Origin of the sequence: Geodermatophilus sp. DSM 45219 (genome assembly GCF_900104025.1) — a bacterium.
Classification (GTDB): Bacteria; Actinomycetota; Actinomycetes; order Mycobacteriales; family Geodermatophilaceae; genus Geodermatophilus.
The window spans coordinates 1-55,767 of the sequence record NZ_FNIQ01000010.1; the positions used below are offsets into that span (position 1 = coordinate 1).

Annotated in this window: 57 protein-coding genes and 2 pseudogenes (1 of these 59 only partly in view); 39 read left to right on the top strand and 20 right to left on the bottom strand. The window is 74.1% G+C overall.

The features are described from left to right. Positions 1-545: 545 nt before the first annotated feature. On the bottom strand, positions 546-1,019 hold the full coding sequence (locus BLR12_RS23240) for a MarR family winged helix-turn-helix transcriptional regulator (protein WP_218120799.1): 474 nt from the start codon (positions 1,017-1,019) through the stop codon (positions 546-548). Between BLR12_RS23240 and BLR12_RS23245 the strand changes: the two genes are divergently transcribed. Both BLR12_RS23245 and BLR12_RS23250 read left to right on the top strand, forming a co-directional pair. Next, the gene (locus BLR12_RS23245) at positions 1,005-2,585 is read left to right on the top strand and encodes an MDR family MFS transporter (protein WP_218120800.1); all 1,581 of its coding nucleotides are present in this window, start codon (positions 1,005-1,007) and stop codon (positions 2,583-2,585) included. The two genes, BLR12_RS23240 and BLR12_RS23245, sit on opposite strands and share 15 nt — an antisense overlap. Beyond that, a complete protein-coding gene (locus BLR12_RS23250; protein ID WP_091382972.1) occupies positions 2,582-3,223 on the top strand; it encodes an NADPH-dependent FMN reductase in 642 nt (213 codons plus the stop codon). The genes BLR12_RS23245 and BLR12_RS23250 overlap by 4 nt, the downstream gene beginning before the upstream one ends. 97 nt (positions 3,224-3,320) lie before the next feature. Here BLR12_RS23250 and BLR12_RS23255 read toward each other — a convergent pair. Together BLR12_RS23255 and BLR12_RS23260 are read right to left on the bottom strand one after the other, a co-directional pair. Further along, a pseudogene (locus BLR12_RS23255) lies at positions 3,321-4,030 on the bottom strand (SDR family oxidoreductase). 250 nt (positions 4,031-4,280) lie between these two features. Then, positions 4,281-5,504, bottom strand: a complete 1,224-nt coding sequence (locus BLR12_RS23260) for an MFS transporter (protein WP_091382974.1) — start codon at positions 5,502-5,504, stop codon at positions 4,281-4,283. Between the two features lie 31 nt (positions 5,505-5,535). Between BLR12_RS23260 and BLR12_RS23265 the strand changes: the two genes are divergently transcribed. From BLR12_RS23265 to BLR12_RS25735, 4 genes and pseudogenes are all read left to right on the top strand, one after another. Beyond that, positions 5,536-6,597, top strand: coding sequence for a substrate-binding domain-containing protein (locus BLR12_RS23265; protein ID WP_218120802.1), 1,062 nt, complete (start codon positions 5,536-5,538; stop codon positions 6,595-6,597). Beyond that, positions 6,594-6,749 (top strand): annotated as a pseudogene (locus tag BLR12_RS23270) (helix-turn-helix domain-containing protein); the annotation flags it as partial. The gene BLR12_RS23265 and the pseudogene BLR12_RS23270, both read left to right, overlap by 4 nt. Before the next feature lie 158 nt (positions 6,750-6,907). Next, positions 6,908-7,603: an MBL fold metallo-hydrolase gene (locus tag BLR12_RS23275; RefSeq protein ID WP_091382977.1), complete on the top strand. Its 696-nt coding sequence runs from the start codon at positions 6,908-6,910 to the stop codon at positions 7,601-7,603. A 415-nt stretch (positions 7,604-8,018) separates the two neighbouring features. Beyond that, the gene (locus tag BLR12_RS25735) at positions 8,019-8,234 is read left to right on the top strand and encodes a hypothetical protein (protein ID WP_369803490.1); all 216 of its coding nucleotides are present in this window, start codon (positions 8,019-8,021) and stop codon (positions 8,232-8,234) included. Positions 8,235-8,483: 249 nt separating this feature from the next. Here the strand turns inward: BLR12_RS25735 and BLR12_RS23285 are convergent, their stop codons facing one another. Beyond that, positions 8,484-8,891: a four-helix bundle copper-binding protein gene (locus tag BLR12_RS23285; RefSeq protein WP_091382979.1), complete on the bottom strand. Its 408-nt coding sequence runs from the start codon at positions 8,889-8,891 to the stop codon at positions 8,484-8,486. A gap of 122 nt (positions 8,892-9,013) precedes the next feature. Here BLR12_RS23285 and BLR12_RS23290 point away from each other — a divergent pair, with 122 nt between their 5' ends. Next, on the top strand, positions 9,014-9,406 hold the full coding sequence (locus tag BLR12_RS23290) for an ArsR/SmtB family transcription factor (protein ID WP_091382981.1): 393 nt from the start codon (positions 9,014-9,016) through the stop codon (positions 9,404-9,406). Between the two features lie 108 nt (positions 9,407-9,514). Here the strand turns inward: BLR12_RS23290 and BLR12_RS23295 are convergent, their stop codons facing one another. The 4 genes from BLR12_RS23295 to idi all read right to left on the bottom strand — a co-directional run bounded on the left by BLR12_RS23295 (position 9,515) and on the right by idi (position 12,165). Continuing rightward, entirely contained in the window at positions 9,515-9,790 is a 276-nt protein-coding gene (locus BLR12_RS23295) for a hypothetical protein (protein ID WP_091382983.1), read from the bottom strand. 27 nt (positions 9,791-9,817) lie between these two features. Continuing rightward, positions 9,818-10,597, bottom strand: coding sequence for an SDR family NAD(P)-dependent oxidoreductase (locus BLR12_RS23300; protein WP_091382985.1), 780 nt, complete (start codon positions 10,595-10,597; stop codon positions 9,818-9,820). Positions 10,598-10,671: 74 nt separating this feature from the next. Beyond that, on the bottom strand, positions 10,672-11,490 hold the full coding sequence (locus BLR12_RS23305) for a polysaccharide deacetylase family protein (protein ID WP_091382987.1): 819 nt from the start codon (positions 11,488-11,490) through the stop codon (positions 10,672-10,674). Positions 11,491-11,619: 129 nt separating this feature from the next. Beyond that, positions 11,620-12,165, bottom strand: a complete 546-nt coding sequence (gene idi / locus BLR12_RS23310) for an isopentenyl-diphosphate Delta-isomerase (RefSeq protein ID WP_255363731.1) — start codon at positions 12,163-12,165, stop codon at positions 11,620-11,622. A gap of 78 nt (positions 12,166-12,243) precedes the next feature. On the opposite strand from idi, the gene BLR12_RS23315 reads away from it, so the two are divergent. Continuing rightward, positions 12,244-13,077 (top strand): alpha/beta fold hydrolase, encoded by an 834-nt coding sequence (locus BLR12_RS23315; RefSeq protein WP_218120803.1) that lies wholly within the window; start codon positions 12,244-12,246, stop codon positions 13,075-13,077. On the opposite strand, the gene BLR12_RS23320 is transcribed toward BLR12_RS23315, so the two are convergent. After that, the gene (locus tag BLR12_RS23320) at positions 13,010-13,450 is read right to left on the bottom strand and encodes a hypothetical protein (protein ID WP_091382993.1); all 441 of its coding nucleotides are present in this window, start codon (positions 13,448-13,450) and stop codon (positions 13,010-13,012) included. The two genes, BLR12_RS23315 and BLR12_RS23320, sit on opposite strands and share 68 nt — an antisense overlap. A gap of 107 nt (positions 13,451-13,557) precedes the next feature. Between BLR12_RS23320 and BLR12_RS23325 the strand changes: the two genes are divergently transcribed. The 3 genes from BLR12_RS23325 (at position 13,558) to BLR12_RS23335 (ending at position 17,633) form a co-directional block, all read left to right on the top strand. After that, the gene (locus BLR12_RS23325; protein WP_091382996.1) at positions 13,558-15,531 is read left to right on the top strand and encodes a primary-amine oxidase; all 1,974 of its coding nucleotides are present in this window, start codon (positions 13,558-13,560) and stop codon (positions 15,529-15,531) included. Then, on the top strand, positions 15,524-16,972 hold the full coding sequence (locus BLR12_RS23330) for an APC family permease (protein ID WP_091382999.1): 1,449 nt from the start codon (positions 15,524-15,526) through the stop codon (positions 16,970-16,972). Before BLR12_RS23325 ends, BLR12_RS23330 begins: the two co-directional genes overlap by 8 nt. 67 nt (positions 16,973-17,039) lie before the next feature. Further along, the gene (locus BLR12_RS23335) at positions 17,040-17,633 is read left to right on the top strand and encodes a TetR/AcrR family transcriptional regulator (protein WP_091383000.1); all 594 of its coding nucleotides are present in this window, start codon (positions 17,040-17,042) and stop codon (positions 17,631-17,633) included. 4 nt (positions 17,634-17,637) lie between these two features. Here the strand turns inward: BLR12_RS23335 and BLR12_RS23340 are convergent, their stop codons facing one another. Beyond that, on the bottom strand, positions 17,638-18,225 hold the full coding sequence (locus BLR12_RS23340; RefSeq protein ID WP_091383002.1) for a TetR/AcrR family transcriptional regulator: 588 nt from the start codon (positions 18,223-18,225) through the stop codon (positions 17,638-17,640). Positions 18,226-18,493: 268 nt separating this feature from the next. Between BLR12_RS23340 and BLR12_RS23345 the strand changes: the two genes are divergently transcribed. The 13 genes from BLR12_RS23345 to BLR12_RS23405 all read left to right on the top strand — a co-directional run bounded on the left by BLR12_RS23345 (position 18,494) and on the right by BLR12_RS23405 (position 33,682). Further along, positions 18,494-19,993, top strand: coding sequence for an APC family permease (locus tag BLR12_RS23345; protein ID WP_091383004.1), 1,500 nt, complete (start codon positions 18,494-18,496; stop codon positions 19,991-19,993). Positions 19,994-20,017: 24 nt separating this feature from the next. Further along, positions 20,018-21,364 carry a flavin monoamine oxidase family protein gene (locus BLR12_RS23350; RefSeq protein ID WP_091383007.1) on the top strand — a complete coding sequence of 449 codons (1,347 nt, stop codon included), beginning with the start codon at positions 20,018-20,020 and terminating at the stop codon, positions 21,362-21,364. Positions 21,365-21,390: 26 nt separating this feature from the next. Continuing rightward, positions 21,391-21,687: a hypothetical protein gene (locus tag BLR12_RS23355; RefSeq protein WP_091383009.1), complete on the top strand. Its 297-nt coding sequence runs from the start codon at positions 21,391-21,393 to the stop codon at positions 21,685-21,687. Positions 21,688-21,840: 153 nt separating this feature from the next. Further along, complete coding sequence (locus BLR12_RS23360; RefSeq protein WP_091383011.1) at positions 21,841-22,803, top strand: MBL fold metallo-hydrolase; 963 nt, start codon at positions 21,841-21,843, stop codon at positions 22,801-22,803. Positions 22,804-22,811: 8 nt separating this feature from the next. Continuing rightward, positions 22,812-24,395 carry an FAD-dependent monooxygenase gene (locus BLR12_RS23365; RefSeq protein WP_218120804.1) on the top strand — a complete coding sequence of 528 codons (1,584 nt, stop codon included), beginning with the start codon at positions 22,812-22,814 and terminating at the stop codon, positions 24,393-24,395. A gap of 14 nt (positions 24,396-24,409) precedes the next feature. Further along, positions 24,410-25,615 (top strand): homogentisate 1,2-dioxygenase, encoded by a 1,206-nt coding sequence (locus BLR12_RS23370; RefSeq protein WP_091383016.1) that lies wholly within the window; start codon positions 24,410-24,412, stop codon positions 25,613-25,615. Beyond that, positions 25,612-26,454 (top strand): hypothetical protein, encoded by an 843-nt coding sequence (locus BLR12_RS23375; protein ID WP_255363732.1) that lies wholly within the window; start codon positions 25,612-25,614, stop codon positions 26,452-26,454. The genes BLR12_RS23370 and BLR12_RS23375 overlap by 4 nt, the downstream gene beginning before the upstream one ends. Beyond that, a complete protein-coding gene (fahA, locus tag BLR12_RS23380; protein ID WP_091383022.1) occupies positions 26,451-27,644 on the top strand; it encodes a fumarylacetoacetase in 1,194 nt (397 codons plus the stop codon). Before BLR12_RS23375 ends, fahA begins: the two co-directional genes overlap by 4 nt. An 85-nt stretch (positions 27,645-27,729) precedes the next feature. Next, positions 27,730-29,025, top strand: a complete 1,296-nt coding sequence (locus tag BLR12_RS23385) for an aldehyde dehydrogenase family protein (protein WP_091383023.1) — start codon at positions 27,730-27,732, stop codon at positions 29,023-29,025. Positions 29,026-29,152: 127 nt separating this feature from the next. Further along, positions 29,153-29,845, top strand: coding sequence for an IclR family transcriptional regulator (locus tag BLR12_RS23390; protein ID WP_091383025.1), 693 nt, complete (start codon positions 29,153-29,155; stop codon positions 29,843-29,845). Positions 29,846-30,261: 416 nt separating this feature from the next. Then, entirely contained in the window at positions 30,262-31,506 is a 1,245-nt protein-coding gene (locus BLR12_RS23395; protein ID WP_091383027.1) for a thiolase family protein, read from the top strand. Next, positions 31,503-32,357, top strand: coding sequence for a 3-hydroxyacyl-CoA dehydrogenase family protein (locus tag BLR12_RS23400; protein WP_091383028.1), 855 nt, complete (start codon positions 31,503-31,505; stop codon positions 32,355-32,357). The genes BLR12_RS23395 and BLR12_RS23400 overlap by 4 nt, the downstream gene beginning before the upstream one ends. Positions 32,358-32,371: 14 nt before the next feature. Beyond that, complete coding sequence (locus BLR12_RS23405) at positions 32,372-33,682, top strand: cytochrome P450 (RefSeq protein ID WP_091383030.1); 1,311 nt, start codon at positions 32,372-32,374, stop codon at positions 33,680-33,682. 12 nt (positions 33,683-33,694) lie between these two features. Here BLR12_RS23405 and paaZ read toward each other — a convergent pair whose 3' ends face one another. Genes paaZ through paaK form a run of 3 tightly spaced genes read right to left on the bottom strand, consistent with a single transcriptional unit; the run spans position 33,695 to position 37,726 of the window. Further along, positions 33,695-35,749, bottom strand: coding sequence for a phenylacetic acid degradation bifunctional protein PaaZ (gene paaZ / locus BLR12_RS23410; protein WP_091383032.1), 2,055 nt, complete (start codon positions 35,747-35,749; stop codon positions 33,695-33,697). A 25-nt stretch (positions 35,750-35,774) separates the two neighbouring features. Further along, positions 35,775-36,389, bottom strand: coding sequence for a TetR/AcrR family transcriptional regulator (locus BLR12_RS23415; RefSeq protein ID WP_091383033.1), 615 nt, complete (start codon positions 36,387-36,389; stop codon positions 35,775-35,777). Next, entirely contained in the window at positions 36,386-37,726 is a 1,341-nt protein-coding gene (gene paaK / locus BLR12_RS23420; protein WP_091383035.1) for a phenylacetate--CoA ligase PaaK, read from the bottom strand. Before paaK ends, BLR12_RS23415 begins: the two co-directional genes overlap by 4 nt. A 224-nt stretch (positions 37,727-37,950) precedes the next feature. On the opposite strand from paaK, the gene paaA reads away from it, so the two are divergent. From paaA to BLR12_RS23455, 7 genes are all read left to right on the top strand, one after another. Further along, positions 37,951-38,916 carry a 1,2-phenylacetyl-CoA epoxidase subunit PaaA gene (gene paaA / locus BLR12_RS23425; RefSeq protein ID WP_091383037.1) on the top strand — a complete coding sequence of 322 codons (966 nt, stop codon included), beginning with the start codon at positions 37,951-37,953 and terminating at the stop codon, positions 38,914-38,916. Beyond that, complete coding sequence (gene paaB / locus BLR12_RS23430) at positions 38,913-39,281, top strand: 1,2-phenylacetyl-CoA epoxidase subunit PaaB (protein WP_369803492.1); 369 nt, start codon at positions 38,913-38,915, stop codon at positions 39,279-39,281. Before paaA ends, paaB begins: the two co-directional genes overlap by 4 nt. Positions 39,282-39,404: 123 nt before the next feature. Then, entirely contained in the window at positions 39,405-40,316 is a 912-nt protein-coding gene (gene paaC / locus BLR12_RS23435) for a 1,2-phenylacetyl-CoA epoxidase subunit PaaC (protein ID WP_091383038.1), read from the top strand. Then, entirely contained in the window at positions 40,310-40,840 is a 531-nt protein-coding gene (paaD, locus tag BLR12_RS23440) for a 1,2-phenylacetyl-CoA epoxidase subunit PaaD (RefSeq protein ID WP_255363733.1), read from the top strand. The genes paaC and paaD overlap by 7 nt, the downstream gene beginning before the upstream one ends. A gap of 2 nt (positions 40,841-40,842) precedes the next feature. After that, on the top strand, positions 40,843-41,913 hold the full coding sequence (paaE, locus tag BLR12_RS23445) for a 1,2-phenylacetyl-CoA epoxidase subunit PaaE (RefSeq protein ID WP_255363734.1): 1,071 nt from the start codon (positions 40,843-40,845) through the stop codon (positions 41,911-41,913). A gap of 5 nt (positions 41,914-41,918) precedes the next feature. After that, a complete protein-coding gene (locus tag BLR12_RS23450) occupies positions 41,919-42,332 on the top strand; it encodes a thioesterase family protein (RefSeq protein WP_091383041.1) in 414 nt (137 codons plus the stop codon). A gap of 151 nt (positions 42,333-42,483) precedes the next feature. Then, complete coding sequence (locus BLR12_RS23455; protein WP_091383043.1) at positions 42,484-43,872, top strand: MFS transporter; 1,389 nt, start codon at positions 42,484-42,486, stop codon at positions 43,870-43,872. Between the two features lie 10 nt (positions 43,873-43,882). On the opposite strand, the gene BLR12_RS23460 is transcribed toward BLR12_RS23455, so the two are convergent. Continuing rightward, positions 43,883-44,284 carry a nuclear transport factor 2 family protein gene (locus BLR12_RS23460; protein ID WP_176832657.1) on the bottom strand — a complete coding sequence of 134 codons (402 nt, stop codon included), beginning with the start codon at positions 44,282-44,284 and terminating at the stop codon, positions 43,883-43,885. Between the two features lie 89 nt (positions 44,285-44,373). On the opposite strand from BLR12_RS23460, the gene BLR12_RS24770 reads away from it, so the two are divergent. From BLR12_RS24770 to BLR12_RS23485, 5 genes are all read left to right on the top strand, one after another. After that, complete coding sequence (locus tag BLR12_RS24770) at positions 44,374-44,559, top strand: hypothetical protein (protein ID WP_176832658.1); 186 nt, start codon at positions 44,374-44,376, stop codon at positions 44,557-44,559. Positions 44,560-44,616: 57 nt separating this feature from the next. Continuing rightward, positions 44,617-45,975, top strand: coding sequence for an MFS transporter (locus BLR12_RS23470; RefSeq protein ID WP_091383049.1), 1,359 nt, complete (start codon positions 44,617-44,619; stop codon positions 45,973-45,975). Positions 45,976-46,037: 62 nt separating this feature from the next. Beyond that, a complete protein-coding gene (locus BLR12_RS23475; protein ID WP_143018842.1) occupies positions 46,038-46,634 on the top strand; it encodes a helix-turn-helix domain-containing protein in 597 nt (198 codons plus the stop codon). Continuing rightward, positions 46,631-47,920, top strand: coding sequence for an MFS transporter (locus BLR12_RS23480; RefSeq protein WP_176832659.1), 1,290 nt, complete (start codon positions 46,631-46,633; stop codon positions 47,918-47,920). The genes BLR12_RS23475 and BLR12_RS23480 overlap by 4 nt, the downstream gene beginning before the upstream one ends. After that, positions 47,913-49,031 (top strand): NAD-dependent epimerase/dehydratase family protein, encoded by a 1,119-nt coding sequence (locus BLR12_RS23485; protein ID WP_091383053.1) that lies wholly within the window; start codon positions 47,913-47,915, stop codon positions 49,029-49,031. Before BLR12_RS23480 ends, BLR12_RS23485 begins: the two co-directional genes overlap by 8 nt. A 121-nt stretch (positions 49,032-49,152) precedes the next feature. Here the strand turns inward: BLR12_RS23485 and BLR12_RS23490 are convergent, their stop codons facing one another. After that, positions 49,153-49,833: a PaaI family thioesterase gene (locus tag BLR12_RS23490; protein WP_091383055.1), complete on the bottom strand. Its 681-nt coding sequence runs from the start codon at positions 49,831-49,833 to the stop codon at positions 49,153-49,155. Beyond that, entirely contained in the window at positions 49,826-50,980 is a 1,155-nt protein-coding gene (locus tag BLR12_RS23495) for an acyl-CoA dehydrogenase family protein (protein WP_091383056.1), read from the bottom strand. The genes BLR12_RS23490 and BLR12_RS23495 overlap by 8 nt, the downstream gene beginning before the upstream one ends. A gap of 173 nt (positions 50,981-51,153) precedes the next feature. Between BLR12_RS23495 and BLR12_RS23500 the strand changes: the two genes are divergently transcribed. Next, positions 51,154-51,624 carry an STAS domain-containing protein gene (locus BLR12_RS23500; RefSeq protein ID WP_091383058.1) on the top strand — a complete coding sequence of 157 codons (471 nt, stop codon included), beginning with the start codon at positions 51,154-51,156 and terminating at the stop codon, positions 51,622-51,624. Positions 51,625-51,700: 76 nt separating this feature from the next. On the opposite strand, the gene BLR12_RS23505 is transcribed toward BLR12_RS23500, so the two are convergent. Next, positions 51,701-52,555 carry an aldo/keto reductase gene (locus BLR12_RS23505; protein ID WP_091383059.1) on the bottom strand — a complete coding sequence of 285 codons (855 nt, stop codon included), beginning with the start codon at positions 52,553-52,555 and terminating at the stop codon, positions 51,701-51,703. A gap of 114 nt (positions 52,556-52,669) precedes the next feature. Here BLR12_RS23505 and BLR12_RS23510 point away from each other — a divergent pair, with 114 nt between their 5' ends. Beyond that, positions 52,670-53,251 (top strand): histidine phosphatase family protein, encoded by a 582-nt coding sequence (locus tag BLR12_RS23510; protein WP_091383061.1) that lies wholly within the window; start codon positions 52,670-52,672, stop codon positions 53,249-53,251. Here BLR12_RS23510 and BLR12_RS23515 read toward each other — a convergent pair. Continuing rightward, positions 53,229-54,311: an EAL domain-containing protein gene (locus tag BLR12_RS23515; RefSeq protein ID WP_255363735.1), complete on the bottom strand. Its 1,083-nt coding sequence runs from the start codon at positions 54,309-54,311 to the stop codon at positions 53,229-53,231. The two genes, BLR12_RS23510 and BLR12_RS23515, sit on opposite strands and share 23 nt — an antisense overlap. 140 nt (positions 54,312-54,451) lie before the next feature. Between BLR12_RS23515 and BLR12_RS23520 the strand changes: the two genes are divergently transcribed. Continuing rightward, a complete protein-coding gene (locus BLR12_RS23520) occupies positions 54,452-55,075 on the top strand; it encodes a TetR/AcrR family transcriptional regulator (RefSeq protein ID WP_091383064.1) in 624 nt (207 codons plus the stop codon). Between the two features lies 1 nt (position 55,076). Here BLR12_RS23520 and BLR12_RS23525 read toward each other — a convergent pair whose 3' ends face one another. Together BLR12_RS23525 and BLR12_RS23530 are read right to left on the bottom strand one after the other, a co-directional pair. Beyond that, complete coding sequence (locus tag BLR12_RS23525) at positions 55,077-55,574, bottom strand: DUF427 domain-containing protein (protein WP_091383066.1); 498 nt, start codon at positions 55,572-55,574, stop codon at positions 55,077-55,079. A 1-nt stretch (position 55,575) separates the two neighbouring features. After that, on the bottom strand, positions 55,576-55,767 hold the 3' portion of the coding sequence (locus BLR12_RS23530; protein WP_091383068.1) for a DUF3618 domain-containing protein. The gene runs 39 nt beyond the window's last position; 192 of the gene's 231 nt are visible here — the last part of the coding sequence; its start codon lies off the right edge, out of view; its stop codon occupies positions 55,576-55,578.

Here is a 55,767-nt window from a genome sequence, read left to right on the forward strand (position 1 = left end):
CGGCGGATACCCGCGTCGTCCCACAGCCCCTCCTCAAGGGGTCAGGTGGCACGAAGATCCAACAATCGGACTCCACGAAACAAGGGGCGGACCAAGGAGTCAACCGAACCGGGGGCAGTCCGACCTGATCGTGGAGCCGATCGAGCCTTCCGCCACGACCCGACTCGCACCACCCAGGCGGTCCTGGCGGCGGCAGCGGTTCGACATCCGAAAGGGACACCGAACCGTCCTGCGAGACGAACCCGTACCGGATGCCGTAGGCGTCCCCGGTCAGCAGGTCGAGTGATCACCGCAGGGAGAGCCTCCAGGGGATCCGCCACCGGGCACCCCAGCGTCGGAGGGTCGGCGGAAGGCTCGCCCTCGACCCCGGAGGGGTTGGGCCCGCGTGGCCGCATGCCGCAGCGGCGCGGGGCTGATCTCGCTCACCGTCCGGAGCTGCCCCCATCGGTCCACGCGCAGACTCGGTTGCAGGCGCGCCTTCCGGCGGCAGTGGCCACAACCACGACTCCCGGGCCAGTCCCGACGTCCTCGGTCAGTACATGTGGTCAGCGGTTCTCGCCTGCAGAGTGATGGGCCAGGACCCGTTGGAGCAGTGACACCAGCTGCTCCTGCTCCGAGGGCGCCAGTGGGGCCAGGAGCTCGGCCGCGGCCGCCTGCACGCGTGCGTCCAGGAGTCGCAGCTCAGCCTGCCCCGCAGGCGTGATCCGCAGGACGTTCCGCCGCCGGTCCGCCTCGTCCGGCGCACGCAGGGCGAAGTCCTCGCGCTCGAGTTCGTTGAGCGCAGCGACCAGATCGCTCCGGTCGACACCGAGACGCCTGCTGAGCTCGGCCTGACTGACGGGGCCGAACTCTGCGAGCCCGGCCAGCACCGCGTAGTGCAAGCGAACGCCCGGGCGCCCGAAGGATTCCGCAACGAGTCGGTTGGCGCGGCTGGCCACCTGGTTGAGCAACCAGGAGGGCAGCACCCAGAGCCGGCGGGAGGGAGCGTGCACCGGTTCGGTCGCGTGCTGATCGGCCACCCGACGATCCTACAGATCGTTGGAAATCCAACGACCTGTTACGTTGGAAGTCCAACGATTTCGGATGTCTGGAGCCTGGCCGTGAGCCGAACGTCCGCACCGACCACCCATCCCCCCTCCCCCATCCCCGGACGCACCTGGCGACTGGCTGTCGTCCTGGCCTTCGGCGGAGTGATGGCCGGCCTGGACGGTTCGATCGTCAACGTCGGCCTGGCCACGATCCAAGACGACCTCGACGCGTCGCTCACGGCGATCCAGTGGGTGTCCAGCGGCTACCTCCTTGCCCTGGCCGCTGCCCTGCCGGTCTGTGGGTGGCTGTCCCGGCGCGTCGGTGCCGGCCGGTTGTGGCTGTGGTCCCTGGCCGGCTTCACGCTGGCCTCGGGTCTGTGCGCCGCGGCATGGAACGTGGAACTGCTCATCGCGCTCCGAGTCCTGCAAGGCATCGCCGGGGGCCTGCTGGTCCCGACCGGCATGACCGTGCTGGCGCGGGCCGCCGATCCCTCGCAGCTGGGACGCCTGATGGCCACCTCCAGCGTGCCGGCCATCCTGGCCCCCGGTGTCGGGCCGGTCCTCGGGGCTGCCCTGCTGGCGCAGCTGTCCTGGCACTGGATGTTCCTGATCAACGTCCCGATCGGTCTGGCATCCCTGGCCATCGGCGTGCGCACCGTCCTCGTCGCATCACCGGACGAGGACGAAGGAGGTCGACCGCTCGACGTCCCAGCCCTCCTGCTCGTCGCACCGGGACTCCCCCTGCTGGTGTACGGCATCACCCACGCCGCCGAGACCCGCAGCCTGCTGACGCCGGCGGTCGCGGCCCCACTGGCCCTCGGCCTGACGCTGCTGGCGGCCTTCACCCGCCGCTGCCTGACCTCGCCTCACCCCCTGGTCGACCTCCGCCTGTTCGGCGACCGGGTCTACCGGGCCGCTTCACTGGAGGTCCTGTTCAACGGAGCGGCACTGTTCGGCGGACTCATCGTGATGCCGCTGTACTTCCAGTTGCTGCTCAGCCGCGACATCACCGACACCGGCCTGCTCCTGATCGCCTTCAGCGTCGGCGCGGCCGTGACCTTCCCGATCGCCGGACGGCTCACCGACCGGTTCGGTGGCCCACCCGTCGCCGTCGCCGGCCTCCTCATCACCGCGGCCAGCACACTGCCCTTCGCGGTCCTGCCGGCCGACCCCGACCTGGTCCTCGTCGAGATCCTGCAGATCATCCGTGGAATCGGTCTCGCGCTGTCCGGGATGCCCATCGTGTCCACCGCCCTGGCCACCGTGCGACGACATCAGATCCCGGACGCCACCACACAGGTCAACGCGCTCTCCCGGGTGGGCGGCGCACTCGGCAGCGCCCTGTTCATCGTCGTGCTCACCAGCCAGCTACCCGCCGACCCAAGCGGCCCCGCGGCCCTGGACAGCTTCCAGAACACCTTCTCGTGGCTCACCGCCGCGACCCTCGGCGCCCTCGTCGGCGCCCTATGGCTGCTCCACGAGACCCGACGCGCCGGCACCCACACGACGCTCCCACCACATTCCCCGACCTGGACGAAGACGGAGACCACGCCATGACCCGCATCGCCATCATCACCGGCAGCACCCGCCCCGGCCGGAAGTCCCCAGCCATCGCCGCATGGGTCCACCAGAACGCCGCCCGACGTGACGACGTCGACTACGAGGTCGTCGACCTCGCCGACTTCGACCTCCCGCACCTCGAGGAACCCGTCGCAGCCGCAATGACCGGGGAGTACCGGCATCCCTACACCCGGCGGTGGTCCCAGACCATCGCCGCATTCGACGGCTACGTCTTCATCACCCCGGAGTACAACCACTCGATGCCCGGCGTGCTCAAGAACGCCATCGACCACCTCTACACCGAGTGGCACGACAAGCCCGCCGGCTTCGTCGGCTATGGCACCCACGGCGGCACCCGCGCCGTCGAACAACTCCGTCTGGTCATGGGCGAACTGCACATCGCCGACGTCCGCGCCCAGGTCGCCCTGTCCCTGTTCACCGACTTCCACAACGGGACCGAACTCGTCCCAGGCGACCACCAGGTGAAGACCCTCAACACGATGCTCGACCAAGTCGCCCGCTGGGCCAACGCCCTCGCGCCACTGCGGGCAACGTACGGGCGGCAAACGCCCGGTGCCAAGCCGACCGTGGACGAGAGTCGCAGGTCGGACCGGATGGAGGGGTCCCGCTCATGACCCATGCCCGGTCGGGGATCCTCAGCTGTACGTCCGCCGCGGCTGCCGGCGAGGTCGCCCGGCCCGTGGCGATCGAGCCGGTGAGCCGATGAGCCGGTCATCTGGTGGCGGACCAGCCTCCGTCCGAGGCGATGGTCTGGCCGGTGACCCAGTCGGCTTCGTCGCCGACCAGCCGGGCGACCGGCTTCGCGGTGCCCGTCGGAGCGCTCCAGCGTCCACCGGGGCTGCGTGCGATCACGGCGGCGAGGGTGGCCTCGTCGGCGTACCCGGTGTCGTTGGGTCCGGGATCGACGCAGTCGACGGTGATGCCCGGGGCGCCAGGTGGACCGCCAGGCTGGGCGTCAGTTCGTGCAGTGCGCCCTTGGAAGCGATGTAGGGCAGCTCACCCGGCATCGCCCCGTGGTACTGACCCGAGGTGGACACCACGACCCGACCACCCGGACGACCGTCGTGCTGGGTGGCGTAGGCCTGCACGAGGAGCAAGGTGGCGCCAGTGTTCACCGCGTAGCTGGGGCCGATCTCGGTCGCCGTCAGCTGTTCCAGGTTCTGCATGCTGCTGCGGGAGTGGTTGGCCACCACCACGTCCAGGTGCCCGAACGCCTTCCGGGCGGCAGTGACCGATTGCGCCGGCGCCTCGGGGTCGGCCAGGTCGGCGGGTGCGCGCTCGGCCCGGCCGCCCTGGGCGCGGATCTCCTCGACCAGACCGTCCGGACCCGCGCCCCAGGCCTGTCGGGCGTCGTGCGCAGACCAGGAGTGCACCAGGACGGAGGCGCCGTCGGCGGCGAGCCGGCGGGCGGCCGAACCCACTCAACTGCCTCCTCGTGGTCGATCGGCGGTCGGCTTCGCTGAGCTGAGCTGAGCTGAGCTGGCAAGCGCCGCTACCCCGGCACCTTCGGATCCAGCCGCGAACAGTCGCCGTCTGCCTCGAGCCGGTCATCCGACGACTGGTCAGTGGGCGTGGACACGCGGCGCGGCGCAGGAGCGGTGGCGGTCGGTGCGGCATGCCCTCACGAACGTTCCTCTGGTCGACGGGGACCGGCGCGCCGCGGACCTGTGGTCACGGCGTGGGACTGTGCGTCTTGCCCCTCGATGCGGGCGCACCACTGGTCCTTGCGGCGTTGGCCTTGGCGAGGCGGTGCACGCTGATGGGCGCCAGAACGGCTAGGGCGGCGGCGAGCGCGGCGAGGGCGAGCATGGCGCCGGGCAGGTCGACGGCGTCTGCCCAGCGCCCGACGTAGACGGGGCCCGCGAGGAAGCCGAGGTAGGCGATGGTGGCCACCACCGAGGTGGCGGCACCTCGGACGTCTTCGGGCACGCGGCTGGTCAGCACGCTGAGCAGGGTCGGGAAGAGAACGGCTGTGCCGGTGGCTGCCACGGCCAGCGCCAGCAAGCCGAAGGCGACGGAGGCTGCCGAAGCCAGGGCTGCGGTGCCGACTGCGGCGAGCAGGCAGCCGCAGAGCAGCACCGCGCCCGGGCGCCGGGTGCTCAGCCCTGCGGTGCTCCACCGGGTCAGGGCGACCATCCCGGCGAAGACCGCTGGGCCCGCGGCGGCAGTGGTCGGCCCGGCGTCGAGGACGTCGCCCAGGTACAGCGCGCTCCAGCTCTGGTGACCGTTCTCCACGGCGAAGGCCAGCGCCCCTAGACCGCCCAGGATCAGCAGCGGCCGCGCAGGCCCACTGCGCAGCTCGGGCGTGCGTCTGCCGGTCGCTCGGTACCCGGCCACGACGGGAGCCGGAGCGTTGCGGGCCAGGACGATCCCCGCCGCCACAGCCCCGACGGCGAGCACGGCGAAGGCGACCACGGGCGGCAAGCCGGTGGCGCGTGCCCCTCCGGCGCCCAGGCTGGACACGACCACGGCGGCGGAGAAGATCGCGTGGGCCCGGCCGATCACGGGCGCGCCGGTGGTGGCCTGGGCCGATCCCGCGGTGGCGTTGATCGCCACGTCCGCGGCACCGGAGACAGTTCCCAGCACGGCCAGCCCGACCGACAGACCCACCAGGTCGCGAGCCGTGACCGCGACCAGGACCCCGGCAAGACCGAGGGAGGCCAGCAGCAGCGCCGTGACCCGGGTGCCCCACCGGTCGACCAGGCGGCCGGCGACCGGCATCGCCGGCAGCGCACCGGCACCGACGAACAACAGCGCGGTGCCCAGCTGGCCGTCGCTGATGCCGGCCTGGTCCCGGATCGCCGGGATCGAAGCGCCCCAGGTGCCCCAGAAGCCGCCGAAGACCGCGAAAGCCAGATAGGCGGCCGCCACTCGCCCGCGGGGTGCACAGTGCATTTGTGTAACGCTACACAGATAGGATGACCCGGTGTCATCCGAGGGACAGGACCGCCGTCCGACGATGGCCGACGTCGCCCGGGTAGCTGGGGTGTCGGCGATGACCGTCTCCTACACGTACGGCCAACCAGCGCGGGTGTCCGCCGGAACCGCGGAGAGGGTCCGGCGAGCCGCCGAGGAACTGGGCTACGTCGGCCCCCAGCCCGTTGCCCGCTCCCTGCGCCGCGGGCGCACCGGCAGCATCGGAGTGGTCCTCGGTGAGCACCTGACGTACGCCTTCGACGACCCCCAGGCAGCACGGTTCCTGGCCGGGGTCGCCCAGGTGTGCGCCGAGCAGGCCACCGGTCTGACCCTGGTGCCCATCACCGGCGCGGCCAGCGACAGCGCACGGGTGGCCCAGGCAGCCGTCGACGGCTTCGTGGTATGGACCACCAGCGATGACGACCCCGTCCTCGACGCCGTCACAGCCACCGGCTTGCCCGCCGTCGTCCACGGGGGCCCAGCCCGCAGCGGGTTGCCCAGCGTGGGCATCGACGACCGCGCGGCCGCCCGAGCCATCGCCCGGCTCGCCTTCGCCGGCGCCCGCGCCCCGGCGATCCTCAGCTTTCCCCTCGACCGTGCCCGATCCGCCCAGGTCCTCAGCGGCCCGGACCCGCAGGCCGCGGCGTTCCCGGTCACCCGCAACCGGCTGGCCGGGTTCAAGGAGGCCTGGGAGGAGACCGGAGGGTCCTGGTCCCAGGTGCAGGTCGTCGTCTGCGCGGTCAACAGCGCGCGCCTGGGCGCCGCGGCCACCGCCCACCTGCTCGACGACGACGCCGGGCCTGACGCACTCGCCGCGATGAGCGACGAGCTCGCCCTCGGCGCTCTACACACCGCGCACGAGGTCGGCGTCGCCGTTCCCGAGGCGCTGGCGCTGACCGGCTGGGACGACACCGACGCCGCCGCACCCGCCGGCCTGAGCACCCTGCGCCAGGACCTGCGCGACCACGGAGCCCGCTGCGCCCGCATCGCCCTGGGCCAGCACGACACCGGGACACCGCCACCCTGGGAGGTCGTCCGCCGCCGGAGCACCCGCCCCACGGCATTGCCCTGACCCGCCCGCGGCGACTCGATCAGGGCAAGACCCTTCGCGAGGTCGCTGACGCCGCCGGAGTGTCAGCCGGACACCTGTCGGAGGTCGAACGCGGCCGCAAGGAACCGTCATCCGAGGTCCTCGCGACCATCTGCCGTGGGCTCGGACTGGCCCTGTCGGAGCTCCTCGGAGCGGTGCTGCGGGAGCTGGCCATCCGCCGGCCGCGGTTGGAGGTGGGCCGCCGGGACTTCGATCTGGCTGCCCGATGGTCGAGATCATCTCGTAGCGAAACGGCCGCTGCTCACGGCGGCTGCGTCCTAGCGTCGCAGCCGTGGATCTTCGTGAAGTGCTTCCCGGCCTGCACTTGCTGCCGCTGGGCATCAGTAACGCCTATCTGTGGCGCGCCGCCGAAGGAGTCACCCTCATCGACACCGGCCCGCCGGGGAGCGGCCCGGCGATCCGAGCCGCGCTGCAACACCTCGGCGTACCGCCTGAGGAGGTGCACCACATCGTGCTCACCCACTTCCACGACGACCATGCCGGCTCCGCGGCCGACGTGGCCAGCTGGTCCGGCGCGCGGGTCATCGCCGGAGCCGGTGACGCTGCCTTCGTGCGCGGGGAGCAGCCCGGTCCACCTCCGGCCTTCACGCGAGCGGAGCAGCAATTGCACGCGGTGGTGGCGGCCGACCTGCAACCTGCCTCGGCTTGTCGGGTCGACCGAGAGGTCACCGACCAGGAGGTCCTCGATCTCGGCGAGGAGGCCGTGGTGCTGTCGGTGCCGGGTCACACGCCCGGCAGCATCGCCCTGCACCTACCCGCGGCCGGCCTCCTGCTCACGGGTGACACCATCGCCGAACACCGAGGGCAGGTCGTCCTGGGGCCATTCAACATCGACCGCGACGCTGCGTGGCGATCCCTGCAGCACCTGGCTGACCTCGACGTCGAAGTCGCCTGCTTCGGCCATGGCCAGCCAGTGGTCGGCTCTGCATCCTCGGCGCTGCGCCGCGCCACCGACCCATTCGGCTGACCAGCCCGCCGGCGTCCCGCAGGTCGACGAGGAGGGGCGCGTTCGCGCAGAGCGGTGATCACCGCGGGCAGGGCGTAGGCGCACAGCGACTCCGGCGCGGACAGGCGCACGATGACGGACGGTCGGCCGAGCGGCGCCGCGACCTGCGCGTGTGGTTGCTCCTCGAGGACCAGGACGTGCTCGGCGTAGGACAACCGGCGCTGTCCGACTTCCGTGGTCACTGCGCCGGTCGGGAGGCGATCGGGCAAGCGGGCGCCGAGTTGCCGCTCCAGCGCCATCATCTGCACGGTCACGGACTCGGCGGCCCGGAGATCGGAGTGGGCCGAGCCCAGTTCGCACGCCCCTTCACCGTCGCCCGCGAGGCGGGCTCGCACAACCTGCCGCACGCCGGAGAGAGCATCGGTCCAGCCACCGTGTGGTCCGCGCTCCACGACCTGGGCGCCGAGCGCATCGGCCACGGGATCCACGCCGTCACCGACCCCGGTTGCTCGACCACCTGGCCGACCACCGGATCCCGTTGGAGGTGTGCCCGACCTCCAACGTGCGCACCGGCGCGGTCGACAACATCGAAGCCCACCCGCTGCCCGCGGCTACTGCAGGCCGGCGTCCCGGTGGCACTCAGTTCCGATGACCCGGGCATGTTCGACACCGACCTGACAAGAGATCCCGACCGACGATCCCGCTGTGGTCGATGGGCGTGCCGGTCGAGGAGGAGTCATCACCGTCGCCACGCATCGAGCCACTGCCGACCGATGCCGCGCACCGCGAGTCCTGCGCCGTCGTGGAACGGGCCCACACCCCGTCGTCCGCGCAAGGGAGGCCGGACGACGCCGCGGCGCACGCCGTCCGGCCTCGTGGAGCGACCCGGCCCGGTCCTCGATCAGCCGAGGGAGGCGATGAGCTCGCGGCAGGCGGTCTCGCAGCGCCGGCAGGCCTCGGCGCAGACTCGGCAGTGCTCGTGCATGTCGGCGTGGCTCGCGCACTCGTCACCGCACGCCTTGCAGGCCGCGGCACAGGCCTCGAGGACGGCGCGGGTCAGGTTGGCGTCGTAGCCGGTGTGCCGGGAGAGGACCCGGCCGGTGGTGTCGCAGACGTCGGCACAGTCGAGGTTGGTGCGGATGCACGTCGTCAGCTCGGCGACCATCTCCTCGCTGAGACACGCGTCGGCGCACGCGGTGCAGCTCTGGGCGCACTCGAAGCATGCCTCGATGCACGCGGTGAGCTTCTGCTTGTCGATGCCCCCGAGGTCGGCGGGGTAGGTGTCGAGCATCTGGCCGGCAACGGTCACTGGTCTGCCCTCCGTCGCCCCGCGTCGTCCTGGGGCAGGCTCGTGGTGGGCGGCCGTGGTCCGGCCGCCCCGACCGCATACCCGGACGGACGTACGGACAACGAGGGTCCTGGCGACACACCATGAGCGATGACCGAGGGCAACCGCACCAGCACCCGGTCGACCCCGAGCGGGTGGCCCGCGCGCGGGAGCGGCTCCCCAGCCGGGACGACGCCGCCTCGGTGTCGAGCGTCCTCACGCTGATCTCCGACCCGACCCGGTCGCGCGTGCTGTACGCCCTCGACGTCGCCGAGGAGCTCTGCGTCGGCGACCTGGCGCTGGCACTGGAGGTCAACGAGGACGCCGTGGGCTACGCGCTGCGGGTGCTGCGCACTGCCGGGCTGGTCGCCAACCGCCGCGAGGGGCGGGTCGTGTACTACCGGCTGGCCCCGGACTTCCCCGAGCCGCTGCTCGACTCCTGCCTGTGGCGCCTGGTCGCCCTCACCCGGTCGCCGAGCCCGGACGACGGGCCCTGACGCGGGGCTCCCCGGCGCCAGCCGGGGAGCCCCGCAACGGTCTGGAACGGCCCCCGCGCAGGGCCCCGCCGCGAGCCTGCGAACAGGTGGGGCAAAGGGGGTCCTTCCTCAGCCCTGCTGCGGCGAGCTGAACCGGGCGCTGAGCCCGTCCCCCTGGTCGCCGCCCTCACCGGGCAGCGGCGCCTCGTCCTCGGCCGCGCGCACGACGGCGTCGTCGGCGAGGTCGTCGTCCTCCCGCCCGGCGGGAGCGTCGCGCGCCAGCTCCTCGAGCACCCGCCGCTCCTCGGCGGTGAGGTCAGCAGGCCCGAGGTGATCCCCCGGCTCACCGGCGTCCGACCCGCTGGCCATGGCCGAGTCGGGCTGGACGTCGTCCGGACTGGTCATCGTCGTCTCCTCGGGACCGATGCCGGGTCAGCGCGGGAAGTTCGGTTCGAGACGCGGCACGATCTGCATCTCCGGCACGAAGGCCGCCGGGTGCAGCGTCACCAGGTAGCGCACCATCTCCGCGACCGCCGACGGCGGCATCATCAGGTGGGCCGGGATGCCCCACTGCTCCATCATCGGGGTGTCCATCGCGGCGGGGATGACCGCCTGCACGCGGCACGGGAAGGGCCGCTCGACGCCGTCCTCGCCCCGGACCGCCTTCTCGCGCAGCTCCCGCTGGATGCACTTGGTCGCGTTGAGGAAGCCGGCCTTGGAGCCGTTGTAGGCGATCGCGCCGCTGCCGGAGGTGATCGCCGAGAGGCTGACGATGTGGACGACGTCGGCGGTGCGGTCCGCCGGCAGGTGCTGCACCCGCTTCATGAACTCGCTGGTCAGGAAGAGCGGGCCCTCGCAGTTGACCGCCTGCACCCGCTGGTAGTCCGCGAGGTCGATGTCGGTGACGTAGCCGGGCCGGTCGATGCCGGCGACGTTGGCCAGGATGTCGAAGGCGTCGCCGTGCGCGTCGAAGAGCTGCTGCACGACCGAGCGGCGGCTGGCGTCGTCGGTCACGTCGAGCGCGACGACCTCCGCCGACCCGCCCGCGTCGGCCACCAGCTCCGCCGTGCCCTTGGAGCCGGCGTCGTCGATGTCGGCGATCGCCACGTGCGCGCCGGCCTCGGCCAGGGCCACGCAGGTGGCCCGGCCCAGTCCGCTCGCCCCACCCGTGACCAGGGCCACCCGTCCCTGCAACGCCCTGCTGTCGGCCATCGGCTCCTCCGTCCGTCGATCGGGATGTCCCGACCAGCCTGGTGGATGCGCCCGCCCGTCGCAGGTCGGGACGATCACGTCAGGGCGGCGCTCCCCGACGTCGTCCGCACGCCGCCGAGCCCGGTCCCCCACACGTCGGCCAGCGTGACCGTCTGCAGCCCGCGCTCGGCGATGAGCTCGACCAGCTCGTCGTAGACCTCGGTGATCGTCGGCTGGTTGACGTGGCCCACGATCACCGACTGCGCGGCGAACCACTCCCGGGCGGCCGCCATCAGCTCGCCCGGGGTGAGCAGCCGGTTGTCCTCCAGCGTGCCGTTCCACATGACGATCGTGGGGTGCCCGAGGTCGGCGCTGATCCGGTCGACCCGCGCGTCGTGCGACCCGAAGGGCGGGCGCATGAACGGCGTCCGGACGCCGAAGGTGTCCTCGATCCAGTCGCGGTTGCGGCCGATCTCCTCGGCGACCTCGTCCTTGGAGAGGGTCGTCAGGTCCAGGTGCGACCAGGTGTGGTTGCCCAGCGCCACCTGCCCGGAGTCGATCAGCGGCTGCAGCCGGTCGCCGTTCTCCTCCCACGAGGAGTAGCGGCCGTTCGGGAAGAGCGTCAGCCGGACGCCGGAGTCCTCGGCGAACTCGCAGACCGACCGGACGACCTCCGAGCTGGTGCCGTCGTCGAGGGTCAGCGCCAGCGAGCTGCCCTCACCGGGCAGCCGGTCGACGACCCCGGTCGGCGCGGGCAGCACCCCGGGCAGCGGCGATGGCGCGACCACCGGCTCGGCGGCCGCGGCGGTGGGGACCGCGGCCCGCGCGGGGTCCACCAGACCGGCCGTACCCCGGCCCACGGCCGTGCCGGCCACACCTGCGGCGAGGAAGAGGAGGAACCTCCGGCGCTCCATGCGGCGGACGCTAGGGACGGGTGCCGGCGCGGCCGCGCAGCGACACCAGCTCCCCGGGTGGCCGGCACCACCCGTGCTGCACCGGTCACCGGACGTGTCGGCGACGGGCCGGCCGACCCGAGCCGCGGGTCAGCCGACGGGGACCAGGCCCGCCTCCTCGATGAGGCGGGCCTGCTCGCGACACCAGGGCGACCACGCCTCGCCGTCCTCGGTCTCCTGCCGCTCGCGGAACGCCGCCCACTCCAGCAGCTCCCACTCGCCGACCTCGTCCGGGTCCGGCGCCGGGCTGCCTCGGAACCGGCCCAGGTAGACCGGGCAGACCTCGTTCTCCACGACGCCGCGGAACTCCGCGCGGTAGCGGTAGCCGGGCAGGGCCGGACGGAGCCCGTCGACCTGCAGCCCCAGCTCGAAGGCGGCACGGCGGGCGATCGCGTCCGCGTCGTCCTCACCGGGGCCGGGGTGGCCGCAGACGGTGTTGGTCCACATGCCCGGGAAGGTCTGCTTCCCCTGGGCGCGGCGGGTGACCAGCAGCCGGCCGTCGTCGTCGAAGAGGTACGCGGAGAAGGCCCGGTGCAGCGGCGTCTCGCCGTGGTGCACCAGCGGCTTGGGCATCGCGCCGATCGCCGTCCCCTCGTCGTCGAGCAGGACGATGAGCTCTTCGGGCACCTGGGTCACGGTGGCCATTGTCGTCCCGGCGTGCCGTGAGCGCCGCCGGCGGGCATGACCCCCGCACCGCCCGGGCACCGTGGCGGGGTGGACAGGTACACGCGCGACGGTCTGGTCTTCGACGTCCGGGACGGCGGCCCGTCCGGCGGGGAGCCCGTGGTCCTGCTGCACGGCTTCCCGCAGGACTCCGCCGCCTGGACCGCCGTCGCCGGGGACCTGCACGGCGCGGGCCTGCGCACCCTGGCACCCGACCAGCGCGGCTACTCCCCCGGCGCCCGGCCGACCGGCCGGTCGGCCTACCGGCTGCGGGAGCTCACCGACGACGTCCTGGCGCTGCTGGACGCCGCGGAGCTGGGCAGCGCGCACGTCGTGGGCCACGACTGGGGTGGGCTCGTCGCGTGGGCGCTGGGTGCCCGGCACCCGGAACGGGTGCGCACGCTGACCTCGCTCTCGGTGCCGCACCCCGCGGCGATGGCCCGCGCGATGGTCACCAGCGACCAGGCGCTGCGGTCGTACTACATCGCGCTGTTCCAGCTGCCGGTGCTGCCCGAGCGGCTGCTGCTGGCCGGGGACGGCGCGGCGCTGCGCCGGCTGCTGGAGACCAGCGGCCTGCCGCCCGAGCAGGCCGGGCACTACGCGCGGCGGATGCAGGAGCCGGGCGCGCTCAGCGCGGCCCTGGCCTGGTACCGGGCGCTGCCGCTGGACGCCCGCGACCCTGTCGGCCGGGTGCGCGTGCCGACGCTGCACCTGTGGAGCACCCGCGACGCCGCCCTCGGCCGCGCCGCCACCGAGCAGACCCGGCGGTTCGTCGACGCCCCCTACCGGCTCGAGGTGCTCGAGGGCCTGACCCACTTCATCCCCGAGCTCGCGCCCGCGCGGACGGCCGAACTCGTGACCGAGCACGTCCGCGCGCACCGCTGAGGGGACGCCCGCCGGCAGCGGGCCCGCCCAGGACCAGGCCGGCGACGGCCAGGGCCAGCGCCACGACGGGTGCGACGGCGAGCGCCGCCCCGCCCGCCGGCCCCGTCGGGGCGTGGTGACCGGCACCCGAGGCGACGGACAGCAGCGGGTGCCCGACGAGCATGACGGCCGAGACGACGGCCATCTGCGCCCATGCCCGCCGGCGGGGCAGCAGCGCGAGGTGCATCGCGCAGGGCAGGCAGCCCATGGCCATCCCCAGCACCGCCACGACCTGCAGCGACGACGGCGTCGGACCCGTTCCCAGCACCAGCACGTGGACCGCGGCCGAGCTCAGGGCGACCAGGACGGCGCTCCACCGGACCACCGCGAACACCGGTGTGCTGTTCGACTTCGAAACAGGCTCTTCACATAGCGAGCGGACGGCTGTAACTTGGGTCACCCAGTGTTTCTACACCCGTAGAACCAAAACAGGGAGCCCCCATGGCAGCGGACACCGCCGCGAGCACCGTGACCCACCCACTGGCCCAGCTGAGCGCCGCGGACGTGAGCGCCGCCCGCGAGGTCCTCGACGCCGCCGGCCTGGTCGCCGAGTCGACCCGGTTCGTCTACGTCGGGCTGGAGGAGCCGCCGAAGTCAGCGCTGTACGCCGGTGACGCGGTGCCCGACCGCCGGTTGCGGGTGCTGCTGCACGACGTCGCGCGGCCGAACGGGCGGGACGTCGTGGTCTCGGTGGACCGGGGCGAGATCGTCGCCGACCGCGCGCTCGACGCCGCGACCGACGGCCAGCTGCCGGTGCTCGACGAGGAGTTCGCGCTGGTGGAGGAGGTGCTCGCCACGGACGAGCGGTGGCTCGCCGCGCTCGCGGCGCGCGACCTCGACGTCGCCGACGTCCGGGTCGCCCCGCTCTCCGCCGGCGTCTTCGAGTACCCGGAGGAGGAGGGACGGCGGATCCTGCGCGGCCTGGCCTTCCGCCAGGACCACCCCGGGGACCACCCCTGGGCGCACCCGATCGACGGGCTGGTCGGCTACGTCGACGTCATGAGCAAGACGGTCGACCAGGTCATCGACCTCGGTCCGGTGCCGATCCCCGAGGAGTCGGGCAACTTCACCGACCCGGCGGTCACCGGGCCGATGCGCACCACCCAGAAGCCCATCGAGATCACCCAGCCCGAGGGCCCCAGCTTCACCCTCGACGGCAACCTGCTGACCTGGGAGGGCTGGCAGCTGCGGGTCGGGTTCGACGCCCGCGAGGGGCTGACGCTGCACCAGATCGGCTTCGTCGACGGCGGCCGGCTGCGGCCGATCGTCCACCGGGCCTCGATCGCCGAGATGGTCGTGCCCTACGCCGACCCCTCCCCCGTGCGGTCGTGGCAGAACTACTTCGACACCGGCGAGTACCTGGTCGGCCGCTACGCCAACGCCCTCGAGCTCGGCTGCGACTGCCTCGGCGACATCACCTACCTGGACGCCGTCATCGCCGACGAGCGCGGCAACCCGCAGGTGCTGCGCAACGCCATCTGCATGCACGAGGAGGACGTCGGCGTCCTCTGGAAGCACACCGACCTGTGGGCCGGCTCCTCGGAGACCCGCCGGCAGCGCCGGATGGTGATCAGCTTCTTCACCACGATCGGCAACTACGACTACGGGTTCTACTGGTACCTCTACCTCGACGGCACGATCGGCTTCGAGGTCAAGGCCACCGGGATCGTCTTCACCTCCGCCCACCCGGGCGACGGCTACCCCTACGCCTCGCAGATCGCCCCGGGACTCGGCGCGCCGTACCACCAGCACCTGTTCAGCGCGCGGTTGGACATGATGCTCGACGGGCCGACCAACACGGTGGAGGAGCTGGACTTCGTCCGGGTCCCGATGGGTCCGGACAACCCGCGCGGCAACGCCTTCGCCCAGCGGCGGACGACGCTGCGCCGGGAGTCCGAGGCGCAGCGCATGGCCGACCAGTCCGTCGGGCGGATCTGGCACATCAGCAACCCGGAGAGCCGCAACCGCCTCGGCGAGCCGGTCGCCTACGCGCTGCTGCCGGAGGGGCAGCCGGCCCTGCTGGCCGACCCGGACAGCTCCATCTCCCGGCGCGCCACCTTCGCCACGAAGCACCTGTGGGTCACCGCCTACGACCCCGCCGAGCGCTTCGCGGCCGGCGACTTCGTCAACCAGCACGCGGGCGGTGCCGGCCTGCCCGAGTACGCGGCCGCCGACCGGGAGCTCGAGGCCACCGACCTCGTCGTCTGGCACACCTTCGGCCTCACCCACGTGCCCCGTCCGGAGGACTGGCCGATCATGCCGGTCGACCACACCGGCTTCCGGCTCAAGCCGGTCGGCTTCTTCGACCGCAACCCCACCCTCGACGTCCCTCCGAACGCCAGCGCCCACTGCCGCAGCCGCGCAGCCGGCCCCTCCGCCGACACGGCGAGCCAGGACGGGTGCTGCCATGAGTGAGCTCACGCCCACCGCGCCGCCGGCCGCTCCCGGCCGATCGGGCGAGCCGGGCCTGCGCGGCTCGATCGGCGTCGTCGGCATCGTGTTCCTGGTCGTCGCCGCGGCGGCACCGCTGACCGCGATCGGCGGCGCACTGCCGGTCATGCTGGCCATCGGCAACGGCGCGGGGAGCCCGATGGCCTACGTCGTCGCCACCGTCGTCCTGCTGTGCTTCAGCGTCGGGTACGCGGCGATGAGCCGGCACGTCGTCGACGCGGGCGCCTTCTACGCCTACGTCAGCAAGGGGCTCGGGACGCCGGTCGGGGTCGGCGCCGCCGGCCTGGCCCTGCTCACCTACACCGCCATCCAGGCCGCGATCTACGGCCTCGCGGGCGCCACGGCCCAGGGCCTGTCCACCCGGTACGGCGGACCCGACCTGCCGTGGTGGGTGTGGGCCCTCCTGCTGATGGCGGTCGTCGGCCTCCTCGGCTACCGCAACATCGACGTCGGGGCCAAGGTGCTGGGCGTCCTGCTGACCCTGGAGATCGCCGTCATCGCCGTCATCGCCGTCGCCGTGCTGGTCCAGGGCGGCGCCGAGGGCATCGACCTGCGGTCGTTCACCCCGTCGGCGTTCTCCTCCGGCGCGCCCGGCATCAGCATCATGTTCGCGATCGCGTCGTTCATCGGCTTCGAGGCGACGGCGATCTACGGCGAGGAGGCGCGCAACCCCCGGCGGACGGTGCCGGTGGCCACCTACCTCGCCGTCGTGCTCATCGGCGCCTTCTACGCGCTCTCCAGTTGGGCCATCGTGCTGGCCTTCGGCTCCGGGGCCGTGGTCGCCGCCGCCCAGGCGGACACCGCGGGCCTGGTGTTCACCGCGGCCGCGCAGTACGTCGCCCCGGTCGTCGCCGACGTCATGGTGGTGCTCCTGCTGACCAGTCTCTTCGCGGCCCTGCTGGCGTTCCACAACGCCATCTCGCGCTACCTGTTCGCCCTGGGCCGGCAGGGCATGGCCCCCGAGGTGCTCAGCCGGACGCACGTCCGGCACACCTCCCCGCACGTCGGCTCCCTGGCCCAGACCGCGAGCGCGTTCGTGGTGGTCGCCGTCTTCGCGGTGGCCGGCTCGGACCCGGTGCTGCAGCTGTTCACCTGGATGTCGGGTCTCGCGACGGTGAGCATCCTGCTGCTCATGGTCCTGACCAGCGTGGCGGTGCTGGCGTTCTTCGCACGCAGCCGGGTGGACCGCCGGATCTGGCACACGCGGGTGGCGCCGGCCCTGGGCACGGTGGGCCTGCTGGGCGTCGTCGGGCTGGTGCTGGCCAACTTCACCACCCTGATCAGCGGGTCGGCCACCCTGGCCGCCGTGCTGCTCGCGGTGATCGCCGCCGCCTTCGCGCTCGGCGTGGCCGTCGCCCTCACCCGCCGGCCCCGACCCGCCCCGGACCTGGCAGGAGGTGCCTGATCCCGCGTCCGCCCCGCGTCCCCTCGTCGTCCAGACTGGAACGGACGACGAGGGGACGGGAGCGCGGGTGCCGAAGCTGGTGGACCACGAGGCCAAGCGCCGCGAGATCCTCGAGGTGACCTGGCGGCTCATGGCCACCCGGGGCGCGGACGCGGCCACGATGCGCGAGATCGCCCGGGAGGCCGGGTACGCCAACGGCGCGCTGGCGTACTACTTCGCGAACAAGGAAGCGCTGGTCGAGGCGGCCTTCGTCTACGTCTTCGACCGGACCAACGACCGCATCCGCGGGGCGACCGAGGGGTTGCGCGGGCGGGCGGCACTCAGGGCCTTCCTCGTCGAGGTCCTCCCCACGACCGAGGTGACCCGGCTCGAGGCCCGCATCGTCCTCCCCTTCTGGAGCCGGACGGTCGCCGAGCAGCGCTTCGCCGAGCTCAACGACGCGGCGATGCAGCAGTGGCGCCGCGAGCTCGGCGACCTGCTCCGGCAGGGCCGCGAGGACGGCGACGTCACGGTGACGACGCCGGACGACGTGCTGGTCGAGCAGCTGCTCGCCATGGCCATGGGGCTGCAGGTGCTCGCCACGACCCATGGCACGCCCACCCCGGCCGCGACCCAGCTGGCCATGCTCGACGCGTACCTCTCGGGTCTCGCCGTCCGCTGACGGGCTACCGCGCCAGAGGACGGAGGAGAGCGCGCAGTCGGAGCACACCCGCCTGCGCGGCCGCCGGGTCCTCGAGACACACCTGCTGGAACACCAGTCCGTCGACGGCGGCGAACACCAGGTGCACCAGGGCGTCGTCCGCGTCGATGCCCGCAGCCTCCAGCTCGCCGCGCAGCGCCCGTCGATAGGTCGCGTAGACGTGCTCCACGTGCGGGCGCAGCTCCGGCCGGCGCCGGGCCTCGAGGATCAGCTCGTACTGGAACGCCTGGTCGTCGGGGTTGGCCTGGACCATCTCGACGACGCCGGCGAACAGGGCGTCCAGGTCACCACTGCCCGGGTCGGCGCTGATCGATCCGACGCTGTTGGCCAGGGAGAACTCCAGGGCCGCCTCCAGCAGTGCGGCCCGGCTGCCGAAGTGGTGCGCCACCAGACCGTGGGCCACGCCGGCCTCCTGCGCCACCGACCGGTAGGTCAGGTGACGGAGCCCCCTGGTCCCGACGACGTGCACCGCTGCGGCCAACAGGGCCTGCCGCCCCTCCCCGTAACCCGGCGCCGGTCGCGCGGTCACCGCCCCGGTCTCGATCTCGGTCATGTCACCCCGTTCCTCGTCGGTCGACCGTACGCACCGACACGAGCCTCGACGGTCGCGCCCCGGTCTACGAGAGCCGGAAACTGACCACTTGACCAGTTTCCCGACCTCGTGCATCCTCTGTGCCGACGGTCACAACTGTCCATATGGACAGTTCACCCTCCCTCGGCACCTCGCAGTCCGTCGTCCCGATCGGAGACGACCCCTCGTCCCCCGGATGCCCGGTCGCCCCACCAATGCATCCGGACCGCCGCCATCCACCGGAGCGACCATGTCCCAGGCCACGCGCACCCCCGCCCCAGCCGTCGACGACGCAGCCGGCAACCGCCAGCTCAAGCGCGGCGCCATCGGCGTCGTCGGCATCCTGTTCTTCGTCCTGTCGGCCCAGGCCCCGCTGACCGGCATCGGCGGCGCTCTGCCGCTGGCCGTGGCGCTCGGCAACGGTGCGGGCGCACCCGCCGCCTACCTGGTCGTCGGCCTGGTCATCGCCCTGTTCGCAGTCGGCTTCATCGCCATGAGCCGTCACGTCACCGAGGAGGGCGCCTTCTACGCCTACATCGGTCGCGGGCTCGGACGCCGGCTCGGCACCGGCTCGGCGCTGCTGGCGCTGTGGTCGTACAACACGGTCCAGGCCTGCATGTACGGCCTCTACGGCTTCATCGTGTCGTTCCTCGCCGACACCCATCTCGACTTCGCCCCGCCGTGGTGGGCCTGCGCGCTGGTCACGATGGCGGTGGTGCAGGTGCTCGGTTCGCTCGACATCGACCTCGGCGCGCGGTTCCTCGGAGTGCTCGTCGCTGCCGAGATGTCCGTCCTGCTGGCCTTCGCGCTGATCACGCTGTTCACCGGCGGCGGCCCGGAGGGCCTGGACCCCGGCGCCAGCTTCGCGCCGTCCGCGCTGCTCGCCGGCGCGCCCGGCATCGCCCTCACCTTCGGCATCGCGTCGATGTTCGGCTTCGAGTCCACGGCGATCTACTCGGCCGAGGCCAAGGACCCTGCGCGCACCGTTCCGCGGGCCACCTACCTCGCCGTCGGCACCATCGCGCTCTTCTTCGCCTTCGTGTCGTGGATGGTGGTCAGCTCCTACGGCGCCAGCCAGGTCGTCGGCGCCGCCGGCGCCGCGCTCGAGTCCGGTGACGGCACGGTCCTGCTGTTCGCGGCCATCTCGGACGCACTCGGTCCGTGGGCGGCCGAGGTCGGCGGTGTCCTCCTCGCCACGTCGCTGCTGGCCGGGATCCTGGCCTTCCACAACGCCTCGAACCGCTACGTGCACTCCCTGGGGCAGGCCCGGACCCTCCCGCCCGTGGTCGCCCGCACCACGCGCCAGGGTGCACCCTTCGTGGCCAGTGCCCTCCAGACAGCGCTCGCCCTGCTCCTCGTCATGCCGTTCGCCCTGCTGGGCATGGACCCGGTGCTCACCCTGTTCGCCTGGTTCAGCGGCGTGGCCGTCCTGGGGTTGGTCGTCCTCTACTTCCTGACGTCGATCTCCGTGGTCGTGTTCTTCCGTCGGACGAGGCTCGACACCCGGCCGTGGCAGACGCTCATCGCGCCGGTCCTCGCGGCCGTGCTGATCGCCGCACTCGCCGGACTGGTGCTCAGCAACTTCACCCTGCTGATCGGCGGGTCGATGGGCACGGCCGTGCCGCTGGTCCTGTCCGTCCCCGTGGTGCTGCTCGTCGGCGTCGGCCTGGCGTCCGACCGCCGCACGGGCGACGACGCCGGCCCGGCGCCCGCGAGCGCCGGAGCGCCGTCCACGACCCCCACCGCCTGACCCGCCCCGGAAGACGAGGAAGACATGTCCGACCCACACGACGTCGACGTCATCGTGGTCGGCGCCGGCTTCGCCGGCGTCACCGCGGCCCGGGAGCTGCGCCGGCAGGGGCACCGGGTGCTCGTGCTGGAGGCCCGGGACCGCATCGGTGGCCGCACCTGGACCGACACCCGGCTCGGCCGCGACCTGGAGATGGGCGGCACCTGGGTCCACTGGATCCAGCCGCACACCTGGGCCGAATTGACCCGGTACGGGATCGGCGTCGTCCCCTCCCCCGCACCCGTCCGCGGCTACTGGATCAGCGGCGGCACCGTGCACAGCGGCACCGCCGACGACCTGCTCGGCGTCATCGACCGCGGGATGGCCGCCAGCACGGCCGAGGCGCTCAGCTACTTCCCCCAGCCGTACCAGCCGCTGCTCGGAGGCGAGCGGCTCGCCGAGGTCGACGGCCTGTCCATCCGGCAGAAGCTGGAGCAGCTCGGCCTCGGCGCCGAGGAGTTCGACGCCGTCGAGGGGATGTGGGCGACCAACTTCAGCGGTCGCACCGAGGACGGCGGCTACGCCCAGGGCCTGCGCTGGTGTGCCCTGGCCGGCGGCAGCTGGCAGCTCATGTTCGAGGCCTGCGCCACCTACAAGGTCGTCGGCGGCACCCGTCGACTCATCGAGGCGATGGCCGCCGACGCCGGGGTGGAGATCCGCACGAACACCCGGGTCGTGTCGGTGAGCCAGGACGACGGCGGAGCCACCCTCACGCTCCAGGACGGCTCGGTGCTCACCGCCGCGGCGGCGGTCGTGACCCTGCCGCTGGACGTGCTCGACTCGGTGACCTTCGACCCGCCGCTGTCGGAGGGCAAGCGGCGGGCCGCCCACCAGGGCCAGGCGTCCCAGGGCGTCAAGGTCTGGGCGCGGCTGCGCGGGGAGTTCGAGCCCTTCGTCGCCCTCGCCCCGGGCTCGGCGCCGCTGACCCTGTGCCAGGTGGAGTATGCGGAGGACGGCGAGACGATCGTCGTCGCCTTCGGCTCGGTCAGCGACAGAGTCGACGGCACCGACCGCGCCGCGGTCCAGCAGGCCCTGCGCCAGTGGCTGCCCGACGTCGAGGTGCTCGAGGTCGCCAGCCACGACTGGGTCGCCGACGACCTCTCCGGCGAGACGTGGCCGATGCAGCGCGCCGGCCAGCTCACCGGAGCGCTCGGCGAACTGCAGCGCCCCGAGGGCCGCGTCGTCATCGCCGGCTCGGACTACGCCGACGGCTGGGCCGGCTTCATCGACGGCGCGATCGAGAGCGGCATGCGCGCCGGCCGGGACGTGCACGCCCTGCTGACCTCGGTCGCGACCGTCCCTGCCGACGACCCGACCCTCGCCCCGTCCTGAAGAGCGATCACCCGAAGGGAATCCCCGTGGAGCAGCACCTCGTCGAGTTCGTCCACATCCGCGTCCAGGACGGCCAGGAGGCGGAGTTCCTGGCCAGCCGGCCCGGCGCCGTCGCCGCCGTCGCGGCCGCCATCCCCGGCTTCGTGGCCGCACCCGTCATCGCCAAGGGCGAGGACGGGCTGTGGACCGACGTCTGGATCTACGACAGCGTCGAACAGGCAGAGGCGGCCAATGCGAAGGCCGCCGGGATGCCCGAGTTCGGCCGGATGGCGGCCGTCAGCGAGGTCGTCTCGATCGACATGGCCTGGATGCCGGTCGGCTGATCCCGCGCGACGACGGCGCCCGGGCCTGCTCGCCGCGGCCCGGGCGCCGCCGTCTCCACCCCCTTGTGTCGGCCACCACAGCGTCCTATCCTCGAACCAGTAAGTGAACGACTGATCCGTTTATCGAACAGAAGTCGACCTGGAGACCTCCCCATGGCAGCCAAGCCCTTCGCCTCCTCCGCCGACCTCGGCGTCAAGGAGCAGACCCTCGAGGTGCTCGCCGACGGCGTGTACGCCCTGACCGCGGAGGGCGACCCGAACCTGGGCGCCATCGAGGGCGAGGACTTCCTCGTCTGCTTCGAGGCGCTGGCCACCCCGGTCGCCGCCCGTCGCTGGCTGGCCAAGCTGCGCGAGCACACCGACAAGCCCGTCCGCTACCTGGTGCTCAGCCACTACCACGCCGTCCGCGTGCTGGGCGCCAGCGCGTTCGACGCCGAGGTGGTCGTCAGCTCCGAGCAGACCAGGAACCTCATCGCCGAGCGCGGCCAGCAGGACTGGGAGAGCGAGTACGGCCGGATGCCGCGGCTGTTCGAGGAACCGGAGTCCATCCCCGGCCTCACCTGGCCGACGATGACCTTCCGCGACAAGCTGACCATCGAGCTGGGCGGCGACCGCGGCGAGCTGGTGCTGGAGTTCCTCGGCCGCGGGCACACCGAGGGCGACATCGTCGCCTGGCTGCCCGAGCAGGAGATCGTCTTCGCCGGCGACCTCGTCGAGTCCCAGGCCGCGCTCTACACCGGCGACGCGTTCCACTTCGACTGGGCCGCCGGCACGCTCGACCGGGTCAAGGCCCTCGGCGCGCGGCAGCTCATCGGCGGCCGCGGCGCCATCGCCCGCGGCCGCGACCAGGTCGACGCCGCCATCGAGCAGACCCGCGACTTCCTGCTCACCATGCAGCGCACCGTCGGTGCGGCCCACCGCTCCGGCGGCACCCTCAAGGACGCCTTCGCCGCCACCCACGAGGCCCTGGCCCCGGAGTACGGCGAGTGGCCGATCTTCGAGCACTGCCTGCCCTTCGACGTGCAGCGGCTGTGGGACGAGTTCTCCGGCATCGAGCGCCCGGTGATCTGGACCGCCGAGCGCGACCGCCAGGTCTGGGACGAGCTCCAGGGATGAGGCCCCCCGTGACGACACCGGTACTGGTCCTGGGCGCCGGCCCGGTCGGCCAGACCACCGCGCTCCTGCTGGCCCGCTGGGGCCTGCGCGTCGTCGTCCTCGACGGCCGCCCCGAGCGGGACGTGATCGGCAGCAAGGCGATCTGCCAGCAGCGCGACGTCCTCGACGTGTGGGACGCCGTCGGCGTCGGCGCGGAGGTCGCCCGCCGCGGGGTCACCTGGACCACCGCCCGCACCTTCCACCGCGACGCGGAGCTGTTCAGCTTCCGGTTCGCCGACCGCGGGAAGTCCCCGTTCCCGCCGTTCGTGAACATCTCGCAGTGCGAGACCGAGCGGCTGCTCGACGAGCGCATCGCCGCCGAGCCCCTGGTCGAGGTCCGCTGGGGCCACCTGGTCACCGGCATCGGGCAGGACGACGAGGGCGTGACGGTCACCTGTGCGAACGGGGCGACCGTGCGCGGGTCCTACGCGGTCGCCTGCGCGGGGCCCCGCAGCGACGCCCTGCGGTCGGCCCTCGGGTTGACCTTCGAGGGCGAGACCTTCGACGACCACTTCCTGATCTGCGACATCCGGACCGACCTGCCCGGCTGGGAGACCGAGCGCCGGTTCTACTTCGACCCGGAGTGGAACCCGGGCCGCCAGGTGCTCATCCACCCCTGCCCCGACTCGACGTTCCGCGTCGACTGGCAGGTGCCGCCGGACTTCGACCTGGCCGCCGAGGAGGCCTCCGGTGGCCTGGACCGGCGGATCCGGCAGGTCATCGGCGACCGCCCCTACGAGATCGTGTGGAAGTCGGTCTACCGCTTCCACTCCCGGGTCGTCGACCGCATGCGGGTCGGTCGGGTGCTGGTCGCCGGCGACGCGGCGCACCTGGTCTCCCCCTTCGGCGCCCGCGGCCTGAACTCCGGGGTGCTCGACGCGGAGAACGCTGCCTGGAAGATCGCCTTCGTCCTCCGCGGGTGGGCGCCGGAGGCGCTGCTGGACAGCTACCACGACGAGCGGCACGCCGCGGCGCTGGAGAACATCGAGGTCACCGGCGCCACCATGCGGTTCCTGGTGCCCGGCACCGAGGAGCAGGCCCGCCGCCGCCTCGACGTCCTGGAGCGGGCCGCCACCGACCCGCAGGCCCGGGCGCAGGTCGACTCCGGAAGGCTGGCCGAGCCGTTCTGGTACGTCGACTCGCCGCTGACCACGCCCGACGAGCGCCGTCCGTTCCCGGGCCGTCCCGCTCGCGGCGACGTCCCGGTGCCCGCGCCGGGCGTCCTGGTGCCCGACTGCCCGGTCACCGTGCGCGGCCGGCCGGACGTCGTCCGGCTGCGCCAGCTCGCCCGCGAGGGCGTCACCGTCCTGCTCGGGGACGACGCGGCCGCACCGCACCTGCCCGGCCTCGGCGACCTGCCGGTGGCCGTGCACCGCATCGGCGACCTCGACGCCGGCCCGACGCTGCGCGAGGCGCTCGGCGCCCGGCCCGACGACATCTGGGTGCTGCGGCCCGACGGGCACGTCGCCGCCGTCCTCACCCGCGCCACCGACGTCACCGCTGCGGTGGCCCGGCTGCTGTCCCGCCCCGTCCCCAGCCCCGTCCTGGCCTGAAGGAGGCACAACCCATGGCGTTCTACCGGCAGGTGGGCGAGGTCCCACCCAAGCGGCACACCCAGTTCCGCCGTCCCGACGGCGGCCTGTACTCCGAGGAGCTGGTCGGCGAGGAGGGCTTCAGCTCGGACTCCGCGCTGCTCTACCACCGGGGCATCCCGTCGGCGATCGTGGACGCCCGGCCGTGGGAGCTGCCCGACCAGACGCTCACGCCCAACGCGCCGCTGGTACCGCGGCACCTGAAGCTGCACGACCTGTTCCCCGGCGAGGAGCACAAGGCGGTCGACGCGGTGACCGGCCGCCGGCTGGTGCTGGGCAACGGTGACGTCCGCATCTCCTACGCGGTCTCGTCGTCGCCGAGCCCGTACTACCGCAACGCCACCGGCGACGAGTGCGTCTACGTCGAGCGCGGCGCGGCCACGGTGGAGACGACGTTCGGGGCGCTGGAGGTCGGCCGGGGCGACTACGTGGTCATCCCGCGGACCACCACCCACCGCTGGGTGCCGACCGGCCCCGAGCCGCTGCGCACCTACGCGATCGAGGCCAACAGCCACATCGCCCCACCCAAGCGCTACCTGTCGAAGTACGGGCAGTTCCTCGAGCACGCGCCGTACTGCGAGCGCGACCTGCGCGCCCCGGTGCAGCCGCTGCTGGGCGAGGGCACCGACGTGGAGGTCTACGTCAAGCACCGCGGCACCGGCCCGGGCGGGCTGGCCGGCACCGTGCACGTGCTCCCGGAGCACCCCTTCGACGTCGTGGGCTGGGACGGGCACCTCTACCCGTACGCCTTCAACATCGCCGACTACGAGCCGATCACCGGCCGGGTGCACCAGCCCCCGCCGGTGCACCAGGTGTTCGAGGGCAACAACTTCGTGATCTGCAACTTCGTGCCGCGGAAGGTCGACTACCACCCGCTGGCGGTGCCGGTGCCCTACTACCACTCCAACGTCGACAGCGACGAGATCATGTTCTACGTCGACGGCGACTACGAGGCCCGCAAGGGCTCGGGCATCGGCAAGGGCTCGATCTCGGTGCACCCCGGCGGGCACAGCCACGGCCCGCAGCCCGGCGCGGTGGAGCGCTCCCTGGGCGTGGAGTACTTCGACGAGCTGGCCGTCATGGTCGACACCTTCCGCCCGCTGGACCTGGGTGAGGCCGGCCTCGCCGTCGACGACGGGAAGTACGCCTGGACCTGGTCCGGGCGGGGGCCGTCGGCGTGAGGTCGCCGTCCGGCGCGCTGTTCGCCGGGTTGTTCGACGACGCGGCGCTGTTCCCGCCCGGGGACGCGCCGATGGCCGCCGCCGTCCCCGCGCACCGGGAGCTGCGGGCGCGGCTGGGTGACCTGGTCGGGCCGTTCGTCGTCCCGGCCGGCCGCCTCGGCGAGCTGTCCGCCCACCTCGGGGACGGCGGCCCGGTCGGGGTCTCGCTGATCGCGGCGGCCGGTGACCTGCCGGCCGCCGCGGCCCGGGTCGACGCGCACCCGGGGTTGGTGCTGGCCGCCGTCGAGGTGCCGGTCGCCGCGGACGCCGCCACGGCGCGAGAGGCGGTCCGGGTGCTCGACCAGGTGCTGCCGGCCGGCGTGCCCGCGGCGATCGAGGTGCCGCGGTCGGCGGCCCGGGACGGGGTGCTCGACGTGCTGGCCGGCACGGGTCGCCGGGCCAAGCTGCGCACCGGCGGGGTGCGCGCCGCGCTGTTCCCCCCACCGGAGGAGCTCGCGGCCACCCTGGCCGCCTGCGTCACCCGCGGCGTGGCGGTCAAGTGCACCGCCGGGCTGCACTCCGCCGTCCGGCACACCGACCCGGCCACCGGGTTCGCCCACCACGGCTTCCTCAACCTGCTCGCCGCCTGCGACGCGCTCGCCGCCGGCGAACCCGCCGCGGCGGCCGAGCGCTGGCTGCGCCAGGACGACCCCGCGACCCTCGCCGGCGGCTGGTCACCCGACCGCGCCGCCCGCGCCCGCGCCGCCTTCACCTCCTTCGGCACCTGCAGCGTGCTCGAGCCGGTCGACGACCTCGTCGCCCTGGGCCTGCTGCCCTCCCTCGATCGGACCCCCGCATGACGTGGCTCGACCTGCCGCCCGGCACCGGCTTCGGGCTGGACAACCTGCCCTACGGCGTCTTCTCCACCCCGGGCACCGCACCCCGCACCGGGGTGGCGATCGGCGACGCCGTCCTGGACCTGGCCGCGGCCACCGGCGATCGCGTGCACGCCACCGGCTCGCTCAACGCCTTCCTGGCCCTCGGCCCGCGGGCCTGGGCGGAGCTGCGCGCCCGGCTCACCGACTGGTTCACCGACGAGGCCCACCGCGGCGCCGTCGAGCCGCACCTGCTGCCCCGGTCGGAGGTGACGCTGCACCTGCCGGTCCAGGTCGCCGACTACGTCGACTTCTACAGCTCCCGGCACCACGCGGAGAACCTCGGCCGGATGTTCCGCCCGGACTCCGCGCCGCTGACGCCGAACTGGGAACACCTGCCGATCGGCTACCACGGCCGCGCGGGCACCGTGGCCGTCTCCGGCACCCCGGTGGTCCGGCCCAACGGGCAGCGCAAGACCCCCACCGACGACGCACCCACGTTCGGGCCCTCGCAGCGGCTGGACATCGAGGCCGAGATCGGCTTCGTCGTCGGCACGCCGTCCCAGCTGGGCACCCCGGTGCCGCTGACCGCCTTCCCCGACCACGTGTTCGGCGTCTGCCTGGTCAACGACTGGTCGGCCCGGGACCTGCAGTCCTGGGAGTACGTGCCGCTGGGCCCCTTCCTCGGCAAGTCCTTCCTCACCTCGATCTCCCCCTGGGTGGTGCCGCTGGCCGCGCTGGACGCCGCCCGGGTGCGCCCGCCCGCCCGCGACGCGCCGCTGCTGCCCTACCTCGACGACACCGACGCCGGACCCTGGGGCCTGGACATCGCCATCGAGATCCGCCTCAACGGCCACCTCGTCTCCTGCCCACCGTTCGACCTCGTGTACTGGACCCCGGCCCAGCAGCTGGCCCACATGACCGTCAACGGCGCCAGCCTGCGCACCGGCGACCTGTACGCGTCGGGCACCGTCTCCGGCCCGGCGACCGACCAGCGCGGCTCGTTCATCGAGCTGTGCTGGAACGGCACGGAGCCCCTCACCCTCGCCGACGGCACCACCCGCACCTTCCTCGCCGACGGCGACGAGGTCACCCTCACCGCCACCGCCCCCGGCGCCGACGGCGGACGCATCTCCCTCGGCGAGGTCACCGGCCGCATCCAGCCGGCGCCGTGAGCCCGCCCGCTGCACCTCGACACCACACCACTCCCCTCTCACCCACCGGAGCACCGCGTTGACCACGCCCACCGTGACCACCCCTGTGAGCACCACGTCGGACACGCCCACGTACGACAGCCTGCTGTCCGGCATCACCGACCCCGGTGGACGCGAGGTGCTCGACCCGGCGACGGGCGAGGTCGTGGGCCGGGTCGCGGCGGCCGAGCCCCTCGCCGAGCTGCTCTCCCGCGAGCAGGGCAAGCCGCTCAACGGCCCCAACGCCCGCTTCGAGGTCGGCGCCTGCGCCGCCTGGCTGCGCGCCACCGCGGCCACCGAGCTCCCCGGCGGCACCGTGGTCGACGACGAGGACACCCACGCCGAGCTGCACTACCGGCCGGTCGGCGTCGTGGGCGCCATCGGGCCGTGGAACTGGCCGATGATGATCACCGTCTGGCAGGTCGCCCCGGCCCTGCGGATGGGCAACACCGTGGTGGTCAAGCCGTCGGAGTACACCCCGCTGAGCGTGCTGGCGCTGGTGCAGGTCCTCAACGGCGCGCTCCCCGCCGACGTCCTCACCGCCGTCGCCGGCGACCGTGAGGTGGGCGCGCGGCTGTCCGGCCACCCGGGCGTCGACAAGCTCGTGTTCACCGGCTCCACCGCCACCGGCCAGGCCATCATCCGCAGCTCGGCCGACACCGTGAAGCGGCTGACCCTCGAGCTCGGCGGCAACGACGCCGGCATCGTCCTGCCCGACGTCGACCCGAAGGCGATCGCGGAGGGCCTGTTCTGGGGCGCGTTCATCAACACCGGCCAGACGTGCGCCGCGCTCAAGCGGCTCTACGTGCACACCGACGTCTACGACGAGGTCTGCGCGGCGCTCGTCGAGGTCGCGCAGGCCATGCCCATGGGCCGCGGACTCGACGAGCAGAACGTCCTCGGCCCGCTGCAGAACCGCGCGCAGCACGAGGTGGTCGCGCGGCTGGTGAACGCCGCCCGCGACGCCGGCGCGAAGATCCTGCTCGGCGGGGATCCCGACCCCGACGCGGCCGGGCACTTCTACCCGGCCACCATCGTGGCCGACGTCGACGACGCCAACCCGCTGGTCGCCGAGGAGCAGTTCGGCCCCGCGCTGCCGGTCGTCCGCTACGAGGACGTCGACCAGGCCGTGGCCATGGCCAACCGGCTGGACGTCGGCCTGGGCGCGTCGGTGTGGAGCAGCGACCGGGAGGCGGCGCGCGCTGTGGCCGCCCGGCTCGAGGCCGGCACCGTCTGGATCAACTCCCACGGCGGCGTGCACCCGATGATCCCCTTCGGCGGGGTCAAGAAGTCCGGGTACGGGCTGGAGTTCGGCGTCGAGGGCCTGAAGGCGGTGGCCGTGCCGCAGGTGGTCAACGGCTGAGCCCCACCGAGGACGCGGCGCCGCCCCGGGCCGCCGGGGCGGCGTCCCTCCCGTGCCCGCCGGCCGGCCCGGCGCCCGCCGAGGGCGACCGTAGGGTGGGAGCGCACAGTGCACCGGGAGGACGGCGATGGTGGAGGGCAGCGGCGGGGGCACGCCCCAGTCACAGACGCTGGACCGGGGTCTGCGGATCCTCGAGCACCTGGCCGCCGTCGGCGTCCCCCAGCCGATCGCCGAGATCGGCGCGGCGCTGGACCTGCACCGGTCGATCACCTACCGCCTGCTGCGCACCCTGGAGGACCACCAGCTGGTCGAGCGGGACCCGGCCGGTCACTACCGCCTCGGTCTGGGCATGCTCGGCCTCGCCCGGGGCGTGCGGACCGACCTCCAGTCCGCGGCGCTGCCCCGGCTCGACGCCCTGGTCGCGGAGCTCCGCATGACGGCGTTCCTGGTCGTCCGGGCCGGCGACGAGGCGGTCACCGTCTCCAGCGTGGAACCGCACGACTCCCCGGCGCACGTCGTGTACCGGCCGGGCATCCGGCACCCGGTGGACCGGGGCGCACCCGGCCTCGCCCTGCTCATGCCCGAGGCCGCCTCGCCCGACGACCGCGAGGCGCTCCGCGAGGCCCGCCGGGTCGGGTGGGCCGGGTCGCACGGCGAGGTGATCCCCGGGGTCCGGTCGATCGCCGCACCCGTGCTCGGGCCCGACGGTGGTGCCCGCGCCGCGCTGGCGGTGGTCTTCGTCGACGAGGGGGCGGACACCGAGCGGATCGGCCGGGCCGTCGTCCGCTCCGCGCAGCAGGTCGGCGCCGCGCTGAGCTGACAGGACCCCCGCCCCCCATCGGCAGCAGGCCCCGGCTCCCTTGCAGGGTCCCGCCGCGAGCTCGCGAGTGGCGGAGGGCGAGGGGGTCCTCCCACTGCAGGGGCCGCGCTGAGGAGTTGCCGCGCCGGGCCGGCTCCGTGACGGCCCGGACCAGCCGGCCCGGCCGGCCAGGGCGCGGCTCGTGGGAAGACGCCCTCCTCGGGCGCGCACGTCCTCGGGTGCCCGGGCCACCTGGTCGAGCGTGTGCTCGCGGGTGGGGAGCTCGTCGAGCTGGAGCCGGTCGGCCCGGCACGTGCGCAGTGGATCGGGCACGTCGTGGCGGGGGTTGCCCCGATCGCCGACCGTCCGTCAGACTTGCTCCGCAATAACTGAACGCTCGGTCGGGAAATCGCGCCCGACACGTCCGAGGAGTGCCGATGTCCCACGGGTCCACCGAGGTCTTCCTGGTCGACGGGGTCCGCACCCCGCAGGGCCGGTACGGGGGCGCGCTGGCCGCCGTCCGCCCCGACGACCTGGCCGCGCTCGTCGTCGGTGAGGCGCTGCGCCGGTCGGGTGCACCGGCGGACGCGGTCGAGGAGGTGGTCCTCGGTGCCGCCAACCAGGCCGGGGAGGACAACCGCGACGTCGCCCGCATGGCGGTGCTGCTGGCCGGGCTGCCGGACACCGTCCCCGGCTACACGACGAACCGGCTCTGCGCCTCCGGGCTGACCGCGACCGCCTCCGCGGCGGCCGCCATCCGGGCCGGGGAGCTGGACCTCGCGATCGCCGGCGGCGTCGAGTCGATGACCCGCGCCCCGTGGGTCATGGCCAAGCCGGGGGCGCCGTGGGCCAAGCCCGGCGAGGTCGCCGACACCGCGCTCGGGTGGCGGTTCACCAACCCCGCCTTCACCGCCCACGACGAGGCGGTCGAGCACCCGGAGGACCCGCGCACCCGGAAGATCACGCTGTCGATGGGCGAGACGGCCGAGGAGATCGCCGCGCTCGACGGCCTCACCCGCGAGGAGTGCGACGCGTTCGCCGTCCGCAGCCACGAGCGGGCGGTGGCCGCGCAGGACGCCGGCCGGTTCGCGTCGGAGATCGTCCCGGTGGCCGTGCGCGGGAAGGAGGAGACCGTCGAGGTCACCGCCGACGAGGGACCCCGCCGCGGCTCGTCCCTGGAGAGCCTGGGGAGGCTGCGGCCGGTCTTCCGCTCCGGGGGTGTGGTCACCGCCGGGAACAGCTCCCCGCTGTCCGACGGCGCCGCCGCGCTCGTGCTGGCGAGCGGGACCGCGCTGGAGCGGTACGGCCTGACCCCGCGGGCCCGGGTCGTGGTCGGCGCCAGCGCGGGCGTGGCCCCGAACGTCATGGGTCTCGGTCCCGTCCCGGCGGTGGAGAAGGCGCTGGCCAAGGCCGGGTGGGACATCGGCGACCTGGACGCCGTCGAGCTCAACGAGGCCTTCGCCGCCCAGTCGATCGGCGTGCTGCGCCGGCTGAAGGTCGACGAGGAGGTCGTGAACGCCGACGGCGGGGCGATCGCGCTGGGTCACCCGCTCGGCTGCTCCGGCGCCCGGCTGCTGGTGACCCTGCTCGGCCGGCTGGAGCGCGAGGGCGGCCGTCGCGGCCTGGCCACCCTGTGCGTGGGCGTGGGCCAGGGCGTCGCGATGCTCGTGGAGACGGTGTGAGCGGCGTCCCCGGGCGGGTGGCCGTGATCGGTGGCGGCCGCATGGGCGCCGGCATCGCGCAGGTGTTCCTCGCCGCCGGGGCGCGCGTCGCCGTCGTCGAGGCCGGCGGCGAGGCCGCCGAGGCCGCCCGCGAGCGGGTCGCCGGCGGGCTGGAGCAGGCGGCCGCGCGGGGGAAGCTGGACGGGGACCCCGGCGAGGTCCTCGGCCGGCTGACGCTGCTCGAGACCCCCGCCGACCTCGGCCGGGACACCGACCTGGTGATCGAGGCCGTCCCCGAGCGGGCCGACCTGAAGGCCGAGGTGCTGGGCGCGGCAGCGGCCGCCGCCGGTCCCGCCGCGGTGCTGGCCACCAACACCAGCTCCCTGTCGGTGGCCGAGCTCGCCGCGGCGGTGGAGCGCCCCTCGCGCTTCCTGGGGATGCACTTCTTCAACCCGGTGCCGGCCTCGAAGCTCGTCGAGCTCGTCGTCGCGCCGGAGACCGACCCGGTGCTGGTGGACGCCGCCCGCGGCTGGGTGGGCGCCCTCGGCAAGACGGGCATCGTCGTGCGGGACTCCCCCGGCTTCGCGTCCTCCCGCCTCGGCGTGCTGCTGGGCCTGGAGGCCATCCGGATGCTCGAGGAGGGCGTCGCCGACGCCGAGGCCATCGACACCGCCATGGAGCTGGGCTACCGCCACCCGATGGGCCCGCTGCGCTCGACCGACCTGGTCGGCCTGGACGTCCGGCTGGCGATCGCCGAGTACCTGCACCGGACCCTCGGCGAGCGGTTCGCCCCACCGCAGCTGCTCCGCGACAAGGTGGCGGCGGGCGATCTCGGCCGCAAGACCGGGCGCGGCTTCCACACCTACGACTGAGGGAGGTCGCACCGGTGGACACCGCCGCCCTCGTCGACCCCGCCACCTACGAGACCGGACCGCCGTTCGAGCTGCTGCGCCGGCTCCGGGCCGGGACCCCGGTGAGCTGGGTCGGGGAACCCGCGCTGCACGGCCAACCGGCCGGGCCGGGGTTCTGGCTGGTGCTGCGGCACGCCGACGTGGAACGGGTGCTGCGCGATCCGGCGACGTTCTCCTCGTGGCTGGGCGCCACCCAGGTCCGCGACGCCGCCGACCTCGCCTGGGTCCGCCGGATGATGCTCAACACCGATCCGCCGGACCACTCCCGGCTCCGCCGGTTGCTCACCCGGTCGTTCACCCCGCGGGCGGTCGCGGCCCTGACCGCCTCGATCGAGGCGACAGCGGCCGACCTGGTGGACCGCGTGGTCGGCGGTGCCACCGAGGGCCGGTGCGACTTCGCCAAGGACGTCGCCGCCGACCTGCCGCTGCTCACCCTCGCCGACGTGCTCGGCGTGCCGGCCCAGGACCGCTGGCTGATGTTCGACTGGTCCAACCGGGTGATCGGCTGGCAGGACCCCGACTACGCCACCTCGGCGGCCTTCGACGGCACCGGCGGGACGGCGATGGCCCGCGCGGCGGTCGCCCTGCGCCCGGCGCCCGGCCCGGACGGGCGGATGCCCGACCCGCGCACCCGCGCCGGCATGCCCGACCTCTACGGCTACGCGCGGCTGCTGGCCGAGGAGAAGCGCCGCTCCCCTGGCACCGACGTCATGTCGATCCTGCTCGCCCAGGTGGACGAGGACGGCGGCCAGGTGAGCGATGACGAGTTCGAGAACATGTTCTGGCTCTTCGCCGTGGCCGGGAACGAGACCCTGCGCAACGGCCTGCCGGGCGGGCTGATCGCGCTCCTGCAGCACCCCGACCAGCTGGCCGCGGTCCGCGCCGACCCCTCGCTGCTGCCCGGCGCGGTCGAGGAGGTGCTGCGCTGGTGGACGCCGGTCATGGTGTTCCGCCGGACGGCCACGGTCGACGTCGAGCTGTCCGGGGTCCGCATCCGGGCCGGCGACAAGGTGGTCGTCTCCTTCACCTCGGCCAACCGGGACGAGGCGGTGTTCGCCGAGCCGGACCGCTTCGACGTCCGCCGCTCCCCCAACCCGCACCTGACCTTCGGGCACGGCCCGCACTTCTGCCTCGGCGCGCAGTTGGCCAGGGTGCAGATGCGGGCGCTGTTCGCCGAGCTGCTGCGCCGCACCGGCACGCTCGAGCTCGACGGGCCGCCGGCGCTGCTTCGCTCGAACTTCCAGCGCGGGGTCAAGCGGCTGCCCATCCGGTGGACGGTCGCCTGACCCCGCACCTGGTCAGCTGCCGGACGAGGGGGGCCAGGTCTTGGCGACCATGGTGAGGACGTCGTAGGTCGCCACGGGGGCACCCTCGGTGTCGACGACGACGGCGTCCCAGCGGACCTCGCCGTGGTCGGCGCCCCCGCGGGGGGTGATCTGCTTGGCGGTGAGCGTGACGGTCAGCTCCTCCCCCGGCTTGACCGGCGTGAGGAACCGCAGGTTGTCCACCCCGTAGTTGGCCAGCACCGGGCCCGGGTCCGGGTCGACGAACAGCCCGGCCGCCCAGGAGACGATCAGGTACCCGTGCGCCACCCGGCCGCCGAAGAGCGGGTTGGCGCGGGCGGCCTCCTCGTCCATGTGGGCGTAGAAGGTGTCGCCGGTGAACTCGGCGAAGTGCTCGATGTCCTCCAGCGTCACCGCCCGCGGGCCGGCGGTGACCGAGTCGCCGATGCGCAGCTCGGCCAGCGACTTGCGGAACGGGTGCACCCCGTCGTCGGTGCGCCGGGCGCCGGGAACCCAGCGGCCGCCGATCGCGGTCAGCACGTCCGGCGAGGCCTGGACCGCGGTGCGCTGCATGTGGTGCAGCACGCCGCGGATGCCGCCGAGCTCCTCGCCGCCGCCGGCCCGGCCCGGTCCCCCGTGCACGAGCACCGGCAGCGGGGAGCCGTGGCCGGTGTTCTCCGCGGCGTCGTCGCGGTCGAGCACCAGGACGCGGCCGTGGGCGTGCGCGGCGCCGAGCACGAACTCCCGGGCCACCGCCTCGTCGTGGGTGACCAGCGAGCCGACCAGGCTGCCCTGGCCGCGGGCGGCCAGCTCGACGGCGTGCGCGACCCCGTCGTAGGGCAGCACGGTGCTGACCGGGCCGAACGCCTCGACGTCGTGCGGCTCGGCGGCGGTCAGGTCGTCGCAGCGCAGCAGCATCGGCGGCAGGAAGGCGCCGCGGTCGCGGTCGGCCCCGACGACCTCGAAGTGCTCGGGGTCGCCGGCGACCAGCTCGGCGACGCCGCGCAGCGCCTTGACCGAGCGCAGCACCTCCTCGCGCTGGTCGAGGCTCGCCAGGGCACCCATGGTCACGCCCTCGGCGCCCGGCGCCCCGACGACCACGTCGGCGAGCCGCTCCCGGGTGGCCTCGACGACGTCGTCCACCAGCTCGCGGGGGACCAGCGCGCGGCGGATCGCCGTGCACTTCTGGCCGGCCTTGACGGTCATCTCGGTGACCAGCTGGTCGACGAACAGGCCGAACTCGGGGGTGTCCGGGGTGGCGTCGGGCCCGAGCACCGAGCAGTTGAGCGAGTCGGCCTCGGCGTTGAACCGCACCGAGTTCGCGACGACGGCGGGGTGGCTGCGCAGCTTGCGGGCGGTCGCGGCCGACCCGGTGAAGAACACCAGGTCCTGGCCGGCCAGCCCGTCGAGCAGGCCGGTCGCGCTGCCGGCCAGCAGCTGCACCGAGCCCTCCGGCAGCAGGCCCGACCCGACGATCTCCCGGACGACCGCCTCGGTGAGGTAGGCGGTCTGGCTGGCCGGCTTCACCACCGTCGGCACCCCGGCGAGGAAGGCCGGGGCCAGCTTCTCCAGGAAGCCCCAGACGGGGAAGTTGAAGGCGTTGACCTGCACGGCCACGCCGCGCATCGGGGTGTACAGGTGCTGGCCGGCGAAGGTGCCGCGCCTGCCCAGCGGCTCGACCGGGCCGTCGAGGACGACCGTGTCGTCGGGCAGCTCGCGCCGGGCCTTGGACGCGTAGGACAGCAGCGTGCCGAAGCCGCCGTCGACGTCGACCGCGCTGTCCCGGTCCGTGGCGCCGGTGCGGCGGGACAGCGCGTAGAACGCGTCCTTGCCGGCCATCAGCCGCAGGCCCAGCTGCTTGAGCAGACCGGCCCGCTGGTGGAACGTCAGCTCGCGCAGCGCCGGCCCGCCGACGGTGCGGGCGTGGTCGAGCATGGCGGCCACGTCCAGGCCGGTGCTGCTGATCCGGACGACGGTCTCGCCGGTCACCGCGTCGGCGATCGGCGTCCCGTCGTCGGGCGCGGCGTACCACCGGCCGGCGACGTAGCTCTCGAGCAGGGGTGCGGTCATCGGGGCTCCTCGGCGGAGGGAGGGGTCAGGACGGGCGGGCGCGCAGGCCCGAGAACGTCGTGGTGACGAGCGCGTCGGCGAGGTCGTCGGCGGACAGGCCGCCGTCCGGGCGGTACCACTCGGCGAGCGAGTTGACGGTGCCGAACAGCAGCCGGCTGGTGACGCCGGGGTCGACGTCCGGACGGACGTCGCCCTCCTCCTCGGCGGCGCGCACGAGGTCGGTCACGACCCGGTCGAACTCGCGGCGCCGCTGGAGCGCCGCCTCCTCGACCGGGGAGTTGCCGCGCACCCGCAGCAGCAGGGTGACGAACGGCAACTGCTCGGTGAGCACGCGGACCGACCCGCGGACGACGTGCTCGAGCCGGTCGATCGCGGGCCCGCCGGTGGCACCGGGCTCCTCGGTGACGGCGAACAGCGCGTCCAGGGCGCGGTCGAGCGCCAGCCGCAGCAGCTCCACCTTGCTGGTCACGTGGTGGTAGATCGCCGACTTGGTGACGCCGAGCCGGGCGGCGAGCTCCTCCATGCTGGTGGCGTCGTAGCCGCGCTCGTTGAAGACCGCGACCGCGACGTCGAGCAGCGAGTCCAGCGAGTGCCCGGGGCGGCCCCGCCGGGTCCGGGCGGGATCGGCCGTGGACGTCATGCCCGGTCCCGGTGGTCGTACAGCCGCTTGAGCTTGCCCACCGAGCGGGCCAGTGTCTCGGGGTCCACGACGAGCACCTCGATGCTGGTGCCGACCGTGTCCTTCACCGCCTTCGCCACCTCGGCGGCGGCGACGGGCCGGCGCTCGGCCGGGCAGTCCGGGCGCGCCTCGACCCGGCAGGTCAGGTGGTCCATCCGGCCGCGCGTGGTCAGCTCCAGCGCGAAGTGCGGCGACAGCCCCGGCGTGCGCAGGACGATCTCCTCGATCTGGGTCGGGAAGAGGTTGACCCCCCGCAGGATGATCATGTCGTCGGTGCGGCCGGTGATCTTCTCCATGCGGCGCATCCCCGGCCGGGCGGTGCCCGGCAGCAGGCGGGTGAGGTCCCGGGTGCGGTAGCGGATGACCGGCATGGCCTCCTTGGTCAGCGAGGTGAACACCAGCTCGCCCTGCTCCCCCTCGGGCAGGACCTCGCCGGTGAGCGGGTCGATCACCTCCGGGTAGAAGTGGTCCTCCCACACGTGCAGGCCGTCCTTGGTCTCCACGCACTCCTGGGCGACGCCGGGGCCCATGACCTCGGACAGGCCGTAGATGTCGACGGCCTCGATGTCGAGGCGGTCCTCCATCTCCCGGCGCATCTGCTCGGTCCACGGCTCGGCACCGAAGATGCCGATCTCCAGGGAGGAGGAGCGGGGGTCGATGCCCTGCTTCTCGAACTCGTCGATGACGGTGAGCATGTAGGACGGCGTCACCATGACGACCCTGGGCGCGAAGTCGGTGATCAGCTGCACCTGCCGCGGGGTCATGCCGCCGGAGACGGGGATGACCGTGCAGCCCAGCTTCTCGGCGCCGTAGTGGGCGCCCAGGCCACCGGTGAACAGGCCGTACCCATAGGCGTTGTGCAGCTTGTCGCCCGCGCGCCCGCCGGCCGCGCGGATCGACCGGGCCATGACCGTGGCCCAGGTGTCGATGTCGCGCTCGGTGTATCCGACGACGGTCGGCCGCCCCGTCGTGCCGGAGGACGCGTGCACCCGCCGGACCTGCTCCTGCGGGACGGCGAACATGCCGAACGGGTAGTTGTCCCGCAGGTCGGCCTTGCTGGTCGTGGGGAACCGCGCGAGGTCCGACAGCTCGCGGCAGTCGTCCGGGTGCACGCCGGCGGCGTCGAGGGCCTGCCGGTAGTGCGGCACGTTCTCGTAGGCGTGGCGCAGCGTCCACTGCAGCCGCTCCAGCTGGAGGGCGCGGAGCTCGTCGACGGACATGCGCTCCGCCGGGTCGAGGATCGCCTCGTCGGGGCGCGCGCCGAGGCGCCGCGGGGTCTCGCTCGTCACAGCCGTCATGGCCGATGCCTCCGTCGTGCAGCGTCGTCGCCGGGGCGGCCGGGAGGGGACGTCGTCCCCAAATACCGACCGGATGGTCAGGTAATCAACTCCTCACCACCGTCCCTGTCAAGCCTCCGCGAGGGAAGTCCCGCAGCGGGCTTGTGTGGCGGCGCCCCGTCGTGCACACTGATTACCGACCGTCCGGTCAGTAAATGGATCGAGTCGCACACCGAGGGAACGAGATGTCGGCACCCACCCTGGAACGGCCCGCCCCCGACGAGACCGCGCTGCAGCAGCAGTTCGACGCCACGATCGCCGCCGACCACCGCATCGAGCCGCGCGACTGGATGCCCGAGGGCTACCGCAAGACCCTGATCCGGCAGGTGGCGCAGCACGCCCACTCCGAGATCATCGGGATGCAGCCCGAGGGCGACTGGCTGCTGGCCGCGCCGAGCCTGCGGCGCAAGGCGATCCTGCTGGCCAAGGTGCAGGACGAGGCCGGTCACGGCCTGTACCTCTACTCGGCCGCGGAGACCCTCGGGGCCGACCGCGCCGACCTCACCGACAAGCTCATCGAGGGCCGGCAGAAGTACAGCTCGATCTTCAACTACCCGACGCTGACCTACGCCGACGTCGGCGTCATCGGCTGGCTGGTCGACGGCGCGGCCATCTGCAACCAGGTGCCGCTGTGCCGCTCCTCCTACGGGCCCTACGCCCGGGCGATGATCCGCGTCTGCAAGGAGGAGTCCTTCCACCAGCGGCAGGGCTACGAGCTGCTGATGACGATGATGCGGGGCACCCCCGAGCAGCGGGCGATGGTGCAGGACGCCGTCGACCGGTGGTGGTGGCCCTCGCTGATGATGTTCGGCCCGCCGGACGACGACAGCCCCAACTCCGCGCAGTCGATGGCCTGGGGGATCAAGCGGCACAGCAACGACGAGCTGCGCCAGCGCTTCGTCGACATGACCGTGCCGCAGGCGGAGTTCCTCGGCGTCACGCTGCCGGACCCCGAGCTGTCCCTGGACCCGGAGACCGGCCACCACCGGTTCGGCGCCATCGACTGGGACGAGTTCAAGCGGGTCATCAGCGGCCACGGCCCGAAGAACGCCGAGCGCATCGCGCGCCGCCGCGCCGCGCGCGACGACAACGCGTGGGTCACCGAGGCGGCCACGACCTACGCCGCCAAGCACGCGGAGGCCGTGGCGTGAGCACCGACGTCACCGCCGAGGGCGGGCACGGCGCCGTCCCCACCGGGCCCGAGGTGCCGGTCGAGCCCAGGGCCGCCGTCAGCCGGCGCGACTGGCCGCTGTACGAGGTGTTCGTCCGCGGCAAGCGCGGCCTCAACCACGTGCACGTCGGCTCGCTGCACGCCCCGGACGACGAGATGGCCGTGCACGCCGCGCGCGACGTGTTCACCCGGCGCAACGAGGGCGTGAGCATCTGGGTGGTCAAGGCCGCCGACATCACCGCGTCGAGCCCCGACGAGAAGGACCCGATGTTCGCCCCGAGCGGCGACAAGGTCTACCGGCACCCGACCTTCTACGAGATCCCCGAGAACGTCCCCCACATGTGAAACACCCTCTCCCTCCCCACCACCGCTCGTTCCTCGCGGCGGCGGGCCCCTGGGAGAGGGCGGCCGTTCCGGCCCCTCGCAAGAGCAGCCGCTGGGCGCGCACGACGGAAAGGAAGCGTTGACATGGGGCACGAGGAGACCGTCTACGAGGCGCTGGACCACGCGCACGGGGGCGAGGGGCACTGGGCGTTCGGCACCGGCTTCGACGAACCCCTCGCGGGCGTGGACACCACCGTCCCCGACGGCGTCGACCCGGCCGACCTGGGCACCTATTGCCTGATGCTCGGCGACGACGCCCTGGTGCTCGCCCAGCGGCTGACCCAGTGGGTCACCGCCGCGCCCGAGCTCGAGGAGGAGGTGGCCGTCGCCAACGTCGCCCTCGACCTGCTCGGCCAGGCCCGGCTGCTGCTGGCCCGCGCCGGCTCGGTCGGCGTGCTGGGCCGCTCCCGCGAGAGGGCGACGGAGAGCATCCCCGACGAGGACGCGCTGGCCTACTTCCGGGACCCCGACGAGTTCCGCAACACCGCGCTGGTCGAGGCGGAGAACGGCGACTTCGGGCAGACGATGGCCCGCCTGCTGGTGGCCTCGACCGTCCGGCTGGCGGTGTTCTCGCGGCTGCGGGAGTCCCGCGACCCGGTACTCGCGGCGATCGCGGCGAAGGGCGTCAACGAGCTCGCCTACCACCGCGACCACGCCGCACGGTGGGTGCTGCGCCTCGGCGACGGCACCGGGGAGTCCCACCGGCGGGTGCAGGCCGGCGTCGACGCGGTCGGGCCGCTGCTGGCCGACGTCCTCACCGCCACCGACGTCGAGCAGCGGCTGGTCGCCGGCGGGGTCGCCGTCGACCCGGCCGACGTCCGCGAGGAGGTGCGGTCCGTGCTCACCCAGGTCCTCGACCAGGCCACCCTGCGGGTGCCCGAGTGGCCCGCCGACACGCCGCCGCGCGGGCGGGTCGGCCAGCACGGCCCGGAGCTGACCACCCTGCTCGCGACCCTCCAGGGCCTCGCCCGGCAGCACCCGGCCGCGACGTGGTGACCGCCGTGGTCAGCCTTTATCGCGATATTGGCAGCTCGGGACCGCGGGCGGTCGCCGAGACCGTGACCGACCCCGAGCTGCCCGCGCTGACCCTGGCCGACCTGGGGGTCCTCCGCGACGTCCGGGTCGTGGACGGCACCGTCGTCGTCGACATCACCCCCACCTACAGCGGCTGCCCGGCGATGGGCGTGATGCGCGCCGACCTGCTGCACGCCCTGCACTCGGCCGGCTTCGACGACGTCGAGGTCCGCACCGTCCTCTCCCCCGCCTGGTCCACCGACTGGATCAGCGACGAGGGCCGCCGCAAGCTCAGCGCGGCCGGCATCGCCCCGCCGGGGACGGCTCCGGTGCGCCTCTCGGGGCCGGTGCCGCTGCAGCTCGGTCCCTCCCGTCGCACCGCGGCCTGCCCGCTGTGCGGCTCGCCGGACACCGAGGAGCTGAGCGAGTTCGGCGCGACGGCCTGCAAGGCCCTGCGCCGCTGCCGCAGCTGCCGGGAGCCCTTCGAGCACGTCAAGGAGATCTGAGCGTGTCGACCAGGCGCCGGGCACGGTTCCACCCGCTGAAGGTCGCCCGCGTCGAGCGGCTGACCGACGACGCCGTCGCCGTCACCTTCGACGTCCCCCCGGAGCTGGCCGAGGACTACGCGTTCCGTCCCGGCCAGGCGCTCACCCTGCGCCGGGTGGACGGCGACCGCGACGAGCGCCGGTCCTACTCGATCTGCGCGCCGGTCGGCGCCGCGCCGCGGGTGGGCGTCCGCGAGGTGCCCGGCGGCTTCTTCTCCTCCTACCTCGTGCACGAGGTCGGGGTCGGCGACGAGATCGAGGTGCTGCCGCCGTCGGGGACCTTCACCGCCGACCTGTCCGTCCCCGCCGACCACGTCTTCGTCGTCGCGGGCTCGGGCATCACCCCGGCGCTGTCGCTGGCCGCCAGCGTGCTGCGCGACGGGCGGTCCACCGTCACCGTCCTCTACGGCAACCGCCGCACCAACACGGTGATGTTCGCCGACGAGCTCGCCGACCTGAAGGACCGCTACGGCACCCGCCTGCAGCTGGTGCACGTCCTCTCCCGCGAGCCCCGGGACGCCGAGCTGACCAGCGGCCGGCTGGACCGCGCCCGGCTGCAGACGCTGATCGAGACGTTCGTCGACGCCGGGCACGTCGACCACTGGTGGCTGTGCGGCCCGCACGGGATGGTCGGCGACGCCCGCGACCTGCTGGCCGAGCTCGGCGTGCCGGCCGACAGGGTGCACCAGGAGCTGTTCTACGTCGACGACGTCCCACCCGAGCCGGTCCGCGGTGACGAGCAGACCGTCGAGGGCCCGAGCAGCCAGGTCACCGTCGTCCTCGACGGCCGGTCGACCACGCTGGCCCTCCCCCGCGACGTGCCGGTGCTCGACTCGGCCCAGAAGGTGCGCGGCGACCTCCCCTTCGCCTGCAAGGGCGGCGTGTGCGGCACCTGCCGGGCGCGGGTCACCGAGGGGGACGTGGAGATGCGGCGCAACTACGCCCTCGAGCCCCGCGAGGTCGAGGCCGGGTACGTGCTGACCTGCCAGACCGTGCCGCTGTCGGAGACCGTGACCGTCGACTTCGACGCCTGACGCCGGTGCGCCCCGTCCCCGTCGGTGCGGCCGCCGCGCTGGACGTCGTGGTGACCCCCGAGATGACCGTCCGGTTCGACGAGCTCGGCCCGGTGCACCCGGTGTACGCCACCTACTCGATGGCCAAGCACTTCGAGGAGGCGGGGCGCAAGCTCCTGCTCCGGCACCTCGACCCGGGCGAGGCGGGCATCGGGCGGTCGGTGTCGGTCGAGCACCTCGCCCCGAGCTGGGTGGGCGACGCCCTGCGGGTGACCGCCCGGTGCGTCGAGGTGCGGGGCAACCGGCTGACCTGCGCGTGCACCGCCGTGGACGCCGACGGCCGCGAGGTGGGCCGGGGCACGACGGTCCAGGCCGTCCTGCCCGAGGAGGTGCTGGACGCCCGCATCACCGCGCCGTCCCGCCGGCGCCCGACCGGCTAGGTCGCGAGCGGGCGCCGGCGGCACGGTCAGCCGGCTGCCAGGTGCCGGATCCGCAGGGGGCAACCGGTCGTTGTGGGCGCGGACACACCTCGCTAGATTGACGCCGTCCGATAACTGACCAGTCGGTCAGTATCAGTTCCAGGGGGCTCGCATGTCGGCACGAACGGACACCGCACCGCGCACGCGGGAGCGGATCGGCGCGGAGGAACGGAAGGTCCTCGCCGGCACGCTCGCCGGCACCACCATCGAGTGGTACGACTTCTTCATCTACGCCCAGGCGGCCGGCCTGGTGCTCGCCCCCCTGTTCCTGGCGCCGGTGAGCCAGGACGCGCCGGGGCTGGCCACCGTCCTGTCCCTGGCCACCATCGGCATCAGCTTCCTGTTCCGCCCCCTGGGCGCCATCGTGGCCGGGCGGCTCGGCGACCGGCTGGGCCGCAAGCGGATGCTGGTCTTCACCCTGGTGCTGATGGGTGCGGCGACCGCCCTGATCGGCCTGCTGCCGACCTACGAGACGATCGGCGTCGCCGCCCCGGCGCTGCTGATCCTGCTGCGCATCCTGCAGGGGTTCTCCGCGGGAGGCGAGTGGGGCGGCGCGGCCCTCATGTCGGTCGAGCACGCACCGCTGCACCGCCGCGGCCTCTTCGGCGCGTACCCGCAGATCGGCGTGCCCATCGGCATGATCCTGGCGACCGGCGTGCTCTGGGCGCTGAGCACGGTGACCACCCCGGAGCAGTTCCAGTCCTGGGGCTGGCGGATCCCGTTCCTGTTCTCCGTGGTGCTGATCGTCATCGGCTACCTCATCCGGCGTGCCGTCGAGGAGAGCCCCGTCTTCAAGGAGATGCAGCTGCGGAAGAAGGAGTCCTCCGCCCCGCTGCGCGACCTCTTCCGGCACAACACCCGGCAGGTCGTGCTCACCGCGCTGATCTTCGTCGCGAACAACGCCGCCGGTTACCTGCTCATCGCCTTCTTCATCGCCTACGCCACGGGGACACTCGAGATGCCTCGCGCGTCGGTGCTCCTCGCGACCACGCTCGCCTCGTTCGGCTGGCTGGTCTTCACGATGTACGGCGGCGCCCTCTCCGACCGGATCGGCCGCGTGCGGACCTTCCAGATCGGCTACGCCCTGGTGTTCGCCTGGATGATCCCGCTGTTCCTGCTCATCGACACCCGCAACACCTGGCTCTACGGGCTCGCGCTGTTCCTGCTGACCATCGGGCTGGGCCTCTCCTACGGCCCGATGTCGGCGATGTACGCCGAGATGTTCCCCGTCTCCGTCCGGTACTCCGGGGTCTCCATCGGCTACGCCCTGGGCGCGATCCTGGGCGGCGCCTTCGCCCCCATGATCGCCCAGCTCCTCCTGCAGTCGACGGGGTGGTCGGGGTCGGTCGGCCTCTACACCATGGCCCTCTGCGTCGTCTCCTTCGTGGCGGTGACCGTCGCGGGCGAGACCCGGGGGAACAACCTGCGGGTGGCCGAGGCCCACGAGCAGTACCTGCGCGAGCACCCCGAGGCGGCGGACGAGCTGGGCCGCCGGGCCTGACCGCCACCGGTCAGGCCGAGCGGGCGGTCACCTCGTCGGACTCCCCGAGCCCGGCGGCGGCCAAGGCGGCCGGCAGGCCGTCGTCGTGGCGCTGGAACCGCACGACGAGGCCGTCGGTCACGAGGAACCGCGCGGCGACGACGGCCCGGCCGCGCTCGGTCCCCGTCGCCGGGTCGGTCCAGGTGGCGTCCTGCTCGACGACCACCTGACCGCCGGCGCCGCAGAACCAGCGCAGCGGTCGGGCGGTGAACCCTGCCCGGGCCAGCCACGAGGCCAGGACCTCGCGGCCCCGCACGCCGCCCCGGGGCCCGACCACCTCGACATCCGGCGCGCACAGCGCCATCGCGGCCGGGGCGTCGGCCCGGTCCACCGCGTCGAGCCACGCCGCCACGACCCCGAGCCGTCCGGTCACGACGGCGACCGTAGCGGCCGCTCGGCATGGAGCGCGCCTCCCGCGGGCACACCGGTACCCCGTCCGCAGCCGACCCCTGGGAGCACCCCGTGACCACGACCCGAACCCGCCGCTGGCGCCTGGCCGCCGCCGGCATCGCGATCGCCGCGACGTCGTTCACCACCGCCGCGTGCGGCTCCGACACCGTGGACGACGGCGTCGAGCAGGAGGTCGAGGACGCCGGCAACGAGGTCGAGGAGGAGGTCGAGGGCGGCGACGAGGACGGCGACGGCTGACCCGCTGCCCCGTGCCGGCGGCGTGACCGCCGTCGGCACGGGGTACCGCGGCCGCTCGTGAGCACCGACGCGACCACCACCCCGGCGACCCGCGCGCAGCGGCTCGACCGGCTGCCGTTCACCCGCGAGCACGGCCGGCTCGTGGTCGGCTCCGGCCTGGGCTGGGCGCTGGACGCGATGGACGTCGGGCTCATCTCCTTCGTGATGGCCGCGCTCGCCGTCCAGTGGTCGCTGACCCCGACCGAGCTGGGCTGGATCGGGTCGATCGGCTTCGTCGGGATGGCGCTGGGTGCCACCCTCGGCGGGCTGCTGGCCGACCGGATCGGGCGCAGGCAGGTCTTCGCGCTGACCCTGCTCGTCTTCGGCGCGGCCACCGGCGCCGCCGCGCTGGCCTGGTCGGTCGCCTCGCTGCTGGTGTTCCGCTTCCTCATCGGACTGGGGCTGGGCGCCGAGCTGCCGGTCGCCTCCACCCTGGTCAGCGAGTACGCGCCGGCCCGGGTGCGCGGCCGGGTGGTCGTGGCGCTGGAGGCGTTCTGGGCGGTCGGCTGGCTGCTCGCGGCGCTGATCGGCTACTTCGTCGTCCCCACCGGCGACGACGGGTGGCGGTGGGCGCTGGCCCTGGGCGCGGTCCCGGCGATGTACGCGGTGGTGGTCCGGCGCGGGCTGCCTGAGTCGGTGCGGTTCCTCGAGCTGCGCGGCCGCACCGACGAGGCCGAGGCCGCCGTCCGCCGCTTCGAGTCGGCGGCCGGCGTGCCCCCGGTGCCCTCGGCCCCGGCGCGGCCGATGCCGCTACCGCGCCCGGGCGCGCTGTGGGCCGCGGGCTCGCGCCGGCGGACGGCGGCGCTGTGGACGGTGTGGTTCGGCATCAACTTCGCCTACTACGGCGCCTTCATCTGGCTGCCCACGCTGCTGGTCGCCTCCGGCTTCTCGCTGGTGCGCTCCTTCGGCTTCACACTGCTGATCACCCTGGCCCAGCTCCCCGGCTACGCCGCCGCTGCGGTGCTCGTCGAGCGCTGGGGACGCCGGCCGACGCTGGTCGTGTTCCTGCTCGGCTCGGCGGTCGGCGCCGGGCTGTTCGCGCTGGCCGCCGGGGACACCGCCGTCCTGGCCACCGGCATGGTGCTGTCGTTCTTCAACCTGGGCGCCTGGGGCGCGGTCTACGCGGTGACGCCGGAGGTCTACCCCACCGCGCTGCGGGCCACCGGCGCCGGCGCGGCCGCCGGTTTCGGTCGGCTCGCCTCGATCGCCGCGCCGCTGTGCGTGCCGCCGCTGCTGGCCGCCGGCGGCAACGCCCTGGCCTTCGGCACCTTCGCGGCGTTCTTCGTGCTCGCGGCGCTGGCGGCCGTCGCGCTGCCCGAGCGCCGCGGCGAGTCGCTGGAGGCCGCCGAGCCGGATCCGCTCACCGCCCGCCGCTGACGGTCCTCAGCGACAGCAAAGGGCTCTTTGCAAAGACGTCTTTGTGGTCCAGGGTGGTCGGCATGGTCTCCACCCCCGACCCGGCGGACCTGCCCACCGGCGCCGTCCGGGTGACCGACGCCCGCGCCCTCCGCGTCCTGGCCCACCCGTTGCGCGCCTCGCTGCTCGGCGCGCTGCGGCTCGACGGCCCATCGACGGCCACCCGCCTGGCCGACCGCCTCGGGGAGAGCAGCGGCGCCACCAGCTACCACCTCCGCCAGCTCGCCGCCCACGGCTTCGTCGAGGAGCTGCCGGCCCAGGGGAACGGGCGGGACCGCTGGTGGCGCGCACAGCACCGCCGCACCAGCTGGGACACCGCCGACCTCATCGGCGACCCCGCCGGCCGGGAGCTGGTCGACGAGGTGCTGCACCGGCAGCTGAGCCAGCAGCGGCGCTGGCTCGCCGCGCACGCCACCGAGATGGAGGGGCTGAGCGAGCAGTGGCGCACCGCCACCTCGCTCAGCGACTGGGCCGTCCGGCTGTCCCCCACCGCGGCCCGCGAGCTCGCCGACGAGCTGAACGAGGTCGTGCGTCGCTGGCAGGAGACGCGCGAGGAGCCGGACCAGCCCGCGGTGACCGTGCTGGTCGACCTGTTCCCCCTGCAGGAGCACCCGCTGTGAGCGCTCCGCTCGGCGCCCGCCGGGCCACCCGCCGCTACGTCGGCCTGACCGCGCTGCGCTGGCTGCCGGTCGGGCTGAGCGCACCGGTGACCGTGCTGCTGGCCTCGGCGCGCGGGCTGTCCCCCGCCGACATCGGCATCGTGTTCGCCGTCTACTCGGCGGTCGTCCTGGTCCTCGAGCTGCCCACCGGTGGGCTGGCCGACGCGGTCGGTCACCGGCCGGTCCTGGTGCTCGCCGGGATCCTGTCCGTGGCCGGCCTGCTGGCCACGGTGGCCGCGGACGGCGTGGCCGCCTTCGCGCTCGCCCAGGCACTCATGGGGGTCGGGCGGGCGCTGGACTCCGGTGCGCTGGAGGCCTGGTACGTCGACACCGTCCGCGCCACCGACCCCGACGCCGACGTCACGCCGGGCCTGTCCCGCGCGGGCGCCGCCGACGGGGCGGGCCTGTGCCTGGGCGCCCTGCTCGGCGGACTGCTCCCGCTGCTGGCCGGCGACGGGGGCACCGGCGTGCTGGCCGCGCCGCTGCTGCTGGCCGCCGCGCTGTCCCTCGTCTCGGTGCTCGCGATCGCGGTGCTCGTCGTCCCGGTGGGCCGGCGACGGGCGTCGGCGCTGCGCGCGAGCCTGCACGGCGTCCCGGGCGTGGTCCGGGGGACCGTCCGGCTGGCCGCCCGGGACCGGGTGCTGCGGCGGCTGCTCGCCATCTCGCTGCTGGTCGGCGCGGTGCTCGCCACCCTGGAGCTGCTCGGCCCGCTGCACGTCGCCGACCTCACCGGCAGCCGCACCGAGGGCGCGGCCGTCTTCGGCGTCGTCATGGCGGTCTCCTTCGCCGCGGCCGGGGTCGGCGCGCTGCTCGCGCCGGCCGTGCGCCGGCTGGCCCGCGGCTCGGTGGCGGCCGCCACCACCGGCCTCGCGGCGCTCGGCGCGCTCGCCGTCGCGGCGGTGACCGTCGCCGGACCGCTGGCGCTGGGCTGCCTGTTCGCCGCCTTCTACGTCCTCAACGCCGCCGCGTGGCCGCTGTGGAAGCAGCTGCTGCACGGCCAGGTGGCCGCCGGGCACCGCGCCACAACACTGTCGGCCTCGTCGCTGGCCCTGCAGGTCGGGGCGCTCACCGGCAGCCTGCTGCTCCCCCGCCTCGCCGAGTCCGCCGGGCTGCCCGCCGGGTTCTGGGCGGCCGCCGGGGCGCTGCTGCTCGTCGCGCTGGTGTCGCTCGGTCTGCGGCCCGGGCGCACCGGGCCGCGGCCGTCGGGTACAGCGGCCGCCACGCGGGTAGCGGCGGACCATGGCTGAACCCACCCGTGACCGCCTGCAGGGCCTCAAGGTCGCCGTCACCGGCGCCAGCGGCAACCTCGGCACGGCGCTGCTGCGCCGGCTGACCGCACCGGGCAGCGGGGTGGCCGAGGTGCGCGGGCTGGCCCGGCGCCAACCGCCGGGCACCGCGCCCTACGACGAGGTGCAGTGGCACCTCGCCGACCTCGGCGAGACCCGCAGCGAGCACGAGCTCACCCGCTTCCTCGACGGCGTCGACGCCGTCGTCCACCTGGCCTGGGCCCTCCAGCCGGGCCGGCAGCCGGAACGGCTGCACCGGGTCAACGTCGACGGCACCCGGCGGCTGGCGCGGGCCGCGGCCGCGGCCGGCGTGGCGCACTTCGTGCAGCTGTCCTCGCTCGGCGCCTACGCGGCCGGGGCCGGTGACCGGGAGGTGGGCGAGGACTGGCCGACCACCGGCATCCCGAGTTCCCAGTACAGCCGGGACAAGTCGCAGGCCGAGCTGGTGGTCCGCGAGCAGCTGGGTTCCCGCGAGGGGACGACGCTCACCGTCGTGCGCCCGACGCTGGTGCTGCAGCCGGACGCCAGCAGCGAGATCGGCCGCTACTTCCTCGGCCCGCTGCTCTTCGGCGCCGCCCGCCTGCTGCCCGGCTCGGTGGCCCGCCTGCTCCCGCTGCCGCTGCCTGCGCTCAAGGTCCAGGTGGTGCACGCCGACGACGTCGCCGACGCCCTGGTGCGGATCCTGGACCGCCGCGCCGCCGGGCCGTTCAACATCGCCGCCCCGCCGACGTTCGACGCCGACGGCCTGGCCCGGGCCCTGGGCACCGTGCGGGTGCCGGTGCCCGCCTTCGTCCTGCGGGCGGGGCTGTCGGCGGCCTTCCACGCCCACGTGGTGCCGACCGAGCCCGGCTGGCTCGACCTGGGCCTCCAGGCGCCCGCGCTGGACACCGGCCGGGCCCGCCGGCTGCTGGACTGGTCGCCCGCGTACGCGGGGGACGACGTCCTCCGGCAGTTCGTCGCCGCTCTCGGCGACGGAGAGGGCGCTCCCGGCCCGCTGCTGGAGCCGGCCGGCGGACCCGAGCGCGACCCCGGCGGCGACCCGGCCAACGTCCCCGGCCCGCGGGCGGGCTGAAGAAGGGCGGAGCTGGAGGACCGGCGAGCTCGTCGTCGCCGCGGTCGCGCGGGGCAACGCGGCCGCGGACCCTGCTGCGCGCCGGCTCCTCCCCCGTCGCCTCGATGCAGCTGTCCCGCCGCTAGTCCTCCCGTGCCGTCCAGGTGCCGGCCGGGCGGTCCATCGACGCGAACACCTCGGCCGACCGCTCGGGGCGCAGCGCGACGAACAGGCCGTCGGCCTCGGCGAGCACGATGTCCGGCTCGTGCTCGGCGGTCAGCCGCGCGGTGGCGGTCGTGCGCCGGCCCCTGGTCTCACCCGCCTCGGCGGTGAGCAGCAGCGGGACGCCGAGCGGCACCGGCCGGCGGTAGCGCACGGTCAGCGTCGCGGTCAGCCCGCCGCGGCCGGCCGCCCGCACGGCGCGCGCCAGCACGTGGTCCAGCAGGGTGGCCACCACGCCGCCGTGCACCAGCCCGGGCGGGCCCTCGTGCGGCTTGCCGACGGTCACCCGGCCGGTGGCGCGCCCGTTGGGGGTGTCGCTCGCGACCAGCGCCGGCGCCACCGGGTTGCCCGGCCCGTGGACGGGGCTGTACCAGCGCTCGCCGGTGTCCGGGTCGTCGACCGCGGCGACCTCCCGCAGCCCGCGGACGGTGGCCCGCAGCCGCGCGGTCAGCCCGCGGGCGACCCCGGCCACCGCGGCCAGCTCGGCGGCCGGGACCTCGGTGCGGACGGCGGCGTCGACCAGCTCGCGCAGCGCCGCGCCGAGCTCGCCGACGACCTCCCGCCGGGCGGCCCGCTCGTCGCTGGTCAGCGCCTCACCCACGGGGCATGCCGGCGTCGCGCAGCAGCCCGCCCCCGATGATCACCCGCTGCACCTCGCTGGTGCCCTCGTACAGCCGGTAGAGCCGGGCGTCGCGGTAGAAGCGCTCGACCGGCGTCGTCCGCAGGTAGCCCAGGCCGCCGTGCACCTGCACCGCGCGGTCCACGGCCCGGCCGACCATCTCGGTGCAGAAGAGCTTGGCCGACGACGGGCCGATCGAGGTGTCCTCACCGGTGTCGTAGCGGGCGGCGACGTCGCGCACCATGGCCCGGCCGGCCAGCAGCTCCGCGTGCACGTCGGCGATCTGCGCCTGCACCAGCTGGAAGCGGCCGATCGGGGCGCCGCCCTGCCTGGCGGTCGCGGCGTAGGCGACCGACTCGTCGAGCACCCGCTGGGCCATCCCGACGCACAGGGCCGCGATGTGCAGCCGCCCGCGGGAGAGCACCGTGAGCGCCTTCGAGTAGCCGCGGCCCTCCTCCCCGACCAGCGCGTCGGCGGGTACGCGGACGTCGTCGAGGAAGACCTCCGCGGTCCAGGCGCCGGCCTGGCCCATCTTGCGGTCCTTGGGGCCGACGGTGACCCCCGGCGTCCGGGCGTCGACGACGAAGCTGGAGATGCCGCGGCCGCCCTTCTCCGCCGGGTCGCTGCGGGCGAAGACGACGAACAGGTCGGCGATCGGCGCGTTGGTGATGTAGCGCTTGGCGCCGTCGAGCACCCAGCCGTCGCCGTCCCTGCGGGCGGTGGTGCGCAGGCCCGCGGGGTCCGAGCCGGCCTCGGCCTCGGTGAGCGCGAAGGAGCCGATCAGCTCACCCGAGGCCAGCCCCGGCAGGTACGCCTTCTGCTGCTCGTCGCTGCCGAACCTCGCGATCACCTGGCCGGCGATGCCGTTGTTGGTGCCGAACAGGGAGCGGAACGCGGGGGTGGTGTAGCCGAACTCGAAGGCCAGCTCGACGTCCTCGGCCATGGACACGCCCAGACCGCCGTGCTCCTCGGGCAGCGCGTACCCGAACAGCCCCATCTCCGCGGCCCGGGCGCGCAGCTCGTCGGGGATCCGGTCCTCGTCCTCGATCCGTTCCTCGAGCGGGACGACGACCTCCCGCACGAGCTGCCGGACGGCATCCCTCACCTGGCGGAAGTCCTCGGCGTCCACGCCGCCATGGTGCCGCGCGTCACGTCCGGCCGCCGCGTCGGGCCGACCTCCCGACACGCCAGCGCGCTGCGCAGTCGTCCGGGTACCGTTTGTCGCCATCGGTGTTGTGACGCTAACGTCGTTGTCGACCGCCCGAGACCGGTGGCGGTGCAGTACACCCTGCCGAGGTCGCCGTGCCGCACCTGCAGACCACGCTCGTCCGCGCTCCCGACCAGGTCGTCGTCCGGCTGACCGGCGACGTCGACGCCTCGACCGCCCCGCAGCTCACCCGTGCCCTGCAGGAGTCGGCCGTGACGGGGGTCGGCGCGGTCGTCGTCGACGTCGCCGCTGCCCGCTTCGGTGACAGCTGGGGCCTGCGGGAGCTCGCGCTGTTCACCGACGCGCTGGCGCCGGCGGGTCGCAGCTGCCGGATCGTGGGTGCTCGCGCGGACACGCGGCGGCTGGTCCGCTCGGCCGGGCTCGCCGAGCGGCTGGAGCTCGACGGCCCGGTCGACGCCGACGTCGCCGTCCCCCTGCCCACGCCCCGCGTGCCCGCCCCGGTGCGCCGCCCGGGGCTGCCGTACCAGGTACGGCCCGCGCGGCGCAGCGAGGAGCGGCCGGTCCGGCGCCGGCTGCGGCCCGGCACCCAGCGCCGCTGGCGCTAGGACGAGGACCCCGTCCTCCCACCCTTCGCCAGCTCAGGGCGGGACCCGGGACGGGGCCGCTCCGGCGGATCCTCCGTCATGCGAGCGCGTCCAGGCGGGCCATGTCCTCGTCGGAGAGACGCAGTTGGGCCGCACCCAGGTTCTCGGTCAGGTGGTCGACGGACTTGGTGCCCGGGATCGGCAGCACGACCGGCGACGTGTGCAGCAGCCAGGCCAGCGCCACCTGGGACGGCGTGGCGTCCAGCTCCCGGGCGATGTCGGCGACCGGGCTGTCCGGCGCGGCCAGGTCGCCGGTGGCGATCGGGAACCACGGGATGAAGCCGATGCCGTGCGCGGTCGCGTAGTCCAGGACCTCCTGCGACTGCCGGTTGGTCAGGTTGTACAGGTTCTGCACGCTGACGATCTCGACGACCTCGCGGGCCTGCTCGAGCTCGGCCACCGAGACCTCGGAGACACCGATGTGGCGGACCTTGCCCTCGTCCTGCAGCTCCTTGAACGCACCCAGCTGGTCGGCCAGGGGCACCTCGGCGTCGATGCGGTGCAGCTGGATGAGGTCGATGCGCTCCTGCCTCAGGGTGCGCAGCGAGAGCTCGACCTGCTGCTTGAGGTAGGCGGGGCGGCCGACCGGCGTCCAGATGCCCGGGCCCTGCCGGGTCAGGCCGGCCTTGGTCGCGATGACCAGGCCCTCCGGGTAGGGGTGCAGCGCCTCGGCGATGATCCGCTCGCTGACCACCGGGCCGTAGGAGTCGGCGGTGTCGATGAAGTCCACGCCCTGCTCGACGGCGGCGCGGACGACGGCGCGGGCCTTGTCCGGGTCGGCCGGCTCGCCCCACACGCCGGGGCCGGGCAGCTGCATGGCGCCGTAGCCGAGGCGGTGGACGGGCAGGTCCCCGCCGATGGAGAAGGTGTCGGTGGGCGCGACCGTGGTCATGCTGCCTCCAGGGGTCGGCCCGCGGCCTGGTGCCACGGGGTCTCTGGGTGGGGCAGCCCGCGCAGCGGGGGTTGCTCTTCCGGGATGTGACCGCCGGCACAGCGAGGAGTGGCGATGGGCGAGATCGTCGTGCTGCGGCACGGGCAGACCGAGTGGAGCCTCAGCGGCCGGCACACCGGCGTCACCGACCTGCCCCTGCTGCCCGAGGGCGAGGAGCAGGCCCGCGGGCTGCGCGGCGCGCTCGCCGACCGGCCGTTCGCCGCCGTGTGGGTCAGCCCGCGGTTGCGCGCGCGGCGGACCGCGGAGCTGGCCGGGCTCACCCCCACCGCCACCGACGAGGACCTCGTCGAGCTCGACTACGGCGGCTACGAGGGCCGGACGACGGCGGAGATCAGCGAGGAGCTGGGCCGCACCTGGTCGGTGTGGCTCGACGGCACCGTCCCCGGGGAGACGCCCGGCGAGACGCTGGGGGACGTCGGCACGCGGGTGGACCGGGTGCTCGACCGCGCGCGCCCGCTGCTCGGGGACGGCGACGTGCTGCTGGTCGCGCACGGGCACGTGCTGCGCATCCTCACCGCGCGCTGGCTCCGCCTGGAACCCGCAGCCGGGGCGCTGTTCGCGCTGCCCGCGGGCTCCTACGGCGTCCTGGGGCACGAGCACGCCCGGCCGGCGCTCACCGGCTGGGGCCTGCGCTGACCCGGGCGGCCGGCGGCGGGGCGGGCCGCCCGAACAGCCAGCCCTGACCGAGGTCGGCGCCCAGGCGGGTGACCTCGTCGGCGAGCCGCTCGGTCTCCACGCCCTCGGCCACGACCTGGGCACCGAGGGTGTGCGCGAGCTCGACGACCGACCGCACCATGGTGCGCGCGCCGTCGTCGGGCAGCGCCTGCACCAGCGCACGGCCGAGCTTGACGACGTCCGGGCGGACCGCGGTCAGCAGCGAGCGGCTCGACCAGCCGGCCGCGACGTCGTCCAGGGCGACCCGCCAGCCGAGCGAGCGGTGGTGCTCGAGCACGGACAGCAGGTGCCCGCGGTCGCGGACGGCGGACAGCTCCCCGACCTCGACGACCAGCCGGGAGGGGGCGATGCCGGCGTCGTGCAGCGCCCGGGCGGTGCTGGCCAGGCTCACCTCGGGCCGGTGCACCGAGGCGGGGTCGGAGTTGACGAACAGGTCGCCGTCCCCCAGCCAGGGCACCGCTCCGGTGATGGCCGACTCGCGGCCGATCCGGTCCAGCCGGGGCAGCCAGCCGGCGGACTCGGCGACGAAGAACAGGTCCTCGCCGCCGACCTCGCGGCCGTCGACCATGCCGCGCAGCAGCGCCTCCTGGGCGACGACGGCGCGGTCGGCCAGCCGGACGATCGGCTGGTACACCGACCACAGCTCGGCCTCGGCCAGCAGGCCGATCTCCGCGGTGATCCCGCGGCGGGCCAGCTCGACGGCCAGCGTCGGTGCGGTGAGCAGCCGGGCGGCCAGCGCCGTCCACCCCTCCGGCGGGTCGGTCGCCACCCGCAGGTCCTCAGCCTCCGCCGTCGTCAGCTCGCGGGCCAGCCGGTGGAACAGCCGGTCGACTCCGCGGCCGCCGTCCTCGTCGTCGAGGTCGAGCAGGTCGGGCGCCGCGGACACCGACAGGCCCAGCGCCCGCGCCGTCCGGGCGACCTCGGCGAGCAGGTGCGCGTCGGGGGTCGCCAGGAGGACACGGGTCGCCCGGGCGGGCAGGTGCCAGTACTCCCGGCGCCGGACTCCTCGGTCGGTGCTCACCACTCGACGAGGATGACCGAGGGCCGCAACCGGACCGGACAGGCGCGCGGTCGGCGATGATAGTGCAGAGGCACTAATTACGGCGACGTTCAGCCCCAGATGTGTCGTCGTCGCTCACTTGACTGTCTAAGGTCAGCGCCATGGTGGTTGTGCAGCAGTCCGAGCCGGTGCGCTCCCCGCGCGGCGGTCGCCCCCGGGATCCCAGCCGGGACAGCGTCATCCGAGCGGCGATCCTGCGGCTGCTGGCCGAGGTGGGCTACGGCGCACTCACCATGGACGCGGTCGCTGCGGAGGCAGGCGTCGGCAAGGCGACGATCTACCGGCGCTGGCGCACCAAGCACGACCTCGTGGTCGACACCATCTCCGACATCAACCGGGTGATCGCGGTGCCGCCCGACACCGGGTCGGTCGAGGGCGACATCCGGGCCGTCATGGACCTCGTCGTCACGACCGTGCAGAGCCCGGCGGGCGCGGCGGTCCGCTCGCTGCTGCCGGCGATGCAGTACCAGCCGGCGCTGGTCGAGGCCTTCCGCACCGGGCCGCTGGCCATGTGGCGCAGCGCCTTCGCCGAGGTGTGGGCGCGGGCCGAGGCGCGCGGGGAGGTCGGGCCCGGCCTGGACCGCTCGGTGACCGCGGAGACCGTCAGCGCGCTGATCGTCCAGCGCTGGCTGCTGACCGGCGAGCCCCTGGACGAGGCCTACGTCGACGCGGTCTTCGCGTCCGTCGTCCTGCCCCTGCTGGACCGCGCCCGGCCGACCGCCTGACTCACCAGCCGAGCGTGCCCGGCTCGCCCTTGAACGGACCGACGACCTCGTCGGTGATCCAGCCGCCGTAGAAGCCGCCGGCCTGGGCCCGGACGACCTCGCCGTCGACGAGCGCGCGGTCGACCCGGCTCGGGTAGAAGGCGACGGCGCCGCGCAGGTGGGCGTAGCGGTCGACGGGGGCCTCGTACGACCAGCCCACGGCCGGGAACCGCTGACCGTCCACGACGGCGTCCCAGTAGGTCGCCGCACCCTTCCACTCGCACCACGAGCTGCCCGACGCGCGCTCCAGGACGCCGTCGGCGACGTCCTCGCGCGGGACGTAGTAGACCGGCGGGTGGCTGGTCTCGCAGACGCGGACCGCCCGGCCGGTGCTGGCGACCACCCGGCCGCCGAGCTCGACGACGACCCGCCGCCCCGTCACCTCCGCCGAGGGCGGCCGGGGGTAGTCCCAGACCGACTCCTGGCCGGGACCGACGGGGTCGGGGCGGGGGTGTGCCACGTCAGTCGTTGCGGTGCCGGACCTTCTGGACCAGCACGAGGGTCATCAGCAGGCCGACCGCGCCGACCGCGGCCATGCCCGCCGGCGTCTGCAGGAACTGCTGGACGGCGGCCTGGCCCTTCGACTTCAGTCGCTGTGGGCTGCTCCGGTAGACCAGCTGGTCCAGGGTCGCCGCGAGGGACTCACGGGCGGC

Bases quoted from the DNA above. Each gene is read 5' to 3' on its own strand.
- BLR12_RS23330 (WP_091382999.1), top strand. From the start codon at position 15,524: ATGAGTGAGCTCACGCCCACCGCGCCGCCGGCCGCTCCCGGCCGATCG.
- BLR12_RS23510 (WP_091383061.1), top strand. From the start codon at position 52,670: ATGGGCGAGATCGTCGTGCTGCGGCACGGGCAGACCGAGTGGAGCCTC.
- BLR12_RS23290 (WP_091382981.1), top strand. From the start codon at position 9,014: ATGAGCGATGACCGAGGGCAACCGCACCAGCACCCGGTCGACCCCGAG.
- paaK (WP_091383035.1), bottom strand. From the start codon at position 37,726: ATGACGGCTGTGACGAGCGAGACCCCGCGGCGCCTCGGCGCGCGCCCC.
- BLR12_RS23325 (WP_091382996.1), top strand. From the start codon at position 13,558: ATGGCAGCGGACACCGCCGCGAGCACCGTGACCCACCCACTGGCCCAG.
- paaA (WP_091383037.1), top strand. From the start codon at position 37,951: ATGTCGGCACCCACCCTGGAACGGCCCGCCCCCGACGAGACCGCGCTG.
- paaZ (WP_091383032.1), bottom strand. From the start codon at position 35,749: ATGACCGCACCCCTGCTCGAGAGCTACGTCGCCGGCCGGTGGTACGCC.
- BLR12_RS23345 (WP_091383004.1), top strand. From the start codon at position 18,494: ATGTCCCAGGCCACGCGCACCCCCGCCCCAGCCGTCGACGACGCAGCC.
- BLR12_RS23485 (WP_091383053.1), top strand. From the start codon at position 47,913: ATGGCTGAACCCACCCGTGACCGCCTGCAGGGCCTCAAGGTCGCCGTC.
- BLR12_RS23305 (WP_091382987.1), bottom strand. From the start codon at position 11,490: ATGGAGCGCCGGAGGTTCCTCCTCTTCCTCGCCGCAGGTGTGGCCGGC.
- BLR12_RS23340 (WP_091383002.1), bottom strand. From the start codon at position 18,225: ATGACCGAGATCGAGACCGGGGCGGTGACCGCGCGACCGGCGCCGGGT.
- BLR12_RS23395 (WP_091383027.1), top strand. From the start codon at position 30,262: ATGTCCCACGGGTCCACCGAGGTCTTCCTGGTCGACGGGGTCCGCACC.
- BLR12_RS23390 (WP_091383025.1), top strand. From the start codon at position 29,153: ATGGTGGAGGGCAGCGGCGGGGGCACGCCCCAGTCACAGACGCTGGAC.
- BLR12_RS23350 (WP_091383007.1), top strand. From the start codon at position 20,018: ATGTCCGACCCACACGACGTCGACGTCATCGTGGTCGGCGCCGGCTTC.
- BLR12_RS23370 (WP_091383016.1), top strand. From the start codon at position 24,410: ATGGCGTTCTACCGGCAGGTGGGCGAGGTCCCACCCAAGCGGCACACC.
- BLR12_RS23360 (WP_091383011.1), top strand. From the start codon at position 21,841: ATGGCAGCCAAGCCCTTCGCCTCCTCCGCCGACCTCGGCGTCAAGGAG.
- BLR12_RS23260 (WP_091382974.1), bottom strand. From the start codon at position 5,504: ATGCACTGTGCACCCCGCGGGCGAGTGGCGGCCGCCTATCTGGCTTTC.
- BLR12_RS23475 (WP_143018842.1), top strand. From the start codon at position 46,038: ATGGTCTCCACCCCCGACCCGGCGGACCTGCCCACCGGCGCCGTCCGG.
- BLR12_RS23505 (WP_091383059.1), bottom strand. From the start codon at position 52,555: ATGACCACGGTCGCGCCCACCGACACCTTCTCCATCGGCGGGGACCTG.
- fahA (WP_091383022.1), top strand. From the start codon at position 26,451: ATGACGTGGCTCGACCTGCCGCCCGGCACCGGCTTCGGGCTGGACAAC.
- BLR12_RS23455 (WP_091383043.1), top strand. From the start codon at position 42,484: ATGTCGGCACGAACGGACACCGCACCGCGCACGCGGGAGCGGATCGGC.
- BLR12_RS23520 (WP_091383064.1), top strand. From the start codon at position 54,452: ATGGTGGTTGTGCAGCAGTCCGAGCCGGTGCGCTCCCCGCGCGGCGGT.
- BLR12_RS23300 (WP_091382985.1), bottom strand. From the start codon at position 10,597: ATGGCCGACAGCAGGGCGTTGCAGGGACGGGTGGCCCTGGTCACGGGT.
- BLR12_RS23295 (WP_091382983.1), bottom strand. From the start codon at position 9,790: ATGACCAGTCCGGACGACGTCCAGCCCGACTCGGCCATGGCCAGCGGG.
- BLR12_RS23250 (WP_091382972.1), top strand. From the start codon at position 2,582: ATGACCCGCATCGCCATCATCACCGGCAGCACCCGCCCCGGCCGGAAG.
- paaC (WP_091383038.1), top strand. From the start codon at position 39,405: ATGGGGCACGAGGAGACCGTCTACGAGGCGCTGGACCACGCGCACGGG.
- BLR12_RS23415 (WP_091383033.1), bottom strand. From the start codon at position 36,389: ATGACGTCCACGGCCGATCCCGCCCGGACCCGGCGGGGCCGCCCCGGG.